This window comes from Arenibaculum sp. (genome assembly GCF_035998295.1).
In the GTDB taxonomy this organism is placed as follows: domain Bacteria; phylum Pseudomonadota; class Alphaproteobacteria; order Azospirillales; family Azospirillaceae; genus DASYHS01.
Map to the genome: position 1 here is coordinate 1 of NZ_DASYHS010000011.1, position 45,661 is coordinate 45,661.

Sequence of the window (45,661 nt, forward strand, 5' to 3'; positions counted from 1 at the left end):
AAAGCGCACGAAGGCGCGACTTCTCGCCAAGGGAGACCGGCGGCAACGACATGGGCTGGATTCTCCGAATCACCGACAGCCCACAGAATCACGACCAGCGCAATTCGTAAACCGCCGTTAACCCGAGTTCGCAGCCCTGGCCCCAGGCGGTCCAGGTCTTGTGCCTGGGCGCCCAGTCGGAGACGATCGCGTTGCGCACCTCCGGGAACGGCCGCGCCGACCGTTTCAGCTCCTCGGGCGCGATCCCGGTCAGCCCGGTGCAGAACGGGCTGACGGCCGAGCGGGCGGGCCGCACGAGGTAGCGCCCGGCGCGCGCGATCTCCAGCGTCTCGTTGTCGATCTCGGCGATGCCGATCTCGATGATGTCGGCCTGCTCGCCGGGCGGCGGGCCCGGCGCGTCCCAGCAGGTCAGTTCCAGGTCGACAACCAGCAGCCGGTCCGTCCTGTACGAGTCCCTGTCCTTCATGCGCTCCCTCCTCCCTCCCGTCCCGCATGACGCGCGCGCTGGCGGTAACGGTCCGATGGCGATAGCATCCCGGCGCACTGCGAAGGGAGCAAGAGAGCATGGCCGGCCCGCTGAGTCACATCCGCGTCCTCGATCTATCCCGCGTCCTCGCGGGACCGTGGGCGGGCCAGCTCCTCGCGGATCTCGGCGCCGATGTCGTCAAGGTCGAGAAGCCGGGCGCCGGGGACGACACTCGAAGCTGGGGGCCGCCCTACCTGAAGGACGAGAACGGGCGCGAGACCGGGGAAGCCGCCTATTTCCTGTCCGCCAACCGCAACAAGCGCTCCCTCACCCTCGATCTCGCCAGTCCTGGGGGGCAGCAGGTCGCCCGGCGCCTCGCCTCGAAGGCGGACGTGGTGCTGGAGAACTACAAGGTCGGCACGCTCGCGCGGTACGGCCTCGACTACGAGGCGCTGAAGGCGCTCAATCCCGGCCTCGTCTACTGCTCGATCACGGGGTTCGGCCAGACCGGGCCCTACAGCGGCCGGGCCGGCTACGACTTCATGATCCAGGGCATGGCGGGGCTGATGAGCGTGACGGGCGAGCCCGACGGCGAGCCCCAGAAGGTCGGCGTCGCCCTGGCCGACATCCTGACCGGGATGTATTCCGGGGTGGCCGTGCTGGCCGCGCTCGCGCACCGGGAGCGGACCGGCGAAGGCCAGCACGTCGACATGGCGCTGCTCGACGTCATGGTCGCGAGCATGGCCAACCAGGCGACCAACTATCTCGCCTCCGGCCGCGTGCCGACGCGGCTCGGCAACGCCCACCCCAACATCGTTCCCTACCAGGTGTTCGAGACCGCGGACGGCCACATCATCGTCGCGGTCGGCAACGACGGGCAGTTCGCCCGCTTCTGCCAGGTCGCCGGCCGGCCGGACCTCGCCGCCGACCCCCGCTACGCCCGCAACCGCGACCGGGTCGCCAACCGCGACGACCTCGTCCCGGTGCTCGCCGGGCTGGTCCGCGCCCGCCCCTCCTCCTTCTGGCTGGACCGGCTGGAGCACGAGGGCGTGCCCTGCGGCCCGATCAACGACCTGGCCCAGGTCTTCGCGGACCCGCAGGTGCTGGCGCGCGGGATGCGGGTCGAGCTGCCGCACCCGACCGCCGGCACCGTCCCGCTCGCCGGCAGCCCGATGAAGTTCTCCGCGACCCCCGTGGAATATCGCGGCGCCCCGCCCCTGCTCGGCCAGCACAATGCCGAGGTCCTGCGGGACTGGCTCGGGCTGTCCGAGGAAGAGATCGCTACCCTCGCCGGCGGCGTCCTGTAGCGGTCGCGGCCTGGTGGTGGAGAACGTCTTGCGCGGTCGCCGTCCCGGGCGTCAGTCGGCCGCCGGCGCGTCGATGGTCCGCACCGTCTCCGCCACCTGCTGCACCGAGGCCGGCGCCGCGTCGCGGCCCGGTTGGCGCGCCGGCTTCACCGCGGGGATCGGGGCCTTCCGGCCGGCGGGATCGGGCAGGATGAACCCGCTGACGGGATAAGGCTTGCCGAACGAGCCGGTCGGACGGTGCTCCACCCGGACCACGGACCAGTCGTTGCGGGTGGAGACGTCCTTGACCAGCTCGCTGGAGACCCGGCCCTTGCGGCCGCCCGGCGGCGCCCAGTTGGCATGCTCGATGCGGATCGTCCGCTCGTCGACGACGTCCGCCACCACCGCGACATGCCCGTACGGCATCGCCTTGGTTCGCTGGAACACCAGGACCGCGCCGCTCCGCGGCCGGTGCGAGGTGCCGTAGCGCCCCTGCGCATGGTCCCACCAGGTCCAGGCGTTGCCGGAGATCTCGAACGCCGTCGCCTGCTTCACGTACTGGACGCAGTTCAGGGACTTGCCCTGGGCCGCATCGGCAGGTCGGGCCGATAACAGGAGGAACGCGGCGAACGCCACGCTCACGATCTGGCGAAATCGCATCATCAGCCGGTCTCGTCTGGTCGTGTGCTGACTCCGACTATACGGATACCTCTTTAGGGGCCAAGTTACCTCTTTCGGCCGCGGAAAATATCTTGTGGATAATCCGTGACATTTCGGCAACGGCGCCACACCGACCGTCCGGGTAGCGGAACGACCTAGGGTTACCGCCAACGCCCGCGCCGCTTTGCGGCACAGCGCCGCCGTTCCGGCTTATGCTCGGGGCATGGCGGATCTCCCTCTTCGATCCGCTCGAGCCGGTGCAGGAAAGGCCAGGCATGAAGATCAACGGAAAACGGGTGCTGGTCTGCTCGTGCGAGGCGACGATGCCGCTCGATGCCGGGGCGCTCGCCGGCGCCTGCGGCGCCGATCAGGCGCCCGTGGTCCACACGCAGCTCTGCCGCGCGCAGATCGACCGCTTCCGCAGGGCCGCGCGCGAGGGCGATCCGATGGTGGTCGCCTGCACCCAGGAAGCGCCCCTCTTCCTCGAGACGCTGGAAGCGATGGAGGAGGAGGACGGCACGCCCGTCCCCACCGTCGCCTTCGCCAATATCCGCGAGCGGGCGGGCTGGTCCGCGCAGGCATCGGACGCGACGCCCAAGCTCGCGGCCCTGCTCGCCGAGGCGGCGCTGACGCCGGCCGAGATACCCACGGTGTCGATGCGCTCGGAGGGGACCTGTCTCGTCTACGGGCACGGCGAGGCGGCGCTCGAAGCCGCCCGCCGGCTGCGCGGCCGGCTGGACGTGACCGTCCTGCTCACCGGGCGCGAGGAAACGATCCCTCCCCCGGTCGCCGACGTCCCGGTGTTCCGCGGCACGGTGGTCCAGGCGAAGGGCCATATCGGCGCGTTCGAGGTCGTGGTCGACGGCTACGCCGCGGCGATGCCGTCCTCGCGCGCCGCACTCGCCTTCGAGGCGCCGCGCGGCCGGACGTCGTCGCGATGCGACCTGATCCTCGACCTCACCGGGGACGTGCCGCTGTTCCCGGCGCCCGGCCGTCGCGACGGGTATCTGCGCCCCGACCCGCGGAACCCCGCCGCGGTGCAGGAGGCCCTGTTCGACATCGCCGACCTGGTCGGGGAGTTCGACAAGCCACGCTACGTCGACTTCACCGCCGCGCTCTGCGCGCATTCCCGCTCGCGGCTGACGGGCTGCACGCGCTGCCTGGACGTCTGCCCGACGGGCGCGATCACGAGCGCCGGCGACACCGTCGCCATCGACCCGCATGTCTGCGCCGGCTGCGGCTCCTGCTCCAGCGTCTGCCCGACCGGCGCCGCCGCTTACGCGGTGCCGCCGGCCTCGACCCTGCTGGAGCGGCTGCGCGTCCTGCTGGGGACCTACCGGCGCGCCGGCGGCTCCGGGGCCGTGCTGCTCGTCCACGACGCACGGCACGGCGACGGGCTGGTCGCGATGTCGGCGAGGTTCGGCCGCGGCCTGCCGGCGCGCGTCCTGCCCTTCGCGGTCGAGACGACGACCCAGGTCGGGATCGAGTTCCTGTCGGCGGCACTCGCGCACGGCGCGGAGCGCGTGGTCCTGCTGGTCGATCCGGCCCATCTGGACGAGACCGTGGGGCTCGAGGCGCAGGCGGCGCTCGCCGAGGCGCTGGCCGCCGGCCTGGGCTACGGGGAAGGCCGGGTCCGGGTCCTGGCCGAGGCCGATCCCGACGGCCTGGAGGCGCTGCTGCACGGCCTGCCGGCGCTCGCCCCGACCGTGCCGTCCGATTTCCTCGCGATCGGCACCCGGCGGACCAACACCAGGATGGCGCTCGGCCATCTCCACGCCCACGCGCCGGCCCCGGCCGACGTGGTGCCGCTGCCGGACGGCGCGCCCTTCGGGCGCATCCTGGTCGACGTCGAGGGCTGCACCTTGTGCCTGTCCTGCGTCGGCGCGTGTCCGACCGACGCGCTCGGCGACGATCCCGACAAGCCGAAGCTCACCTTCCGCGAGGATGCCTGCATCCAGTGCGGCCTGTGCCGCAATACCTGCCCGGAGAAGGTGATCGCACTGGAGCCGCGCCTCGCCTTCACGCCCGAGGCGCGGGGCATGGTCACGATCAAGGAGGAGGAGCCCTTCCCCTGCGTGCGCTGCGGCAAGGCCTTCGGCTCGCGCAGCTCGATCGAGCGGGTCGTGGCCAAGCTCGCGGACAAGCACTGGATGTTCCAGGGATCGGCCGCGATCGATCGCATCCGCATGTGCGAGGATTGCCGCGTCGCCTCCCAGTTCGAGGAGGGAGCCGTCCCGCTGGCCACGGCGCCCCGTCCCACGCCACGGACGACCGACGACTACCTGCGCGAGCGCGCCAAGGTCCCCGATAGCGGGTAGCGGCGGCGGGCAGCGGCGGCGAGTAGCGGCCGGCGTTCAGGCGCCGTGGATGGTCCGGTACTCCTCGAAGCTGCGGCCGAAGGCGAAGGCGATCATCCCGGCTCCCCGCGCGGCGGTGTAGAGCCGGCGCATCGCCCGCCCGGGGCGCCGGGGCGCGGAAAGCACGGCCAGCGCCGCGAGCGCCGTCCCCGCCGTCAGCCGCACCCCGCCCTGGACCAGCAGCCGCGGCCGGCCGGTGCCGCCGCGTGCCCGGACCAGGGCGTCCGTGTTGCCGGTCCGGTACCACCGCCGCAGCAGCCAGCCCACGCGCACGCGGCTCGACGGCACGGTCTCGTGGACCAGGGCGGAGCGCGCGTAGACGATGGAATGCCCGGCCGCCCGCATCTGCGCGAACAGCAGCGTGTCCTCTCCGCCCGTCAGCGCCAGGGCCTCGTCGAAGCGCAGGCCGTCCGCACCCCCGACCAGCGCGGTCCGGATCAGGGCGTTGGCGCTGCTGCACACGCGCGCGGCCTCGCCGTCCCCGGGCTCCGGGCCGTCGTTGAGCCCACTGCCCAGGCAGGCGTAGAAGCCTTCCTCGACGGCCCATTCCGGGGCCGGCGCGGCGAAGCGGGGGACTACGGGGCCGATCACCGCCCCGGCACCGGTCGCGCGCTGGACCCGCAGCAGCTCCGCGATCCAGCCCGGCGTCGGCGTCTCGTCGTCGTCGATGAAGGCGAGGAAGTCCGCGATCTCACGCGCGTGGTCGAGGGCCGCGTTGCGCGCGAAGGAGATGCCGCGCCTCGGCTCGTGGATCCAGGTGACCGGCAGCCGGCAGCGGGCACGCGCCTCGGCCACCACCCCGGGCGGCGACCCCTCGGGGTTGTTGTCGACGACGGCGACCTCGGCCGCGACCCCGGCGGGCAGCTCGAGGCCGGAAAGCCCCGCCATCAGCGCCAGCAGGCCCTGCGGCCGCCCGCGGGTCGCGATGCAGATGCAGACCCGGACCGGGCCTAGGGACGGGCCGGGGGACGGGTCGATGGATGGTTCGGCGGTCGTGTCCAAGGTTCGGAGGTCCGATGTAGCCGGCTACGGACCGGTCAACCATCGGCATCCCCGAACGTCCCGCCCGAAGCCGGTGACGAATTGCGGACCTATGGGCGTTCGCGGCCGGCGCGGGCCACGGGAAGGTTCAGCAGCAGGTTCTGGGGCTTGACCCGGAGTTTCCCGTCCGCGGCCATGCACAGCGCCAGGTAGACCGGCTTCCCGGCGACGCGCTCCAGCATGTCCTCGGGGTCGTCGAACTCCAGGCGGAACAGGCTCAGCAGCCGGCGCATACGCTCCTCCTCCGCCTCGCGACCCTCGTAGAGGTCGTTCAGCAGCGCGCTCGCCTCCACGTCGAGCCCGACATGCCACGTCCAGCGCTCGTCCCGGATGCGCTGGACCGGGTGGATCTTCACGCCCACGCCCAGGAAATGGCCGACCCACCGTTCCAGCACCCGCGCCAGCGCGTCGAGCCCGGGGCGGGTGAAGCTGATGTCCAGCACCATGTCGAAGCGGTCGCTGCGCGCCCGGTACTCTCCCGACCGCTCGCGCGTCAGCACGTCCAGCTCGACCTGGCGCAGCGGGGTCTGCGCGTCCGCGACCAGGCGGCCGAGCGCGCCGAACCCGCCGGTGGTCCGGTACCGCTCCAGCGTCTCCTCGTCGGCGACCATCACCGTGCCCTCGCCGATCGACACCCTCTGCGGCCGGAACAGCAGCTCGGCCGCGCGGAGCTGGAACGCGTCCTCGACCCCGTCCAGCAGGCCGCGCAGCACCGCATGGACCATCTGGTCGAGGAACAGCGCCGGCACGGCGACCCGTCCGCCCTCGAACAGCGCGAGATAGCAGGCCTCCAGCGTCCCATGGGCCACCAGCAGGTCGCGGAAGGCGAGCATCACCTCGTAGTTCTCCCGCGCGTCGGCGTCGGCCAGGGCCGCCAGCTCCGACGGGCCGACGGGCCGGCGCGGCGCCTGCATCAGGCTCGCGTGCAGCGTCCGCTCGGCCGCGCAGGAATCCTCGACTGGCGCCAGCTCCGGCCGGCGCAGGAACGCGCGGAGGTAGTCGTCCGTGACCTCCAGCCGCCCGCCCGGCCCGCGGCCGAGCAGGTGGAACCCCGAGCTGCGCCAGAAATCCACCGTCATGCTCCCCTCCCCGCCGCCGCCATGCCGTCGGCGAGCGGCACCCGCCTGCCGTCGGCGAGCAGCAGCGCCCCCGTCCCGTCGAGGCCGGACGCGCCGCATGCTGCGGCGTCCCAGCGCGCGGTCCAATGGGCGCGCACGGCCTCGAAGCCGCCCTCCTGCCAGCGGTCGATCCAGTTCAGCAGGTAGCGTGCATAGGCTTCGAGCAGCTCGCCCGCCCCGACCGCGCCGAAGCCTTCCTCGCGCAGCGACGTGCGGCCGGGATCGCGGCCCGGCGCGTCGTCCGGGCCGTCTTCCGGTCCCAGCTCGACCGTCGCCCCGAGCACGAGCCAGGACGGCACGCCCCCCTCCTCCGGCCCGATGCCGACCTCGAACTCCGCCGCGACGCCGCCGTTCAGCTCGATCCGGTTCGGCCAGCCGAACAGCAGCGGAACGGCCGGCGGTCCGAGCGTGCCGAGCGCCTCGCCGAGCGCCAGCATCGCCGCGAACAGGACCGTCCGGGCGGTCCGCGTCGGCTCGTCCGGCTCCAGGACCACGGCGCAGCCGAACCGGCCACCGTGCACTCCCCAGGCGAGGGTCGCCGCCCCCTCCTCCCGCGCATGGGCGAGCGCCCAGGCGAAGGCGTCGCCGCCCCCGAGCGGCACGGCCCGGAAGATCGGAGGAAGGTGCGGTCCGTTCATGGCGATCCCCTCTCCAGCGCGGCTGTTGCCCGCGTCACTTGCATGTGGACCGCGCGGGGCCACATTGACGGGCATGAGCCCGATCAACCTGCTCCTCAACGCCCTGTGGCTGCTCTTCGGCGGCATCCTGGCGGCCCTCGGCTGGCTGCTGGCCGCCGTATTGATGGCGATCACCATAATCGGGCTGCCCTGGGCGCGCGCGGCGGTCAACATCGCCGCCTACAGCTTCCTGCCCTTCGGCCGGCTCGCCGTGCCGCGCGACGAGCTTCAGGGCCGCGAGGATTTCGGGACCGGGCCGCTCGGCTTCCTCGGCAACCTCGTCTGGCTGGTGCTGGCGGGCTGGTGGCTGGCGCTCGGCCATCTCGGCTTGGCGGTGTCGCTGGCCCTGACCATCATCGGCATTCCCTTCGCCTGGGCGCATCTGAAGCTCGCTCTGCTGTCGCTGTGGCCGATCGGCAGGACGATCGTCACGCAGGAAGAATACGAGGCCGGCAGGGCCCGGCTGCGCTGACCGGTTGCGCCGGGCGGGGCCGCGCCGGCGTCAATCCTGGTCCAGGGGCATCCCGACCGTCACCGTCGTTCCGTTGCCGCCGTCGATCTTCAGCTCGCCCTCGACGCGCGCCGCCAGCGCCCGGATCAGGTTCATGCCGAGGCTGTCGCTCCCGCCGGGATGCTTGGCCGCCGGGATGCCGACGCCGTTGTCGCTGACCCGGAGCACGAGGCGGCGGGCTTCCTCGTCGACCTCCAGCGCGACCTTGATGGTCCCGCTGCCGCCTTGCGGGAAGGCATGCTTGAAGGCGTTCGTCACGATCTCGTTCACCAGCAGTCCGAGCTGGATCGCGAGGTCGAGCGACAGCGAGACCGGGTCGGCCTCGACCGTCAGCTCCAGTCCCTCGCCCTTGCCCAGGAACGACTGGCGCAGATGGCTGCACAGGTCGCGGACATAGCCCGCGAGATCGACGCGCGAGAGGTCGTCGGACTGGTAGAGCTTCTCGTGCAGGATGCTGAGCGAGTGGATGCGCGAACGGACGTCCTCCAGCTCCTGGCGCACCGCGCCGTCGCGCGCCTTGCGCGCCTTCAGGCTGACCAGGCTCGATATGATCTGCAGGTTGTTCTTGACCCTGTGGTAGACCTCCTTGAGCAGGACCTCCTTCTCCGCGATCGCCGCCAGCAGTTCCTCCTCCCGCTGGCGCAGGTCGTACAGGCTCCGGAGCAGTTCCTGGTTCTGCCGCTGCACCTCCTCGACCGGGTCGAGCGGCTGCTGGCGCATCAGCGCGTCGGCCAGATGCGCCAGGGTCTCGCCCAGCGGCCGCGCCAGGCCGCGGGGCAGGTTCCGGTACAGCCGCACCGCCGTCCCCGCCTTGGACGTGGCCACCTCCAGCCGGTCGACCAGCCGCTTGGCGCCCGCGAGCCCGACGCCCAGGCCCGTCGGCGAGCGGTAGCCCCCCGCGAGGATGGTCTGCACGTTGGCGATCCCCGGCCCCTGGTCGGAGACCTCGATCGCGAGGACCGGCCGCCCGGCCTGCTCCTCCAGCCGGAACTCGACCTTGCCGCCGCCGGCATAGGCGTAGGCGTTCCTGGCGACCTCGGACACGGCCGTCGCGATGCGCGTCTGGGCCTGGACGTCGAAGCCGAGCCGCTCGGCGACGAAGCGGGCGCGCTGACGGGCGTAGACGATGTCCCTGTCCTGCCTGACATGAACCGAGAACAGGGAGCCGGTCACGGGTCTTCCGTCTTCATCACGACGACCAGGTTGTCGTCCCGCTCGCGCTTGAAATCGCGGTACAGCACGGCGGCGATCATCATCGGCTGGCGCGTCGCCAGCCCTTGATACATCTCCAGGTCCCATTTCGCACTCAGGCCATCGGAATGGAAGACCGCGAGCAGCGGGCCCTCCCATGCATACTCCAGCTCCTTGATCCGGACCGCATTGTGCCCGACGACCCCGTTCTGGGACAGCGTGCGCATCTGCGATGCGCCGCCGCGAACGAGGCCGGAGATGTTGCCGACCCCGGCGACCGTCATCCGGCGGTCCAGGGGATCGACCCGCACCACCGCGACGGCGGCTCCGCGCGTGCGCCGCAGCCGTTCGTGCAGGTCCGCGATCACCTCCCCCGGCGCCGCCTCCCCCATCGCCTGGAAGCCCGCCTTGGCCGCGACCGTCGCCGTGTTGGCGCCGACCCCGTGGCCGAGCCCGTCGCACAGCAGCACGACGGTGCCGTTGCCGGCCTTGCGCACCGCCCACCCGTCCCCGCCGAGCGTCTCGCCGGCGCGCGGCAGGCACACTCCCGCGATGCGCAGCGGCCCGGGGCCGCCGGGCGGGCGGGCGGAGGCGGCGACGCCGCACACGATCGCAGTGCCCTGGCCGGGCCGGGAATAGACGTCGCAGTGATCGGACTGCCGCCGGATCGCCCCCAGCCCGGTGCCGGGCCCTTCGGCGGTCGAGACCCCGTCCCGCATCGATTCCTGGACGTTGGCCATGCCCGGCCCCTTGTCGAGGGCGATCACGTCGACGCGCCCGCCCTCGGGCTCCATATCGGCCGAAAGCAGGATCTCGCCGCCGCCGCCGTGGCGCAGGATGTTGGTCGCGGCCTCGGTCACGACGATCGCCAGCCTGCCGCAGCGCTGCTCGCCGAAGCCGACGTTCTCGGCCAGCGAGAGCGCGCGCCGCCGGGCCTCGGCCACCTGGCTCTGCTCCCGCACCTCGACCGTGATCATCTGCGCTCCATCCAAGACGCCACCCTGACCGTCGTTCCCCTGCCCGGCTCCGAGCGGATGTGGAACTCCTTGCACAGGCGCTTGGCGCCGCTGAGCCCGAGGCCCAGCCCGCCGCCCGTGCTGTAGCCGTCGGTCATCGCGAGCGCCACGTCCGCAATGCCCGGCCCCTGGTCCACGAAGGTGACCTCCACCTTCCGCCGGTTCCCCGGCCCGACGACCGCGACGCGCACCTCGCCGCCGCCGCCATGGGTCAGCGTGTTCCGGGCAAGCTCGCTGGCGGCCGTGACCATCCTCGTCATCTCGATCTTGGACGCGCCGATCTCCGCCATCGCCGCCGCCACCACCCGCCGGACCCGGCCGACGGCGGAAGCTTCGTGGATCGGGATCAGCGCTTCCCGGGGCGGACCGCCCTCACCCGACACCGGCCTGCTCTGCGCGGCGCCGGATCAGTTCCATGCCGCGGTCGACGTTCAGGGCCGTGCGAACCCCGGGCAGCGCCATTCCCAACTCGACGAGCGTGATCGCGACCGCGGGCCGCATGCCGACGATGACCGTCTCGGCGTCGAGCACGCGGGCCATCGCGGATATGTTCGCGAGCATCCGCCCGATGAAGCTGTCGACGACGTCCAGCGCCGAGATGTCGATCAGCACGCCGCGCACGCCCTTGCCGGCGATGCGCTCGGCCAGGTCGTCCTTCAGCGTCATGATCGTCCTGTCCTCCAGGTCGATCTGGATCGTCAGCAGCAGGCAGTCGCCGATCTGGAAGATCGGGATGCGGTTCTCGTCGAGGTACTGGCTCATGCCGGCCGCCTAGCCCTTGGTGAAGGCGACGCCCGTGCGCCGCAAGGCGTGGGCGAAGGCGCTCTGGAGGTCGGCCTTGGTGACGACCTCCGGCAGCTCGACCCCGAGATGGACGATCGTCTGGGCGATCTGCGGCCGGATGCCGCTGATCACGACCTGGGCGCCCATCAGCTTGGCGGCCGCGGCCGTCTTCAGGAGGTGCTGCGCCACCAGCGTGTCCACCGTCGGCACGCCGGTGATGTCGATGATGACGATCTCGGCGCCGGTCTCGACGACCGCCTCGAGAAGGTTCTCCATGACGATCTGGGCCCGGCTGCTGTCCAGCGTGCCGATCAGCGGCAGGGCCACGATCCGGTCCCACAGCTTCACGACCGGCGTCGACAGCTCCAGCATTTCCTGCTGCTGGCGCTGGATGATGTCCTCGCGGCCCCTGATGTAGACCTCGTTCGTGTAGAGGCCGAGCTTGTCGAGCAGGATCGACGCCGACCAGGCCTCCTCGACGAGCGTGTGCGGGTCGTCGCGGAACTGGTCGCGCAGGCATTCGAAGATCGGCGCCTTCAGCGTCATGATGAAGGTCGCGGTCTCGGACGGGGTGAAGCCGTGGTCCACCCGGTAGGCGGTGACCTCGGTCAGCAGGTCGCGGACGTCCTGCCACAGCGGCGATTCGATGTCGAAGTCGACCCCGTTGCGCGTGGCGCCCATCAGCACCGTCAGGAGATTGCGGCTCTGCCGGCGCAGGTCCGCCTCGCGCATCAGGTCGGCACGCAGGACGCCCGCCTCGGACTGCGCGGAGATCCAGGACTGGAGTATCCTGTCCTGGTACCGCTGCAGGATTTCGGGCAGCTTGCTGCCATTGGTTTCTTGCATCCCGGTCGTCTTCATTTTCTTCTTTCGGCCGCGCTTCGGCAGCGGTTCTTGCGGATCAATTCATCTGGCGGGGCGGATGGACCGACAGGGCCTGCCCGATGGCGGTCTTGAGAACTTCCGGCTCGAAGGGCTTCGAGATCAGGAAGACGGGTTCGAGCTGCTCGCCGGTGAGCAGGCGCTCCGGAAAGCCCGTGATGAAGATGACGGGAACCGAGCTCGAGCGCAATATGTTCTGGACCGCGCGGATGCCGTTGTCGCCGCCTTTGAGCTGAATGTCCGCCAGGATCAGCTCCGGCCGCTGGGCTCGGGCGAGGTTCAGCGCCTCGCTCTCGCGGGCTGCGGACCCGATGACGTCGTGGCCCATGCGGCGCACGAGGTCGGCGATGTCTTCGGCAATCAGCGGTTCATCTTCGATGATCAGCACGCGAACGCCCGAGAGCCCGGCCAGTTCGGTCCGCGCGGCGTCGAGTTCTTTGCGGATAGTGCCCTGGTCGATCTTCAGGATATGGCCGACGTCCTCGAACGAGAAGCCCTCGAGCGAGACGAGCAGCAGCACCTGCCGGCGCACCGGCGAAAGCTGCGGCAGCCCGCGCAGTTCCCCGCCCGGCTCGGCCGCCTCCGGCTCGTCCGCCGATTCCGGGTCTATCACCGTCCAGACGTCGTGGAACAACGCGAAGAGCTGGAGGCGCAGATCCGCTTCGGGAACGATGCGCCCGGGCTCGGCCAGGTAGGTTTCCAGCGCCACCCGGACGTATTCGTCCCCGCGATCCTGGGATCCCAGCAGGGCCCTGGCATAGCGCCGCATGTAGGGAAGGCACTTCACGATCTCGGCGGAAGCATCGGCCATTGGTCTCTCGAAGCTCTCGGGGATGGAACTGGACGCGGATCGCCCCGCGCCCAAACGCAAGGCGACAGGCAAGGGTTTCATAGCACGACCTGTTTTCCTGCCGCCGCGACCCACCGGTGGTACTCCAGCCCCCGATTCTGCGCATCCGGATGGTGGCGCGGGCTTGCCCGCGGACGGGTAAATGGTTGAAATGGATCCGCCGATATCCCGGCGACAGGCTGGATGCATGATGAAGTCGAACCGCAGCCGCACCCACGGGCCCTCGGGGCCGCTCGCCGCCGTCCTGCTCCTGCTCGCGGCGCTGCTGGTCGCGCCGGGGGCCGCCGCGGAAACCAGGGTCCTGCGCGTCGGCACGGGCGGGGTGGGAGGCGCCTACTATCCCATCGGCACGCTGATCGCCGCCGGCCTGTCCGACGAGGCCGCCCCCGACCTGCTCGCGGTGGCGCAGACGTCGAACGGGTCGGTCGCCAACGTCGAGGCGCTGAACGGCGGCTTCATAGAGCTGGCCCTCGCCCAAGCCAACATCGTCGACCTGGCCCATCGCGGCATGCTCCCCGACCGTCCGGCGATGACCGGCTTGCGCACGATCGCCAATGTCTACGTCGAGGAGATGCATCTCGTCGCGGCGCGCGACGCCCCGATCCGCTCGCCCGCCGACCTCCGGGGCCAGCGGGTGTCCCTGGACGAGCCGGGGTCCGGGTCGCTCGGCGACGCGCGGGCGGTGCTGTGGGCCTACGGCCTCGACGAGGCCTCGATCAGGCCGGAATACGTCAAGCCCGACCTCGCCGTCCTCCGGCTGCTCGAGGGGCGGCTGGACGCCTTCTTCGTGATGGTCGGCACGCCGGCGCCCGCCGTCGCCCAGGCCGGGCCCGCGGTCCGGCTCATCCCGATCGACGGTCCGCCCGTCCAACGGCTGCTGGAACGCTATCCGACCTACCAGCGCACGGTGATCGGCGCGGAGACCTATCCGGGCCAGCCCATGATCCCGACGATCGGCGTCGGCGCCCAGCTCGTGACGCGGGCCGATCTCGACGAGGAGACCGTCTACGAGGTGACGCGCATTTTCTGGTCGGACCGGACCCGGCGCCTGCTGGACGCCGGGCACCCGAAAGGCCGGGAGATCCGCCTCGACCGCGCCCTGGTCGGCCTCACGATCCCCCTGCATCCCGGAGCCGAGCGGTTCTACCGGGAAGCCGGCATGCTGAACTGAGATGCACGTCCTCGCCCGTCGCCTGCGCGCGACCCTCGCCTGGCTCGCGGCCCGGGCCGCCTGGCTGCGCACGGCGGCGGCGGCGGCGCTGATCGTCATGCTGGCCGGCGCCGCGCTCTGGTACGTCCAGGGCACGCTGGAACGCGTCGAGACGGGGCTGCCCCGCGACATCCTCGCCCAGGAACGCGAGATCGTCGCGGTCGCGAACAGGCTGGACGACCTGCTTCTCGGCCTGCGCACGGCACGGCTCACGGACGCCGACGAGCAGGTCTCCCCGGCTCCCGAAGGTCCCCCGCTGATGGACCTGCTGGTGCGGGCCGAGCAGGCGCTCCTGCGCATGCGGAGCACCTACAACTTCGACAACCTCGTCGGCGCTTCGGCGGTCCACGCCATCGCCAATCCGGCGGTCACCGACGTCCGGACCTGGTTCGAATACGGCATCGGGCCCCATGCCCCGGGCTCCCGCCTCGTGCTGGGGCTGTCCGACCGGCGCATCGCCGAGGCGGTCGTCCAGGTGCGCCAGCGCCTGTCCCATGCCCAGTTCTCCGCGCTGCGCCGCCTGGCCGAACAGTCGACCGTCCTCGAACGCTTCCGCCAGGGGTTGGCCGCGACCATTCTCCTCGTGGCCGGCCTGGCCCTGCTGTCGGTGGCCCTGGTCGTCCATCAGTTCGCCGAGCGCAAGCAGGCCTCGGCCCGCCTCGCCGCGGCCAAGGAGGTGGCCGAGCAGGCCAGCCTGGCGAAGAGCCGCTTCCTCGCGACCATGAGCCACGAGTTGCGCACGCCGCTGAACGCGATCATCGGCTTCTCCGAGATCATCCGCGACAAGGTGCTGGGCGAAGACGACATGGACCGCTACGCCGACTATGCCGGCGACATCCACAGCAGCGGCAAGCACCTGCTGGCGCTCATCAACGACATCCTGGACCTCGCCAAGGTCGAGGCGGGCCGGTACGAGATCACCCTCACGCCCGTCCGCCTCGAAGAGACCATCGCGTCGAGCCTGCGCTTCTTCGAGCCGCGGGCACGGCTGGGCGAGCTGCGCCTCGTCGCCGACCTCGCGCCGGACCTGCCCATGCTGCTCGCCGACGAGCGCGCGCTGCGCCAGGTGCTGCTGAACCTGGTCTCCAACGCCGTCAAATTCACCCCGCCGGGCGGCACGATCCGCATCTCGGCGCGCCCGGCGGCCGGACGGGTGACGATCGAGATCGCGGACACCGGGATCGGCATACCGGAAGACAAGCTGGCGGCGGCCCTCACGCCGTTCGAGCAGGTCGACAACAGCCTCCAGCGCCGGTACGAGGGTACCGGGCTCGGCCTGCCGCTCGCCAAGTCCCTGGTGGAGCTGCACGGCGGGCAGCTCGCGATCTCCAGCCATGTCGGGGCGGGCACCGTCGTCACCTTCGACCTGCCGAGCGACCGCGCCCGCGCGGCCGACCGCTTCCCGCTCCCCCGCTCCACTCGTTCCGGCGATCCCGCATCCCTGCTGCCCTGAAGGCCGCCGCGACGCCGATCCGGCGCAATAGGCGAGAATGTTTGGCTTTCGCCGACGGTCGTGTAATCCTTACGCGCTCGTTCGAGGTTCCCACGGCAACACGGACTCGTGGTTTCGAGAGGACGAATGCCGGATCTCCTGCGCAACGGAGGGATACTCCCCGCCCTGACCGACGCCGCGGCGCATTCGGCGCGCCGGGCGGCGCGTCTGGTCGAAGGCCTGCCAGTCGCGGCGGCGATCGTCGGAGCGGCCCGCTGGAAACTGCTCGCCGCCAACCGCTCCTTCGCCTCCCTGATGGGCTTCGGCGCCGGGCGCGAGTTCCTCGATCTCGTGGATGCCGACGGCGCCGAGGCGCTGGCCGGCCTGTTCGCCGGCGTGATGGACACCGGCGCCGAAGGGCGGCTGGACGGCACCTTGCGGGCGCGGACCTCCGGACCGGGCCGGCCCTGGCTCGATATCCGCGCCTCGCGCATCGCGCTTGGGCGCAGGCGCGACGAGGCGGCCCTGCTCGTCGTCGTCCTGGATGCGACCGAGCGCGTCGAGGCGCTGCGGGCGGCCGAGGAGGCGCGGTGCGCTCTGCGCGACGGCGAGGCGCGCCTGCACGCCACGCTCGATGCCGCGCGCGCGGTCACCTGGATCTGGGACAGCTCGACCCACGGCGTCCATCGCTCGCCCAACGCCGCGGCGATCCTGGGCGTGCCGCCGGAATCGCTGCTGGACGGACGGCTGCTGTCGGCCTCCTGCGCCCTGCCGGAGGACGCGCCCACGATCGACCGGGCGATGCGCGGCGCGATCGAGCAGGGCCGCAACTTCGACGTCGAGTTCCGCCTGCGCCGGCCGGACGGCACCATCGCGTGGTTCTCCGACCGTGGCCATGCCACGGTCTCGGCGACCGGGGCGATGTGCGTCGGCGGCATCATGGTCGACATCACGGACAGGAAGCGGATCGAGGCGGCGCTCCGGCGCAGCGAGGAACGGCTGCGCCTGGCCCTCGACGCGACCGGCTTCGGCATCTGGGACTGGGACCTCCAGTCCGGCTCCCTGACCTGGTCGGAACAGACCTGCGCCATCCTGGGCCTGCCGCCGCCCTCCGGGATCGTGCCCTCGATGGACATCCTGCGCAGCCTGGTGCATCCGGTCGACCTCGACCGCTTCGATGCCGCGATGACCGCGGTGCTCGAGCCCGCGGCCGGGCCGCTGGAGATCGAGCACCGGGTGATGCGCCCGGACGGCCGCACCGTCTGGGTCGCCGTGCGCGGCCGTGCCGTCCATTCCGACGACCGGAGCCGGGCGGTCCGGCTCGTCGGGACGATACGGGACGTCTCGCTGGACAGGACGATCGGTGCTGCGCTGCGCGAAAGCGAGGCGAGGCTGCGCCAGCTTGCCGACGCGATGCCGCAGATCGTCTGGTCGGCCGACGCGGACTGCGTGATGGACTACTGCAACCGCAAATGGTTCGACTTCGTCGGCGACGAGGCGCCGGAGGAAGGCGAGGAGATCGAGTGGCTGGCGCACGTCCATCCCGACGACATCGGCCGCGTCAGGCTTGCATGGCGGCAGTCCGCCCTGACCGGCACCGGATGCGACATCGAGTTCCGGCTGCGGTCCTCGGCCGGCGTCTGGCGCTGGCATCTCGGTCGCGGCCTGCCCGTGCTCGAGCGCGACGGAACGGTTGCGCGCTGGTACGGCACCTTCACCGACATCCACGAGCAGAAGAACATCGAGGGAGCGCTGAGCGCCCTGCTGGCGGAGAAGGACAACCTCCTCGGCCGGGCGCGCATGCTGATGCGCGAGGTCGACCACCGCGTAAAGAACAGCCTCGGGCTGATCTCCAGCCTGCTGCTGATGCAGGCGTCGGAAGCGACGGACCCGGCCGTCCGCGCGCAGCTGGTCGAAGCGAACAACCGGGTGCTGACGGTGGCCCAGGTTCACCAGCGCCTCTACCAGACCGACCGGCTCGACCGGATCGACTTCGCGCCCTACCTGGACGGCTTGTGCGAGGACCTCGACCGGTCGCTGGGATGCACCCAGAAGGGCCTGTCGCTCGTGGTCGACGCCGAGCCGGCGGAGCTGCCGACCGACCGCATCGTCCAGCTCGCGCTCGTCGTCAACGAGCTGGTCACGAACGCCGCCAAATACTCCCATCCCGAAGGCGGGCCGGGGACCATCCGCATCCGCTTCCGCATCGACGAGGCCGGGAACCAGGTCCTCACCGTCGCCGACGACGGCATCGGCTTCCCGCCGGAGTTCGCACCCAGCCGGTCGGGTACGCTGGGCATGAAGCTGCTGGTGGCGCTCGCGGACGGGCTCGACGGCCGGATCGAGCTCGGGAACGGCCGGCCCGGGGCCCGGATCACCATGGTCCTGCCCGATCTCGACCGCCAGCCGCTCGGCGCGCCGTCCTCCTGACGGGGGCGGAGCCATGACCCGGCCAGGAGGAGATCGGATGACCGCACGGCGTCTCGTAGCGGCGCTGCTCGTTCTCGCGGGATCGGCGCAGGCCGCACGATCGGCGGAGATATGGGAGGGCTTCGAAGGGGGCGACCTCATCTTCCAGGAGACGACGGGCCCGGAGGCGGATGCGCTCGGGCGGGCGACGGGCAGCCGCTTCACCCATGTGGGCATCGTCCGGGGCACGGGCGGCGGCCCGCATGTCGTGCAGGCGGCTCCGCATGGCGTCGAGGAAATCCCCGTCGACGACTTCGTCGCACGCGGCGTTGGCGGGCGCTACGCCGTCTACCGCTACGAGGGGCTAGAGGAGGGAGACTGGTACCATCCCGCCGTGCTCGGCGCCTACGAGTACCTGGCCTACCCCTTCGACCCTTTCCATCGCCTCGATCCGTCCGCGCTCTACGGCGCCGAACTCGTGTATCTCGGCTTCAAGGCGGCCGGCGTCGAGCTTGGCGGGCTGCGCCGCATCGGCGACCTCGACTTCGATACGCCGGAGGGCCGGGCACTCCTCCTGTCCAATTGGAGCGAGCATCCCGACTGCAAGGCCCGCCGGCTCGACCGGGACGCCTGCTGGTCGCTCATCCGCGATCAGCGGATCGTGACTCCGGCCGGCCTCGCCGAGGACCCCCGACTGGAGCTCGTCTACTCCAACTTCGGGTCCGATGCCCCCGGCCGCGAACGGCTGGACTAGGGGGATCGGGCGGAGCCTGCCGGTCGCGGCATGCCCCCGCCCCGGCTCATGCCGTGACCGGAAGCACCACCGATACCCGGGTGCCGGACCCGGGTTCGCTCTCGATGGCGAGCGTGCCGCCGTGCATCTCCACCAGCGAGCGCGTCAGGGCGAGGCCGAGTCCCGTCCCGGCGTGCGCGCGCGTGTATTCGTTGTCGACCTGCTCGAAGGGCCGGCCGATCCGGGCCAGGCTGTCGGCGGGGATCCCGATGCCGGTATCCTCGACCCGGATTTCCAGCCGCCCCGCGGCGGCGGTTGCCGCGACCGTCACCGATCCGCCCCGCCGCGTGAACTTGATCGCGTTGGACAGGAGGTTCAGCAGGATCTGCTTCAGGGCCCGGGGGTCGGCCTCGATCGCCGGCAGGTTCTCGTCGACGATCTTCGTGAACTGGATCTCGGCCTCCTCGGCGCGCAGGCGGACCATGCGCGTGCAATGGCGGATGATCTCGCGCGGGTCGACCCGCTCGCAGTGCAGCTCGTACTTGCCCGCTTCGATCTTCGACATGTCGAGGATGTCGTTGATCAGGTCCAGCAGATGGCGCCCGCTGTTGCGCATGTCGCGCGCGTATTCCACGTAGCGGGGAACGCCGACCGGGCCGAGCGCCTGCCGCTCGATCACCTCGGAGAACCCGATCACGGCGTTGAGCGGCGTTCGCAGCTCGTGGCTCATCATGGCGAGGAAGCGCGACTTGCTGCGGCTCGCCTCCTCGGCGGAGTCGCGGGCCGCCATGAACCGCGCGGCCAGCTCCGACAGCGCCGTGGTCTTCGCCTCCAGCAGGCGGCGGACGGCCTCCAGCTCGCCGACATAGGCCCGCAGCTTCTCCTCGCTGCGGCGCAGCGCGATCTCCTGCTGCTTGATCAGCGTCACGTCGGTCTGCACGCCGACCGTCCCGCCCTCGGCGGTCCGCCGGAAGCTCCCGAGCAGCCAGCGGCCGTCCGCCGTCTCCTGCTCGTAGCTGCCGCCCTCCCGGAACAGCCGGAGCCGCTCCGCGTCCCAGGCCTCCTGCGGCGCCCCCGCGGGCTGGGCCACGTGGCCGGCGCATGACGGCAGCAGTTCGAGGAAGGTGACGCCGGGGACGATGCGGTCGCCCTGGACGCCGTTGAGTTCGGGGTAGCGTTCGTTGCACAGGACGAGGCGCTCGTCGGCGTCGAACAGGATGAACCCCTCGCTGACGCTGTCGATCGCATCGCGGAGCCGCTGCTCCGCCTTCTTCAGCGCCGTGATGTCGACCCAGATGGTCACGGTCGACCCGTTCGGGGTCTTGCGTTCGGTCACGCGGTAGCGCCGGCCGTCGTGCAGCGCGATCTCCTGGATCGTCGTCTGCCGGGTCCGCCTGGCGAGCCGCGCCGCGAGCCATGCCTCCGGATCGCCGGGGATGTCGTAGCACCCCTGCCCCATATTGGCGCGCAGCACCTGCTCGAAGGCGACGCCCGGCCGGATCAGGTCCGCCGTGGCGGGAAAGAGCTGGCGGAACGGCTCGTTCGCGAGCACGAGGCGGTCCTCCGGGTCCCAGAGGCCGAACCCCTCCTCGATGCTCCCCACGACCTCGTCCAGCCGCTCGTACGCGGCGCTCAGGCGCGCGGCTTCCGCCGCCCGGCGGCTGCCGACGTCGCGCAGCTCGACGAGGAGGCGCATCGGCTGCAGCGGGCGCACCGACACCTCGGCCCACAGGTCGCCGCCGTCGCGCCGCCGCAGGCACAGCTCCTCGCGCGCCGCCCGCCCGGCCCCGATCCCCGAGGCCATCATGGACGCGACGCGGTCCCGCGCGCCCCGCTGCTCCCGCCCGTCGGCGAGCGGCAGCTCCCGGGCGGGAATCGGCGCGTGCGGCTCGCCGACCATGTCGGCCCGGGTCGGCTCGCCGACCATCTCGGCCCAAGCCTGGTTGGCGTAGACGATCTGCCAGGCTCCGTCCGCCTCGATCAGGTCGACGACCAGGACGCCATCCACCGCAAGCCCGAAGACCCCGTCGAACGAGGTGGGCGTGAGATCGCTGCCCGCAACCGGGAGAGGCCTCCCCGCCGAGCCGTCGTCCGGAGCTTTGACGAGCATGATCCCACGCTAGCGCGACGCTGGTGAAGGAACGGTAAACACGGCGGCCGTTGCAACCAGGAAGGGAAAGCCCGGCCGGCCGGCATGCCGATGGTCGGGAGCGCCGCAACCTTTCCCTCGCCGCCCCTGTTTTCCAATGCCTCGCAGCCCCATCGGGAGGGAACATGGTTCGGCCGGTCCGTGATCGGGTCGCGGTCGTGACGGGAGCGTCCAGCGGCGTCGGGCGTGCGGTCGCCCGCGCGTTCGCGGATCGGGGAACGCGGCTCGTCCTGGCGGCGCGGCGCGCCGCCCCTCTCGACCGGGCCGTGCGGGAATGCATCACCGCCGGCGCCCCGGCGATCGCGGTACCGACCGACGTCACCGTGGAGGAGGAGGTCGAGCACCTCGCCCATGCGGCGATGGAGACCTACGGCCGCCTCGACCTGTGGGTCCACGCGGCCGGCGTCGGCGCTTTCGGCCGGCTGGAGGACCTGCCGGCCGAGGTCTGGTACCAGGTCGTCGAGACCAACCTGCTGGGCGCGGCCTTCGGCGCGCGCACCGCGATACGCCGCTTCCGGCGCCAGGGTTCCGGCACCCTGGTAACGCTGGCTTCCGTCGCCGGGCGCGTCGGGGAGCGGGAGGCGGCCGCCTACGTGGCGAGCCAGGCGGGAGTGCTCGGCCTCGCCGCCGCCCTGCGGGAGGAACTGCGCGACCAGCCCGGCATCCGCGTCTGCACCGTCGTTACCGGCGCGGTCGACACGCCCTTCTACCAGCACGCGGCGAACTTCTCCGGGCGCCGGGTCCGGCCGGGGGAGCCGGTCACCTCGCCCGAGGCGGTTGCCGCGGCCGTGGTCGGACTGGCGGTCCACCCCCGGGACGAGGTGGCGGTCGGCCGGGCCGCGAGGCTCGCGGCACTCGGCGGGGCGATCGGCCCGCGCCTCGCCTTCCCTCTGGCCGCCGCGCGCCTCGGCAGGCCCCGCTCGCCCGAGAGGGAGGCGCCGCATTCCGGGGCCCTGTTCGAGCCGATGCGCGAGGGGACCGGCGCCCATGGAGGCTGGCATACCGGCCATGCGAAGCCCTCGCGCGGCCTCCTGCTGCTCGCCGCCGCGGCGTTCGCGGTACTGCCGTTCGGCGCCCTCGCCTTGAGCCGCCGCGGCCGAACCTGAGATCCGAGGTCCGTCATGCCCCTGTTCAGACGCACCACCACCGCCGGGCCGCTGCACCACCTGCGCCGCGACGCCTGCACGCCCAACGGCACGATCTGGACCTGCTTCGCCGACCTCGCGGACATGAGCGAGGTCGCCGACGGCGTCATCGCGGACGCCGAGCACCGGCTGTCGGTCGGCGACATCATCAACATGCGCCCGAACGACGGCAGCGAACGGCCGGCACTCCGCCTGCGCGTCACGGCGCGCGCCGACGGCGAGGTCCGTGTGAGGAAACTTCACGGCTGAGCAGTTCGTTTCGGCTCGTTAACGATTCGGTTACCGGAAGGCGATAGCGTCGCGGGGTGAGTCCAACCCGCACGACGGATCCTACCCGATGGTGCAAGAAGACGACGTCATCGAGCGCACGTCCATCCTCGCCTACACCGTGCTCCAGGAACTGCACGCCGTCCTCGCCGATCCCGCGAAGCCGGACGAAGTCAGCCTCGGCATCGTGATGGGCCTGGCGATGTTCCTGGACGACAAGGTGGGGCCGATGCGGGCCGACCGCCTGATGGCCCAGGCGCCGGAGATCATCCTCAAGACCGACGCGCATGTCACGCCGGCGCTGGTCCGCCAGTTCGACACGGTGATCCGCGCCTTCGGCGACCACCTCCGCGACTTCCGGGTCACGGTCTCCCCGCCGCCGGTAAACGGCGTGGTCTGACCGGCGGCTCGCCCCGAGGCCTGACTGTCCGGGACTCGGGCGCGCGGCACTGCTATCCTCCCCCCGTTCCGGATGGATCGGCGGGGCGGGTATGGTCATGGACTGGCTTTCGACATTCGCGGTCGTGGCGCTCGTCGCCGGGACCGTCTGCGTCGCGGTGATGACCGTCGTCGCCTACGACCTGCGCCGGCACCTCCACCGGCGGCTGGACGAGATCGCCGACCGCCAGGCACAGCATGCCCGCCGCATCGCGGACGGCATCGAAGCGCTCCGCCGCGACCAAGCCGAGGCCGAAGGGCGTCTCGGCGCGCTGACGCGTTCACAGCGCCAGCTCTCCGTCGAACTGGCGGAAATCCGGGAACGACTCGGCGACGGGACGGGAACGGGCGGGGCTTCCGGCGACCGGATCCTGCATTGATCCTCCTGCGCCCCTCTGGGATGCGCGACCCTTCCGCCACATCCTCGCGATCATAAGTTCCAAAATTTAGGCATAATCCGATACGCAATTGCGTACCGGACCGCATACGCCTGCCCTGTGCGCCGCGTCACAGCGCCCCAATTCGGTCTGGCCTTTCATTCGAAACTCGCTATATATCGGCCCGATATATATCGGACCGAGATATTTTTGGCCGCCACGGCGGCCGGAGCGCACCCCATGGACGTGAAGACCCTCTGCCTCGGCGTGTTGAGCTGCGGCAGCGCCACCGGCTACGAGATCCGCAAGCAGTTCGACGAAGGGCCGTTCGCCCATTTCTACGACGCGGGCTACGGGTCGATCTATCCGGCGCTGCGCCGCCTCAGCGAGGACGGCCTGATCGAGGCCGTGGACGCACCGGGCGACCAGCAGCGGCCGGACCGCAAGGTCTACGCGATCACGGTCAAGGGCCGGGCGACGCTGCTGGCGGAGCTGATGCGCGATCCGGCGCCCGACAAGGTGCGCTCGGACTTCACCTTCATCGCGTTCTTCGGCCACCGGCTGCCCCCGGCGCATCTCGACCGGCTGATCGACACGCGGCTCGCCCTGTACCGGCGCATGCTGGACCAGATGAAGGGCTGCGACACGCCCGACATGCCGCCGGGCGAGCGGTTCGTCCTCGGCCTCGGCACGGCCGTGTACCGCGCTGCCGCCGACTACCTCGAAACCCACCGGCACGAGCTGATCGGCGCGGCGCTGCCGGACGACGAAGCCGCCGACTGACGCGCCTGGAACCGAGACCATGAAGATCTCCTACGTCATCGCCCTCGTGATCGCCGCCGCCACGGCGCTGTGGGTCCTGTCCGGCCAGGTCGAGCTGACCGCCGCGACCGCCCCCGAAGCGCCGGCCGGGCAGACCGAAGCCGAGGCTCCCGGGGAGGCGGCCGTCCCGACCGTGCGCGTCGCGCGGCTGCAGGCGGAGCCGATGGTCAACGACGTCGTGCTCAGCGGCCATACCAGTGCCGCCCGGCGGGTCGAGCTCCGCGCCGAGACCAGCGGCCGCGTCGCCGAGGTGGCGGTCGCGCGCGGGCAGCCGGTCGAGGCCGGGACCGTGGTCGTCCGGCTCGCCACCGAGAGCCGCGAAACGGACCTCGAACGCGCCCGTGCCCTGCTGGCGCAGCGGCGGCTCGAATACGACGCCGCCTCGCAGCTCGGCGAGCGGGGCTTCCAGAGCGAGGTGCGCGTCGCCGAGGCCAAGGCCCAGCTCGAAGCGGCCCAGGCCGAGGTCGCCCGCGCCGAGATCGAGCTCGCCCGGACCGCGATCCGCGCCCCGTTCGACGGCGTCCTCGACGAACGCCCGGTCGAGCTCGGCGACTACCTCAACGACGGCGACGCCGTGGGGACGGTGGTCGACCTGGACCCGATCCGCATCGTCGGCTTCGTGACCGAGCGCGACGTCGCCATCGTCGAGCGCGGCGGCGTCGGCCATGCCCGCATGATCGACGGCACCGAGGCCGAGGGCAGGATCACCTACGTCTCGGCGACGGCCGACCCCGCCACCCGCACCTTCCGCGTCGAGCTGGAGCTGGCGAACCCCGGCAACCGCATCCCGGAGGGGCTGACCGCCCAGCTCCGCATCCCGGTGGCGCAGCGCATGGCCCACCAGGTCTCGCCGGCCGTGCTGACGCTGGCCGACGACGGCACGATCGGCGTGAAGCTGGTCGACGGGGACGACGTCGTCCGCTTCCAGCCGGTGCGGATCCTGAAGGACACGCCGACGGGCATGTGGCTGGCCGGCCTGCCCGAAGACGCGACCCTCATCACCGTCGGCCAGGAATTCGTGGTTCCCGGCCAGAAGGTCCGTCCGGTGGCCGCGACCGCGGCGGCCGCGACGGCTGCGACGGCTGCGGAGGCCCGCTGACATGAACGCGATCATCGAGGCGGCGCTCAGCCGCTCGCGCACCGTCCTGGCGACGCTCCTGCTGCTGTTCCTGGCGGGGTTGTACGCCTATTCCACGATTCCGAAGGAATCCGACCCCGACATCAATATCCCCATGATCTACGTCTCGGCCCATTACGAGGGCATCTCGCCCGAGGATGCGGAACGCCTGCTGGCGCGCCCGATCGAGACCGAAGTGCGCAGCATCGAGGGGGTGAAGGAGATGCGCTCGACCGCCTACCAGGGCGGGGCGAACGTGATCCTCGAGTTCGAGGCCGGCTTCGACGCCGACAAGGCCCTGGAGGACGTGCGCACGAAGGTGGATCTCGCGCGCGCCGACCTGCCGGCGGAAGCGGACGAGCCGACCGTCAACGAGGTCAATCTCAGCCTGTTCCCGGTCGTCGTCGTGACGCTGTCGGGCGACCTGCCCGAACGCACGCTGCTCCGCCTCGCCCGCGACCTGCAGGACGACCTCCAGGCCCTGCCCCCGGTCCTGCGTGCGGACATCGCGGGCGACCGGGACGAGCTGGTCGAGGTGGTGATCGACCCGCTGGTCGCGGAGAGCTACGGCCTCGACGCGGCCGAGCTGATCCAGTTCTTCAACCGCTCCAACCGGCTGGTCGCGGCGGGCAACCTCGACACCGGCCAGGGCCGGTTCGCGATCAAGGTGCCCGGCCTGTTCGAGGACGTGCGCGACATCTGGGACATGCCGGTCAAGGTCGTCGGCGACGCCGTGGTGCGCGTCCGCGACATCGCGGAGATCCGGCGCACCTTCAAGGACCCCGACACCTTCGCGCGCCTCGGCGGCGAGCGGGCGGTCGGGCTCGAAGTGGTCAAGCGGTCCGGCGAGAACATCATCGACACCATCGAGCGGGTGAAGGCCACGGTGGAGGCCGAGCGCGCCTTCTGGCCCGAGGGCGTCGACGTCACCTATTCCCAGGACCGCTCGACCGACATCCGCACCATGCTGACCGACCTGCAGAACAACGTGATCAGCGCCGTGCTGCTGGTCATGGTGGTGTGCATCGGCGCGCTCGGCGTGCGCTCGGGCCTGCTGGTCGGCATGGCGATCCCGGGCTCGTTCCTGACCGGCATCCTGATCGTCTACCTGATGGGCCTGACCATCAACGTCGTGGTGCTGTTCTCGCTGATCCTCGCGGTCGGCATGCTGGTCGACGGCGCGATCGTCGTGACGGAGTTCGCCGACCGCAAGATGTCGGAAGGGCTCGACCGGCGCACCGCCTACGCGCTGGCCTCCAAGCGCATGGCCTGGCCGATCATCGCGTCCACCATGACGACGCTGGCGGCCTTCCTGCCGCTGCTGTTCTGGCCGGGCGTCGTCGGCGAGTTCATGAAGTTCCTGCCGATCACGCTGATCGCGACGCTGTCTGCGTCGCTGGTGATGGCGCTGATCTTCCTGCCGACGCTCGGCGCCTTCGTCGGCAAGCCGGGGGCGGCGGATCCCCGCACCATGAAGGCGCTGGCCGCCAGCGAGGGCGGCGACCTGCGCGAGGTCGGCGGCCCGGTCGGCGGCTATGTCCGCATCCTCGACGCGACGTTGCGCCATCCCCTGAAGATCATCGCCGCGACCTTCGCGCTGCTGTTCGGCGTCCAGTTCTATTACGCGACGCACGGCAACGGCTTCGAGTTCTTTCCGGAGATCGAGCCCAACACCGCGATCGTGATGGTCCACGCCCGCGGCAACCTGTCGACCTACGAGAAGGACGCGCTGGTCCGCGAGGTGGAGGGGCGCGTGCTCGAGCTCGACGAGTTCGACAGCGTCTACACCCGCGTCGGCCGGAGCCGGGAAGGCGGCGGCTTCGGCGAGGACCTGCCCGAGGACGTGGTCGGCCAGATCACCGTGGAGTTCCGCGACTGGACCGAGCGGCGCCCCGCCGACGTGATCCTGGCCGACATCCGCGAGCGCACGGCCGGGATCGCCGGCATCGAGGTCGAGACGCGCAAGCAGGAAGGCGGCCCGCCGGTTGGCAAGCCGGTGGCCCTCGAGCTGACCTCGCGCAACCCCGCCGAACTTCCCGCCGCGATCGAGCATGTCCGCCGCGGCATGCGGGAGATCGGCGGCCTGGTCGACGTCGAGGACAACCTGCCCCTGCCCGGGATCGAGTGGAAGCTGGAGGTCGACCGGGCGCAGGCGGCCAAGTTCGGCCTCGACGTCAGCGCCGTCGGCGACGCGGTGCGCCTCGTCACCAACGGGCTGCAGCTCGGCTCCTACCGCCCCGACGACAGCAAGGAGGAGATCGACATCGTCGCGCGCTATCCCGCGGACTGGCGCTCGCTCGACCGGCTCGACGACCTGCGCATCCGCACGGCGCAGGGCGTGGTGCCGGTGTCCAACTTCGTCCGGCGCACGGCCGTCCAGCAGGTCGGCAGCCTGGAGCGCATCGGCGGCCAGCGCGTGCTCGAGATCGCGGCCGACGTGCCGCCGGGCACGCTGGCCGACGACAAGATCCGCGAGATGCGGGCATGGCTGCAGGCGAACCCGCTCGACCCCGGCGTGAAGGTCGAGTTCGGCGGCCAGGACGAGGAGCAGCGCGAGAGCCAGGCCTTTCTCGGGAACGCCTTCCTCGTGGCGCTGTTCCTGATTGCGGTGATCCTGCTGACCCAGTTCAACAGCTTCTACAGCACGGTCCTGATCCTGACCGCGATCATCATGTCGACGATCGGGGTGATGATCGGGCTGATCGTGACCGGGCAGCCCTTCGGCATCGTGATGACGGGCATCGGCGTGATCGCGCTGGCGGGCATCGTGGTCAACAACAACATCGTCCTGATCGACACCTACGACCACCTGAAGAAGCAGTTTCCGAGCGCGCGGGACGCGATCCTGCGCACGGGCGCCCAGCGTCTTCGCCCGGTGATGCTGACGACGGTCACGACGATGCTGGGCCTGGTGCCGATGGCGCTGCAGGTCAACATCGACTTCGTGACCCGGCAGGTCTCGGTCGGCGCGCCGTCGACGCAGTGGTGGACCAGCCTCGCGACGGCGATCGTGTTCGGCCTCGGCTTCTCGACCGTCCTCACGCTGGTCTTCACGCCCTGCGCGCTGATGGTGCGGGCCAATGTCGGGGACTGGCGCCGTCGCCGGCGCGAGGCGCGGGCCGAGCGGGCCGCCAACCAGGACCGGGAGGGTCGCTTCCGCGAGGCCGCGGAATAGCCGTGGGACAGTAGCAAGGGAGAGGCATGTTCTTCGATGACTGGGAAGGTCTGTGGCGGACCGCGATCGTCGGCACGCTCGCCTATGTGGCGCTGGTGCTCATCCTGCGGGTCTCGGGCAAGCGGACGCTGTCGAAGCTGAACGCCTTCGACTTCGTCGTGACGGTGGCCCTCGGCTCCACCCTGGCGACGATCCTGCTCGACAGCCGGACGGCGCTGGCCGAGGGGGTGCTGGCGCTGGCCCTGCTGATCTTCCTGCAGTTCGCGATCACCTGGCTGTCGGCCCGCTCGTCCGGCTTCCAGGCGCTGGTGAAGGCGGAACCCTCCCTGCTCTTCCACCGCGGCCGCTTCCTGCATGGTGCGCTCCGGGCCGAGCGCGTCACCGAGGTCGAGATCCTGGCCGCCCTGCGCTCCCAGGGCGTCGCGGATCTCTCCGACGTGGAAGCCGTGGTCCTGGAGACCGACGGCACGCTGAGCGCCGTCAAGGGCGAGGGCGCCAGCCTGCGGAATGTGCGGACGTTATCATCCCCTACTGCCTGAACGCCCGCACCGCCGCCGCGACCCGGGTCGCGGTGGTGACCCAGCACAGCGCGCCGAACCCCCAGGCCAGCCAGGCGAACGCGTCCGGCCACAGGCAGATCGCGACGAACAGCGCGATCGTCTCCGTCCCCTCCGTCAGCCCGCCGAGATAGTAGAGGCTCTTCGGCCCGCGCAGCTCCGTCGTCAGGCCGCGCTTGGCCGCGATCGCGGCATAGGCGAGGAAGCTGGTGCCGGTGCCAACGAAGCTGAAGACCAGGAACGCCGCCGCCAGCGCGTCCTCGGGCCTGCCGAGCGCGAAGCCGAGCGGGATCGCGCCGTAGAAGACGAAGTCCAGGGTGATGTCGAGATAGCCGCCGAGGTCGCTTGGCCCCGCCCGGCGCGCGACCGCGCCGTCCAGCCCGTCGAACAGCCGGTTCAGCGCGATCAGGACCAGTGCTGCGCCGTAGGCCTGCAGCGCCAGCGCCGCCGCCCCGCCCAGGCCGAGCGCGAATCCCGCGACCGTGACCGCGTCCGCGCCGACGCCGCGCCCGGCCAGCCAAGCGCCCGCCCGGACCAGCGGGGGATCGACGATCTGGCGCAGGCGCGCGTCCAGCATCGCCCGCGGCTCAGGCGCCCGGGGCCCGCGGCCCGGTCTCCTCCTCCTCGGGAAGGTCCTCGGCATTGGCCTCCAGCTCGTCCTGGAGGCGCTGGGCCTGCGCGCGCAGCAGGTGGTACTGCCGGTAGCTGAAGGGCAGGCTCGCGGCATAGCCGATGCCGATCAGCGCCAGCGTCAGCCACGGCCGGCTGACTAGCGCCGCGGTCAGCAGGCCGATTCCGGCCAGCACCGGGACGACCCAGCGCTGCGGGATCCGCACGCCCTTCAGCGAGAAGGTCGGCAGCTCGCTCACCATCAGCAGCGCCACCACCAGCACCCAGGGCACGACGAACCACGGGCTGCCGAACACCCCCTCCCCGGCCTCGAACGAGATCACGACCGGCAGCACGGCCAAGCCGGCGCCGGCCGGGGCCGGCACGCCGGTGAAGTAGTTGTAGGCGTAGGGCGGCAGGTCGCTCTCGCCGAGCTTGGTGTTGAACCGCGCGAGGCGCAGCGCCGCGCAGACGCACAGCGCCAGGACCGAGATCCAGCCGAAGGTGCCCGCCGCCGACAGCTCCCACAGGTACAGGATCATCGCCGGCGCGACGCCGAAGCTGATCACGTCCGACAGGCTGTCGAGCTCCGCGCCGAACTTGCTCTGCCCGTTGAGCAGCCGGGCGATCCTCCCGTCGAGCGTGTCGAGCACGGCCGCGATCATGATCGCCACCACCGCCGCCTGGAACGCCCCGTGGACCGCGAAGCGGATGCCGGTGACGCCCGCGCACAGCGCCAGCAGGGTCAGGACGTTCGGCAGCAGCCGGTTGAGCGACAGCCCCTTGAGCCGGGGCGGCCGCTGGACGGGACGGACATGGCGGCGGCGCAATCTCATCAGCGGACCTCTCCTCGTCGCGGCGGCTCGGTCGACGTCAGGTCGGCGATCACGGTCTCGCCCCCGATCGTCTTCTGGCCGACGATCACCTGCGGCTGGACGCCCGGCGGCAGGAACAGGTCGGTGCGGCTGCCGAACCGGATCAGGCCGTAGCGCTCGCCGGCCGCGACCCGCTGGCCGTTCTCCAGCCGGCAGATGATCCGGCGCGCGATCAACCCGGCGATCTGCACGAAGGCGACGTCCCGGCCGTCGTCCAGCCTCAGCCGGACCGCCGCGCGCTCGTTCTCCTCGCTCGCCTTGTCGAGGGCGGCGTTCAGGAACTTGCCGGGGTGGTAGGCGACGGTCTCGACGGTCCCCGTCGCCGGCGTCCGGTTGATGTGGACGTTGAAGACGTTGAGGAAGATCGAGACGCGGACCCGCGGCTCGTCGCCCATGCCCAGCTCGCGCGGCGGCACCGCCGGGACGATCATCTGCACGGTGCCGTCGGCCGGCGCCACCAGCAGCCCCTCGCGGGATGGGACGACGCGGTCGGGGTCGCGGAAGAAATAGGCGCACCACGCGGTCGCGATCGCCCCGATCCACCCCAGCGGTTCGGCGACGAAGGCGAGCACCGCCGTGACGACGGCGAAGATGGCGATGAAGGGCCAGCCGGCCCGGTTGATCGGAACGAGGACGGTATCGAGCGCGGACATTTCTGGGATTTGTCTTTCCTGACTTTCTGGCCGGACCGGCGCGCGAACCATAGAACAACGCCCGCCGCATGCAAACAGGTGGCACCCCTCCTGCCGGCGCCTTTACCGGATGTTAAAGGCGCGACGACGAAGATCGCTCCCTGCTCCGATCCAGGGATGCGATCCTTGACCGCCTTGCCGGCACTCTCCGACGTCGCGAATACCGCCCTGCCGCTGCGGCTCGGCACCGTCCACGTGACGCCCGAGGGCCTGCTCGGCATCCGCGAGACCCCGCCTCCCTCCTCCCAGCGCTTCGTGCTCGACGACCTGCCCTTCCAGGTCGCCCTCTCGCCCGAGGGGGACGGCACCCGCTACCGCATCTGGGCCGAGCTCGGCTACGTGCCCTACACCGCCCACTCGCCGGAACGGCGCGCGGCGGTGATCCGCATCCTGCGCACGGCGCGCTCGCTGGAGACGGCCTGCTTCGCGCTGGAACGCGGCCAGAAGATCGTCGTACTGGGCGAAACGGTCAGCGAGGAGCCGCTGACCGTCGACGGCATGATGTTCGAGACCGTCCGCTTCCTGCAGGAGGCGCGTCCCTTCATCCGCCTGCTCGGCCGGTATCTCTAGTTCACCGCCGTCTGCTGCGGCAGCGCGAAGATCTGGCCGGGATAGATCAGGTCCGGGTCGCGGATCTGGCCCTGGTTGGCCTCATAGATCACCGTATACTGCATGCCGGCCCCATAGGTGCGGCGCGCGATGCGCCACAGGCTGTTACCGGGCTGCACGACGATGTTCTGCCCCGCGCCGGGGTCGGCCGGCAGCTCCGCCATCTGGAACGGGATCTCGGCGCGCGCCGTCACCCGGCCGCCGCCGTCGACCTGGTCGGCGCGCAGCGTGTAGCGCCCGGGCTCGACCGGCTCCTCGGGGCTGAGGCGCCACTGGCCGTCGCGGTTCGATCCGGCCCGCCCGACCAGCACGTTGTCGAGATAGACCTGGACGTCCGCCCCGGGGCTGGCCCGGCCGCCGACGTTGACGCTGCCCTCCTCGGAATAGTCGACGACGTCGACCGAGACGCCGCCCGGCCCGGGGCCGGCGGACTCGGCGGCAGGCTCCGCGACGCGCACCGGCTCCGCCGCCGCGGCGGGCGCAGCGGCAGCGGCCGGAAGCGAGGCGACCGACACCGGCGCGGTCCGGGCGGGCGGCGCCTGCAGCACGGTGGACGGCCCCGGGCCGGTCCTCGGCATCTCGACCGCGAGGGTGCCGGTCCCGGCGGCCGGCTCCGGCACGGCCAGGACGACCACGGTCTCCGACGGCTTCTCGGCTTCGGCCCCGGGGGCGAGCGCCGCCAGCGACAGCTCCCGGTCGCCGGGGGCGAGCGGCTGCTCGGGCAGCAGCACCCATTCGCCGCGCCGGTCCGCGGTCACGGTGCCGATCTCCTGCGCCCCGTCGAAGACCGTGACCCGGGCGTCCGGCGCCGCGCGCCCGGCGATCACCGCGTCGCCCGCGGGGTTCACCCGCACGACGTCGAAGCTCGGCCCGGCCTCGGGCGACGGCTTCGGGTCCGCGGCCTCGGCCGGGCCGGGCATCGGCATGGGTATGGTCGCCGCCTGCGCCTGCGTCGGATCGGGGACGGCGGGTGCCGCCTCGCCCCTGGCGGTGGCGGATGGAGCCTCGCGGTCGCGGTTCGCGTGCGTGAGCGCCCCCGCCGCAATCAGCAGGATCGCCCCGGCCACGCCAAGAAAGAGCACACGTTTCACAGCAGCACCGACCGGTTTGCCAAGTCGTGGTATCCACCGGGATATTTCGCTTATCCGCAGTCAATTACGAAGTTATCCCAATTGCACGGATTTGTCACAGGTGTTCGCTTGCCATTCCCGCGGGCGGGGTGGGCATCCCCGCATGCGCGGGCCAAGGGGGTTGCCGCAGCGCGGCGCATGGTGTAACGCCGGCCTTGGGTTTCGCAGGGGTATGGACATGTCAGTCGTGCAGTCGATCTGCGTCTATTGCGGCGCTTCCAGCCGGGTGGACGAGACGTACAAGACCGTCGCTCATGATTTCGGGGCCGAGCTGGGCCGGCGGCGGCTCCAGATGGTCTATGGCGGCGGCCGGGTCGGCCTGATGGGGATCTGCGCCGACGCCGCGCTCGCGGCGGGCGGCCGGGTCGTCGGCATCATCCCGCAGCACCTCCAGTCGCTGGAAGTCGGGCATGGCGGGCTGACCGAGTTCCACGTCGTCGACAGCATGCACAGCAGGAAGCGCATGATGGTCGACCGCTCGGACGCCTTCGCGGTCCTGCCGGGCGGGCTCGGCACCCTCGACGAGACGTTCGAGATCCTGACCTGGCGCCAGCTCCGCCTCCACGACAAGCCGGTGGTGCTCGTTAATGTCGGCGGCTACTGGGATCCCCTGCTGGCCCTCGTCGACCACATGATCGCGGCCGGCTTCGCCCAGCCGGGCCACCGCGGGCTGTTCGCCGTCGCCGACGGGGTCGAGGCCGCGTTCGAGGCGCTGTCGCGCGCGCCGGGCGAGAGCGTCCCTCCCGAGACGAAGTGGATGTGAGTGCCGGCAGCCGTGCAGTCTCCGGCTTCAGCACCTGTGCGGACGGTGCTATAAGACCGCCCGAATTCCAACCCGACGCCCACCAGACGCGCGGCCCGGCCCGCTCCGGCGCGCGGAAACCACGTACAAGACGCCCCAACGGGAGACCACAGACATGGCGAAGATCAAGGTCGTGAACCCCGTCGTCGAGCTCGACGGCGACGAGATGACCCGGATCATCTGGCAGTTCATCAAGGACAAGCTGATCCTGCCCTATCTCGACATCGACCTGAAATACTACGACCTCGGGATCGAGGAGCGGGACCGGACCGAGGACAAGATCACGGTCGACGCCGCCAAGGCGATCAAGCAGTACGGCGTCGGCGTCAAATGCGCGACCATCACCCCCGACGAGGCGCGGGTCGAGGAGTTCGGCCTCAAGAAGATGTGGAAGTCGCCGAACGGCACGATCCGCAACCTGCTCGGCGGCACCGTCTTCCGCGAGCCGATCATCTGCCGCAACGTACCGCGCCTGGTGCCGGGCTGGACCCGGCCGATCATCATCGGCCGCCATGCCTTCGGCGACCAGTACCGCGCGACCGACTTCCTGGTCCCCGGCCCCGGCAAGCTGACGCTGACCTTCCAGCCCGCCGACGGCGGCGCGCCGATCACGCACGAGGTCTACGACTTCCCCGACGCCGGCGTCGCGATGGGGATGTACAACCTCGACGAAAGCATCCGCGGCTTCGCGCGCGCCTGCCTGAACTACGGCCTCTCGCGCAAGCTGCCGGTCTACCTGTCGACCAAGAACACGATCCTCAAGGCCTATGACGGCCGCTTCATGGACCTGTTCCAGGAGGTCTTCGACTGCGAGTTCAAGTCGGGCGTCGCCGCCGGCGGCATCACCTACGAGCACCGCCTGATCGACGACATGGTCGCCAGCGCCCTGAAGTGGGACGGCGGCTTCGTGTGGGCGTGCAAGAACTACGACGGCGACGTCCAGTCCGACACGGTCGCCCAGGGCTTCGGCTCGCTCGGCCTGATGACCTCGGTGCTCCTGACGCCGGACGGCAAGACCGTCGAGGCGGAGGCCGCCCACGGCACCGTGACCCGCCACTACCGCGAGCACCAGAAGGGCCGCGAGACCTCGACCAACCCGATCGCGTCGATCTTCGCTTGGACGCAGGGCCTGGCCTATCGCGGCCGCTTCGACGAAACCCCCGACGTGGTGCGCTTCGCCGAGACGCTGGAGAAGGTCTGCGTCGACACGGTCGAGGCCGGCGCCATGACCAAGGACCTCGCGATCCTGATCGGCCCGGACCAGCCCTGGCTGACCACCCGCCAGTTCCTCGACAAGCTCGACCAGAACCTCCAGGCGGCGATGTCCTCCTGGAGCTGACCGGCTGGAACTGACCGGCTGGAGCCGACCGGGACCGGCGCCCCTTCGCGGGAAGGGGCGCCATACCCTCAGCGTGCCGCGCGGCGGCGCCGGCCCTCGGCGTCGACGGCCTTCAGGGCGGCCAGCACGCGGCGCGGCGTCACCTCGGTCGGCTCGTTGTGGATCGTCTCGCCGGGCTGGCAGGCCCGCTCGGCGACCAGCATCAGCCGCTCGTCGCCGACCCCCGCCAGCCCGATGTCGGCCAGCGTGGTCGGCAGGCCGACCGCCTCGCAGAAGCTGAACACCTCGTCGGCCAGCGCCGGCGGGCGCCCGGTCAGCGCCAGCAGCGCCAGCGTGCCGATCGCGACCTTCTCGCCGTGCCAGAAGCGGTGCGTCTCGTGCAGCGCGGTCAGGCCGTTGTGGATCGCATGCGCCGCGGCGAGCCCGCCGCTCTCGAAACCCAGGCCGCTCAGCAGCGTGTTCGCCTCGACGATGCGCTCCAGCGCCGGCGTCACCACCCCGGCCTCGCAGGCGGTGCGCGCCGCGACCCCGTATTCCAGCAGCGTGTCGTAGCACAGCCGGGACAGCGCGTAGGCCGTCATCGGCCCGGGCCGTCCCGTCATGTTGACGCCGCCCCGGGTGCGGCAGTCCTCGGCCTCGAACCACGTCGACAGCGCGTCGCCCATGCCGGAGACCAGCAGGCGCACCGGCGCCCGCGCGACGACGCCGGTGTCGACCAGGACGAGGTCGGGGTTGCGCGGCAGCACGAGATAGCGCTCGAACGCGCCTTCGGGCGTGTAGATCACCGACAGCGCGCTGCACGGCGCGTCGGTCGAGGCGATCGTCGGCACGACCGCGACCGGCCTGTCGAGGCAGTGCGCGACCGCCTTCGCGGTGTCGAGCGCCTTGCCCCCGCCGATGCCGACGACGACGTTGACGTCCCGCTCCCGCCCCATCCGGGCCAGCCGGTCGATCTCATGGCCCGAGCATTCGCCGCCGAACCGCTCGCGATGGATGCACGGCCCCTCCCGGTCCCATTGGAGGCCGGACGCGAGCGTGTCGAACGCGAACGGGTCCAGGACGCCGAGCGCCCGCCCGCCGAGGCGCAGCAGTTCGCCGCCGAGCTGATCGAGCGCGCCGTCGCCCTGGACGTAGCGGCCGGGAAAGATAGCGGTCGTGATCATGGCATCCATTCTTCGCTGGGAGTGGCCGGACCAAGACGACCCGATCCCACCCGTCCCCGCCATGACCTGGGTCAAGCCGTCGCGATGCTCGCGCAACGGAACGGACCGCAGTAGAATGTTACGGTCCCGCCACGCTGCGAACGGCATCCATGACGTCCAACCGGCCCGATCCCGCCACGCTGACGGTCTGGATTCTCATCGTCGGGACCGGCCTTGCCACTCTGGCGCGCGCCCTCAGCATCCCATTCCTGGCGATCCATCTCGCCGCCGATCTCGGACTGGACGCCGTCACCATCGGCGTGGTGGTCGGGGCCGGCCCCGTGTTCGGCATGGCAGCCGGCCCGCTGGGCGGCGGCCTCTCCGACCGGATGGGGCGCCGTCCGGTCCTGGCCGGCGCTCTCGCCGTGTCCGCGCTCGCCTTCCTGGGGCTGCAGTTCGCCGGCGACGCCTGGGCATACCTGGTTCTGAACCTGCTGGTCCACGGCGCCGCCTCGGTGATCGAGCCGGTCTCCCGTTCCGCGATGAGCGACTGCCTCGCGCCGGAGCGACGCCTGAAGGCTTTCTCGCGCCGCTACGTCGCCATCAATCTCGGCTACGCCGTCGGTCCCCTGCTCGCGGCTTCCGCCGGCTTGGCCGGCGCGCCGCTTTTCGCCGCCGCCGCCGTCGCCTACGGCCTGTTCGCCCTGGCGGTCGCCGCGACCCCGATGCCGGCCGGCCATGCGGACCGGGTCGGCGCGGATCGGGGCGGCGCGGACGGGAGCCCGACCCTGCGCCGGTGCATCGCCGTCGCGAGCTCGGACCGGCGCCTTCTGTGCTTCGTCGTGGGAACGACGCTGACGCTCGCCGTGCATGGCCAGATGTCGGTCACGCTCTCGCAGTACCTGGCCGCCAATTTCGAGGACGGCGTCGGCCTGCTGGCGATCCTGCTGACCGCCAACGCCGTCACGGTCCTCTCGATGCAGGGCCTGGCGACCCGCGTGATATCCCGCATCGGCCCGATGCGGGCCCTGGTGATCGGCTGCGTCGGCCTGCTGGCCGGAGAGGTCGGGTTCGCGGCGGCGGGCGACGTCGTGGCGTTGGTGATCGCCATGATCGTGTTCACCCTGGGCGAGGTCCTGCTCATCCCTTCCGAGTTCATGCTGGTGGACGAGATCGCCCCGCCGCCGCTGCGGGGCACCTATTTCGGTGCCCAGGGCCTGTCTTCCGTCGGCAACTTCCTCGGCCCCTGGCTCGGCGGCATCGCGCTCGTCCACGCCGGCGGCGTTGCCATGTTCCTGACCATGGGCCTCCTCGCCGTCCTGGGGGCGGCCGTGTTCGCGTACGGGCGCGGGCTGCCGCCGGGCCGGGCCGCCGGCGTGCCGGCGGACGCCCTGCCCCCGCGCGGGCCGGACGGCGCCGCCGGATCCCGCCTCGGCATGCCTTCGCCGCTCGGCGCAATGGTCGTGCGGCTGCATTCTGCCGCTTGACAGGATCGGCACGGCTGATGCTCTAATATCGAAACAATTTGATCGGCCGGCACGCCTGCCGGAGGGCAAACGAGCCCCCAACCGTTTCCGCGGCCGCGGATTCCGGTTGCGGGGCTTTTTCGTTTTGGAGGGGTCTAGCTTGCGGTCCGCCGTGCCGGAACACCCGATCGGTCTTCTCTACTCCACGACCGGCACCTACGCCGCGATCGGCCGCGACGCGCTGGACGGCGCCCTGATGGCGCTGGACGAGGTCAACGCCGACCCCGCCTTCCCCTTCCGCCTCCAGGCGCTGGTCGAGAACCCCGGCGGCGTGATCGACCGCTACCACGGCGCCTGCGAAAGCCTGATCCGCGACCGGGGCTGCCGCCACGTCGTCGGCACGATCACCTCGCTCAGCCGCAAGGAGGTGCTGCCGATCATCGAGAAGCACGACGCCCTGCTCTGGTACATGTGCCCCTACGAGGGGTTCGAGTGCTCGGACAACGTCGTCTACACCGGCGCGTGCCCCAACCAGCACATCGTGCCGCTGTTCCATCACGTCCTGCCCCGCTACGGCACGCGCGGCTATCTCGCCGGCTCCAACTACATCTGGGGCTGGGAGACCAACCGCATCGCCCGCGAGCTGATCGCGGCCTGCCGCGGCGAGGTCGTCGCCGAGCGATACCTGCCGCTCGGCAGCGAGGACGTCGGCCGCCTCGTGGCCGAGATCGCCGACAAGCGCCCTGACTTCGTGCTCAACAACCTGATCGGCCCGTCCAGCTACGCCTTCTTCCACGCGATGCGCAAGCTGGCCGAACACGATCCCGCCTTCAGCCCCGACCGCTGCCCGATCGTGAGCTGCAACCTCACGGAATGCGAGCTGGCGCTGATCGGCGACGGCGCGGTCGGCCACCTGTCCTCGGCGATCTGGTTCGAGGGCGTGCCGGGCGAGGCCAGCCGCGACTTCGTGGCCCGCGCCCGCGCCCGCCTGGGCGCCGGCCGCCCGCTCTCGGCCTTCCTCGTCGGCGGCTACCAGGCCGTCCGCATCCTGGCCGAAGCGCTGCGCGAGGCCGGCACGCCGGATCTCGGCGCCGTAAGGCCCGTGGTGACCGGCCGGGCCTTCGACATGCCGGCCGGCCGGGTGCGCATCGACCCGCGCACCAACCACGCCGAGCTGACGCCCCATCTCGGCCGCATCGCCGCCGGCGGGCGGTTCGAGATCATCGCGAGCGCGGCCGGCCCGGTCGCTCCCGACCCCTATCTCGTCCATTTCGATCCGGAGAGCCTGGCGGCCCTGGTCCGGCGCTCCGGCCGGCGCCCGGACGGCCCGATCCTGAAGGTCGTGACATGACCGCGAAGTCCTTCCCGATCCCCAATTTCCGCGCCTGGCGCGCCGTCGTCCTCCACCGGCCCAGCCCGGCGGCCGACGGCGTGCTGCGCCAGCTCGAGCGCCTCGGCATCGAGGCGCGCCAGCTCTGGCCGGAGCTGGAGCCGGCGCCCCCGGGCCCCGACGTCGTCTTCTTCGACGCCGACATGGGCTATGACGGCCAGTTCCCCTGGCCCATCGGCGAGCCGCCGGTGCCCCTCGTGGCCCTGGTCGGCTCCGAGGCGCCGGGCCGCCTCGAATGGGTGCTCGGCCAGGGGGCGACCGCGCATCTGATGAAGCCGGTGCAGTCCGGCGGAGTCTACAGCGCGCTGGTGGTCGCCTGCCACGGCTTCGCGCTGCGCCGCGCGCTCGACCGCGAGATCGGCGACCTGCGCGGCCGGCTGCGGCGCCGGCCCCGGGTCGCGCGCGCGCTCGCCGGGGTGATGACCGCCCACGGCATCGACGAGACGGAGGCGATGCGCCGCATCCGCGCCGCCGCGATGGAGCGCCGGCAGACGATCGAGGACTACTGCGACGGCCTGCTGGCCGGGCGCGGCGCGAGAGCGGCGGGGCGCGAGGCATGACCGTGCTGCGCGACCTGCTCCGCCGCCCCCTCGCCCTGTTCGGCCTGCTCGTGGTCGGGGCCGTCGTGGCCCTCGCCGTCCTGGCGCCGCTGGTCGCCCCCTACGATCCCGACGCGCAGATGTTCGAGGGGCTGACGCTGGAGGGAGCGCCGCTGCCGCCCAACGCGGAGTTCCCGCTCGGCACCGACCTGCTGGGCCGCGACCTGTTCTCGCGCCTGCTGTACGGGGCGCGGACCTCGCTGGTGATCGGCGTCGTCGCGAACGGCATCGCGGTGACGCTCGGCACCCTGATCGGCATCGTCGCCGGCTTCTTCGGCGGCTGGACCGCGACCGTGCTGATGCGCTTCACCGACCTGATGATGGCGTTCCCGGCACTCCTGCTGGCGATCGTGCTGGCGGCGCTGTTCACGCCCAGCCTGTGGATCGTGGCCCTGGTGATCGCGATGGTGAACTGGGTCCAGGTCGCGCGCGTCGTCTACACCGAGACCCGCTCCCTGGCCGAGCGCGACTTCGTCGAGGCGGAGTGGAGCATCGGCGCCGGGCGCTGGCGCATCCTGTTCCGCCACATCTTGCCCCACCTCGTCTCGACCGTCGTCGTCTGGGGCACGCTCGGCATCGCGACCACGGTGCTGCTCGAGGCGACGCTCAGCTATCTCGGGATCGGCGTCCAGCCGCCGACGCCGAGCTGGGGCAACATCATCTTCGAGAACCAGACCTACTTCACGACGGCGCCCTGGCTCGTGTTCTTCCCCGGCGTCGCGATCATCCTGCTCGCCCTCGCCTTCAACCTCGTCGGCGACGCGCTGCGCGACATCCTCGACCCGACGCAGAAGGGGCGGCACTGATGGCGGCCTACGTCCTGCGGCGCATCCTCCAGGCGGCCCTGATCCTGCTCGGCGTCACCCTCGTGACCTTCGCCCTGCTCTACCTCCTGCCCGCCGACCCGGCGCGCCAGATCGCGGGGCGCAGCGCCAGCGCCGAGACGGTCGCGAACATCCGCCACCAGCTCGGCCTCGACCGCCCCTTCCACGTGCAGTACCTGCGCTATCTCGGCGCGCTCGCGCACGGCGACCTCGGCCGGTCCTACCTGCAGCGGGCGGAAGTGTCGGACCTGATCGCGTCCCGCCTGCCCGCCAGCCTGCTGCTGATGGTCGGCGCCATCGCGTGCGAGCTGCTGTTCGGCCTGACCTCGGGCGTGCTGGCGGCGCTCAGGCGCAACACGCTGACCGACCGCACCTTGATGGTCGCCTCCTTCGTCGGCGTCTCGGCGCCGCAGTTCGTCGTCGGGATCCTGCTGCTCTACGTGTTCGCGGTGCAGCTCGGCTGGTTCCCGATCGGCGGCTACGGCACCTTCGCCCACCTGGTCCTGCCCTCGGTGACGCTGGGCTTCCTCGGCGCCGGCTGGTACTCGCGCATGATGCGCTCCAGCATGCTGGACGTGCTGCGCCAGGACTACGTCAGGACCGCGCGCGCCAAGGGCCTGACCCGCGCGCGGGTCGTGCTCGGCCATGCGCTGCCGAACGCCTTCCTGCCGATCGTCGCCATGATCGGCATCGACGTCGGCCTGTTCATGAGCGGCATCGTCGTCGTCGAGTCCGTCTTCGGCTGGCCCGGCATCGGCCAGCTCGCCTGGCAGGCGATCCAGCGCGTCGACATCCCGATCATCATGGGGGTCACCCTCGTCTCGGCCGTCGCGATCGTCCTCGGCAACCTGGTCGCCGACCTCGTGGCCCCGCTGATCGACCCCCGCATCAAGCTCCGGTGAACCGGCCGGGGCGCGGCCCCGGTCCCATGAACGACCACAGGGGAGACTTCGCCATGAAGAATGCACTGCTGAACGGCGCCGCCGCCGCCGTCCTCGCGCTGGCGGTAGGCGCTGCCGCCACGCCGGGCGCCCTCGCCCAGGACGCGCCCCGGCAAGGCGGGGAGATGACCGTCGCCTACAAGGACGACGTCAGCACCCTCGACCCCGCGATCGGCTACGACTGGCAGAACTGGTCGATGATCAAGAGCCTGTTCGACGGGCTGATGGACTACGAGCCGGGCACCACCGACCTCGTCCCCGACCTGGCCGAGAGCTACGAGGTCTCGCCCGACGGCCGGACCTACACCTTCGTGCTGCGCCCGGGCGTCAAGTTCCACAACGGCCGCGAGATGACGGCCGAGGACGTGAAGTACTCTCTCGACCGCGTCGTGAACCCCGAGACGCAGAGCCCGGGCGCCGGCTTCTACGACTCGATCGAAGGCTTCGAGGCGGCGTCCTCCGGCGAGGCCGACGGCCTGTCCGGGATCGAGGTCGTCGACCCCCGCACGCTGCGCATCTCCCTGTCGCGCCCCGACGCGACCTTCCTGCACAAGATGGCGCTGAACTTCGCCCATGTCGTCCCGCGCGAGGCGGTCGAGGAATGGGGCGCCGATTTCGGCCAGCATCCCGTCGGCACCGGCGCCTTCCGCCTCGCGGAATGGACGCTGGGCCAGCGCCTCGTGTTCGAGCGCAACCCCGACTACTACCAGGAAGGCCTGCCGCGGCTCGACCGCATCACCTTCGAGGTCGGCCAGGAGCCGATCGTCGCCCTGCTGCGCCTGCAGCGCGGCGAGATCGACATCGCCGGCGACGGCATCCCGCCGGCGAAGTTCCTGGAGGTGACCCGGGACCCGCAATACGCCGAGCTGATCGTGGAGGGCGACCAGCTCCACACCGGCTACGTCACGATGAACACCCGCATGCCGCCGTTCGACGACGTGCGCGTCCGCCAAGCCGTCAACATGGCCGTCAACAAGGACCGCATCGTCCGCATCATCAACGGCCGCGCCACGCCCGCGAACCAGCCGCTGCCGCCGCTGATGCCGGGCTACGACGAGGGCTACGAGGGCTATCCCCACGACCCCGCGCGGGCGAAGGCGCTGCTCGAGGAGGCCGGGCACGGCGGCGGCTTCACGACCGAGCTGTTCGTCGCCAACACCGATCCCCAGCCGCGCATCGCCCAGGCGATCCAGCAGGACCTCGCCGAGGTCGGCATCCGGGCCGAGATCAAGTCGCTGGCCCAGGCCAACGTGATCGCGGCCGGCGGCGAGGAGGACCAGGCGCCGCTGATCTGGTCCGGCGGCATGGCCTGGATCGCGGACTTCCCCGACCCGTCCAACTTCTGGGGCCCCATCCTCGGCTGCGGCGGCGCCGTCCCCGGCGGCTGGAACTGGAGCTGGTACTGCAACGAGGACCTGGACGCCCGCGCGGTCGAGGCGGACAGCATGGCCGACCCGGCCAGGGCCGAGGAGCGGATCGAGGCGTGGCGCTCGATCTTCATCGACGCGATGAAGGACGCGCCCTGGGTCCCGGTCTTCAACGAGCGGCGCTACACGATCCGCTCCGAGCGCCTGGGCGGCCCCGACGCGATCTTCGTCGACCCCGTCCACATTCCCGTCCACTACGACCATGTCTGGGCCGAAGATGTGCAGTAAGACCGACCACACCATCCACGGCGCGCACCATCACTTCGGGTGGGATCGTTCGATCCCGCCCGTCGCGACCGTCGCGCCGGGCGCCACCCTGGAGTTCGAGTGCCTGGACAGCTCCGGCGGCCAGCTTACGCCGGCCAGCACGGTGGCGGACGTCGCCCGGCTCGACTTCGGCAGGATCAACCCCGTCACCGGGCCGATCCTCGTCGAGGGGGCCGAGCCGGGCGACGCGCTGAAGGTCACGATCCACCAGTTCAAGCCGTCGGGCTTCGGCTGGACCGCGAACATCCCGGGCTTCGGGCTGCTCGCGGACCAGTTCGGGGAAGCGGCGCTGCATGTCTGGAAATACGACCCGGCAACGCTCGCCCCGGCGGCGTTCTCGCCGTTCGGCCGGGTGCCGCTGAAGCCCTTCGCGGGCACGATCGGCCTCGCGCCGGCCGAGCCGGGCCTTCACTCCGTGGTGCCGCCGCGCCGGGTCGGCGGCAACATGGACATCCGCGACCTCGCCGCCGGGACCGAGCTGTACCTCCCGGTCGAGGTGGCGGGCGCGCTGTTCTCGATCGGGGACACGCATGCCGCCCAGGGCGACGGCGAGGTATGCGGCACCGCGATCGAGAGCCCGATGTCGGTCGTCCTCTCGCTCGACCTCGTCAAGGCGGCCGGGCTGGAGACGCCCCGCTTCACGACCTCGGGGCCGGTGACCCGCCACCTCGACGCCAAGGGCTACGAGGTGACGACCGGCATCGGCGCCGACCTGATGGAGGCGGCGCGCGGCGCCGTCGCCCGGATGGTCGACCATCTGTGCCGGACCCGGGGCATGGCCGCGGTCGACGCCTACATGCTGTGCTCGGTCTGCGCCGACCTGCGCATCAGCGAGATCGTCGACCAGCCGAACTGGGTCGTGTCCTTCTACTTCCCCCGCATCGTGCTGGAATGACGGCATCCCGGCGCAAGGTCCTGGAGGTGCGCGACCTGCGGACGCAGGTCGCGACGCCCGACGGTCCCCGGACCGTCGTCGACGGGCTCGGCTTCGACCTCCACGAGGGGGAGACGCTGTGCATCGCGGGCGAGTCCGGCAGCGGCAAGTCCATGACCTCGCTCTCGGTCATGGGCCTGCTGCCCCAGCCCATGGCGCGCGTCGTCGGCGGGCGCGTCCTGCTCGACGGCCGCGACCTGCTGGCGCTGCCGGAGCGCGAGATGCGCAAGGTGCGCGGCGGCGAGATCGCGATGATCTTCCAGGAGCCGATGACCTCCCTCAACCCGGTGCTGAGCGTCGGCCGCCAGCTCGCCGAGGCGGTGCTGGCCCACGAGCCGGTCTCCGGGCGCGAGGCGCGGCGCCGCGCCGTCGACGCGCTGTCGGCCGTACGCATCCCCGAGCCGGAGCGGCGCCTCGACCAGTACCCGCACGAGCTGTCCGGCGGCATGCGCCAGCGCGTCATGATCGCGATGGCGCTCGCCTGCAATCCCAAGGTCCTGATCGCCGACGAGCCGACGACCGCCCTCGACGTCACGATCCAGGCCCAGATCCTTGAACTGATGCGCGACCTCCAGCGCGAGCGCGGCACGGCGATCATCCTGATCACCCACGACATGGGCGTGGTCGCCGAGATGGCGGACCGGGTCGTCGTGATGAACGCCGGCCGCATGGTCGAGCACGGCACCGTCCTCGACGTCTTCGAGCGGCCGCGCGACCCCTACACGCGCAAGCTGCTGGCGGCCGTCCCCAGGCTGGGCGCGATGCAGGGCACGGACCTGCCGCTGCGCGGGGCCGACCCCTCGGCCCGGACCGGCCAGGAACCGGTGGTCGAGGTCGAGGACCTGACGGTGCGCTTCGACGTCAAGGGCGGGCTCCTCCAGCGGACCGTCCGGCGCGTCCACGCGGTCGAGGGCATCTCCTTCGCGATCCGGCCCGGCGAGACGCTGGCCCTGGTCGGCGAGAGCGGCTGCGGCAAGTCGACGACGGGCAAGGCGCTGCTGAACCTCGTCGACTGGAGCGGGAACATCCGCATCTGCGGCCGGGAGACCGCCGGCCTCGGCCGCTCGGGCATGCGGCCGGTCCGCCGCAACATCCAGATGGTGTTCCAGGACCCCTACGCCTCGCTCGACCCCCGCATGACCGTCGGCGACCTGGTCGCCGAGCCGATGGTGATCCACGGCACCGCGTCCGGCAGCGAGCTCGCCGGCCGGGTCGAATGGCTGTTCCGCCGCGTCGGCCTCGACCCCGCGCATGCCGCCCGCCACCCGCACGAATTCTCGGGCGGCCAGCGCCAGCGCATCTGCATCGCCCGCGCATTGGCGTTGTCGCCGCGCGTGATCGTCGCCGACGAGTCGGTCTCCGCGCTCGACGTGTCGGTCCAGGCGCAGGTGCTCGACCTGATGCAGGAGCTGCAGGACGAGTTCGGCCTGTCCTACCTGTTCATCTCGCACGACATGGCGGTGGTCGAGCAGATCAGCCACCGCGTCGCCGTGATGTATCTGGGCCAGATCGTGGAGATGGGGCCGCGGCGCGCGGTGTTCGAGACGCCGCGCCACTCCTACACGCGCAAGCTCCTCCAGGCGGTGCCGATCGCCGACCCGCGGCGCCGGCGCGACACTTTCCGCAAGCTCGTCGGCGAGATCCCGAGCCCGGTGCGCCCCCTCGACTACCGGCCGGTCCATCTCCGCCTCGAGGACGTCGGCGGCGGCCATCTGGTAGCCCCGGAGGCAGCCGCCTGCAGGGCTCCGAATCCAGGTTAACGCGAAGAGAAGCCGAGGATTGAAGCGAGGTATCGGCCGTCCCATCCAGCGACCTTTCTCCTGAGCTTGATGGATTTTTTGTCGGCGACGGCGCGGACGAGGTTGATGGCGAAGTGTCGGACGACGGCCATGTTTCTGGCGCCGTGGCCGGTTCGCAATCGGGCCTGGTCGTCGCCGAAGACGACA

Annotated in this window: 43 protein-coding genes and 1 pseudogene; 26 read left to right on the top strand and 18 right to left on the bottom strand. The window is 71.3% G+C overall.

Annotated elements, in window-relative coordinates:
* Positions 1-88: 88 nt before the first annotated feature.
* A complete protein-coding gene (locus VGO20_RS00600; protein ID WP_327500332.1) occupies positions 89-466 on the bottom strand; it encodes an exonuclease domain-containing protein in 378 nt (125 codons plus the stop codon).
* Positions 467-564: 98 nt separating this feature from the next.
* Between VGO20_RS00600 and VGO20_RS00605 the strand changes: the two genes are divergently transcribed.
* Complete coding sequence (locus tag VGO20_RS00605; RefSeq protein WP_327500333.1) at positions 565-1,773, top strand: CaiB/BaiF CoA transferase family protein; 1,209 nt, start codon at positions 565-567, stop codon at positions 1,771-1,773.
* 51 nt (positions 1,774-1,824) lie between these two features.
* Here the strand turns inward: VGO20_RS00605 and VGO20_RS00610 are convergent, their stop codons facing one another.
* Entirely contained in the window at positions 1,825-2,415 is a 591-nt protein-coding gene (locus tag VGO20_RS00610; protein ID WP_327500334.1) for a CHAP domain-containing protein, read from the bottom strand.
* A 272-nt stretch (positions 2,416-2,687) separates the two neighbouring features.
* Between VGO20_RS00610 and VGO20_RS00615 the strand changes: the two genes are divergently transcribed.
* Positions 2,688-4,730 (top strand): 4Fe-4S binding protein, encoded by a 2,043-nt coding sequence (locus tag VGO20_RS00615; RefSeq protein WP_327500335.1) that lies wholly within the window; start codon positions 2,688-2,690, stop codon positions 4,728-4,730.
* Positions 4,731-4,766: 36 nt separating this feature from the next.
* On the opposite strand, the gene VGO20_RS00620 is transcribed toward VGO20_RS00615, so the two are convergent.
* The 3 genes from VGO20_RS00620 to VGO20_RS00630 all read right to left on the bottom strand — a co-directional run bounded on the left by VGO20_RS00620 (position 4,767) and on the right by VGO20_RS00630 (position 7,566).
* Positions 4,767-5,771, bottom strand: coding sequence for a glycosyltransferase family 2 protein (locus VGO20_RS00620; RefSeq protein WP_327500336.1), 1,005 nt, complete (start codon positions 5,769-5,771; stop codon positions 4,767-4,769).
* Between the two features lie 89 nt (positions 5,772-5,860).
* On the bottom strand, positions 5,861-6,889 hold the full coding sequence (locus VGO20_RS00625; protein WP_327500337.1) for a DUF6352 family protein: 1,029 nt from the start codon (positions 6,887-6,889) through the stop codon (positions 5,861-5,863).
* Positions 6,886-7,566, bottom strand: coding sequence for a biotin/lipoate--protein ligase family protein (locus VGO20_RS00630; RefSeq protein WP_327500338.1), 681 nt, complete (start codon positions 7,564-7,566; stop codon positions 6,886-6,888). Before VGO20_RS00630 ends, VGO20_RS00625 begins: the two co-directional genes overlap by 4 nt.
* Positions 7,567-7,639: 73 nt before the next feature.
* Between VGO20_RS00630 and VGO20_RS00635 the strand changes: the two genes are divergently transcribed.
* On the top strand, positions 7,640-8,077 hold the full coding sequence (locus tag VGO20_RS00635; RefSeq protein WP_327500339.1) for a YccF domain-containing protein: 438 nt from the start codon (positions 7,640-7,642) through the stop codon (positions 8,075-8,077).
* A 30-nt stretch (positions 8,078-8,107) separates the two neighbouring features.
* On the opposite strand, the gene VGO20_RS00640 is transcribed toward VGO20_RS00635, so the two are convergent.
* The 6 genes from VGO20_RS00640 to VGO20_RS00665 are packed head-to-tail and all read right to left on the bottom strand — an operon-like array spanning position 8,108 to position 12,913.
* Complete coding sequence (locus VGO20_RS00640) at positions 8,108-9,289, bottom strand: sensor histidine kinase (protein ID WP_327500340.1); 1,182 nt, start codon at positions 9,287-9,289, stop codon at positions 8,108-8,110.
* Positions 9,286-10,284: an ATP-binding SpoIIE family protein phosphatase gene (locus tag VGO20_RS00645; RefSeq protein WP_327500341.1), complete on the bottom strand. Its 999-nt coding sequence runs from the start codon at positions 10,282-10,284 to the stop codon at positions 9,286-9,288. The genes VGO20_RS00640 and VGO20_RS00645 overlap by 4 nt, the downstream gene beginning before the upstream one ends.
* Positions 10,281-10,706, bottom strand: a complete 426-nt coding sequence (locus tag VGO20_RS00650; RefSeq protein ID WP_327500342.1) for an anti-sigma regulatory factor — start codon at positions 10,704-10,706, stop codon at positions 10,281-10,283. The genes VGO20_RS00645 and VGO20_RS00650 overlap by 4 nt, the downstream gene beginning before the upstream one ends.
* Positions 10,696-11,085 (bottom strand): STAS domain-containing protein, encoded by a 390-nt coding sequence (locus VGO20_RS00655; RefSeq protein ID WP_327500343.1) that lies wholly within the window; start codon positions 11,083-11,085, stop codon positions 10,696-10,698. Before VGO20_RS00655 ends, VGO20_RS00650 begins: the two co-directional genes overlap by 11 nt.
* A gap of 9 nt (positions 11,086-11,094) precedes the next feature.
* Positions 11,095-11,952, bottom strand: a complete 858-nt coding sequence (locus VGO20_RS00660) for an STAS domain-containing protein (protein WP_327500344.1) — start codon at positions 11,950-11,952, stop codon at positions 11,095-11,097.
* A gap of 55 nt (positions 11,953-12,007) precedes the next feature.
* Entirely contained in the window at positions 12,008-12,913 is a 906-nt protein-coding gene (locus tag VGO20_RS00665; RefSeq protein ID WP_327500345.1) for a response regulator, read from the bottom strand.
* 112 nt (positions 12,914-13,025) lie between these two features.
* Here VGO20_RS00665 and VGO20_RS00670 point away from each other — a divergent pair, with 112 nt between their 5' ends.
* From VGO20_RS00670 to VGO20_RS00685, 4 genes are all read left to right on the top strand, one after another.
* Positions 13,026-14,009, top strand: a complete 984-nt coding sequence (locus tag VGO20_RS00670; RefSeq protein WP_327500346.1) for a TAXI family TRAP transporter solute-binding subunit — start codon at positions 13,026-13,028, stop codon at positions 14,007-14,009.
* Between the two features lies 1 nt (position 14,010).
* Positions 14,011-15,501 (top strand): sensor histidine kinase, encoded by a 1,491-nt coding sequence (locus tag VGO20_RS00675; RefSeq protein WP_327500347.1) that lies wholly within the window; start codon positions 14,011-14,013, stop codon positions 15,499-15,501.
* 126 nt (positions 15,502-15,627) lie between these two features.
* Entirely contained in the window at positions 15,628-17,910 is a 2,283-nt protein-coding gene (locus VGO20_RS00680; protein WP_327500348.1) for a PAS domain-containing sensor histidine kinase, read from the top strand.
* Between the two features lie 37 nt (positions 17,911-17,947).
* Positions 17,948-18,643: a YiiX/YebB-like N1pC/P60 family cysteine hydrolase gene (locus tag VGO20_RS00685; RefSeq protein WP_327500349.1), complete on the top strand. Its 696-nt coding sequence runs from the start codon at positions 17,948-17,950 to the stop codon at positions 18,641-18,643.
* 46 nt (positions 18,644-18,689) lie between these two features.
* Here the strand turns inward: VGO20_RS00685 and VGO20_RS00690 are convergent, their stop codons facing one another.
* Positions 18,690-20,732, bottom strand: a complete 2,043-nt coding sequence (locus VGO20_RS00690) for a sensor histidine kinase (RefSeq protein ID WP_327500350.1) — start codon at positions 20,730-20,732, stop codon at positions 18,690-18,692.
* Between the two features lie 164 nt (positions 20,733-20,896).
* Here VGO20_RS00690 and VGO20_RS00695 point away from each other — a divergent pair, with 164 nt between their 5' ends.
* The 8 genes from VGO20_RS00695 (at position 20,897) to VGO20_RS00730 (ending at position 28,651) form a co-directional block, all read left to right on the top strand.
* Positions 20,897-21,877, top strand: a complete 981-nt coding sequence (locus VGO20_RS00695) for an SDR family NAD(P)-dependent oxidoreductase (RefSeq protein ID WP_327500351.1) — start codon at positions 20,897-20,899, stop codon at positions 21,875-21,877.
* Positions 21,878-21,892: 15 nt separating this feature from the next.
* Positions 21,893-22,165 carry a hypothetical protein gene (locus tag VGO20_RS00700; RefSeq protein WP_327500352.1) on the top strand — a complete coding sequence of 91 codons (273 nt, stop codon included), beginning with the start codon at positions 21,893-21,895 and terminating at the stop codon, positions 22,163-22,165.
* A gap of 88 nt (positions 22,166-22,253) precedes the next feature.
* Positions 22,254-22,583 (top strand): hypothetical protein, encoded by a 330-nt coding sequence (locus VGO20_RS00705; protein WP_327500353.1) that lies wholly within the window; start codon positions 22,254-22,256, stop codon positions 22,581-22,583.
* Positions 22,584-22,680: 97 nt separating this feature from the next.
* Complete coding sequence (locus VGO20_RS00710) at positions 22,681-23,001, top strand: hypothetical protein (protein WP_327500354.1); 321 nt, start codon at positions 22,681-22,683, stop codon at positions 22,999-23,001.
* A gap of 237 nt (positions 23,002-23,238) precedes the next feature.
* Complete coding sequence (locus tag VGO20_RS00715; protein WP_327500355.1) at positions 23,239-23,781, top strand: PadR family transcriptional regulator; 543 nt, start codon at positions 23,239-23,241, stop codon at positions 23,779-23,781.
* Between the two features lie 19 nt (positions 23,782-23,800).
* On the top strand, positions 23,801-24,919 hold the full coding sequence (locus VGO20_RS00720) for an efflux RND transporter periplasmic adaptor subunit (protein ID WP_327500356.1): 1,119 nt from the start codon (positions 23,801-23,803) through the stop codon (positions 24,917-24,919).
* Position 24,920: 1 nt separating this feature from the next.
* Positions 24,921-28,112 carry an efflux RND transporter permease subunit gene (locus VGO20_RS00725; protein ID WP_327500357.1) on the top strand — a complete coding sequence of 1,064 codons (3,192 nt, stop codon included), beginning with the start codon at positions 24,921-24,923 and terminating at the stop codon, positions 28,110-28,112.
* 26 nt (positions 28,113-28,138) lie between these two features.
* Positions 28,139-28,651 carry a DUF421 domain-containing protein gene (locus tag VGO20_RS00730; protein ID WP_327500358.1) on the top strand — a complete coding sequence of 171 codons (513 nt, stop codon included), beginning with the start codon at positions 28,139-28,141 and terminating at the stop codon, positions 28,649-28,651.
* Here the strand turns inward: VGO20_RS00730 and VGO20_RS00735 are convergent.
* Genes VGO20_RS00735 through VGO20_RS00745 form a run of 3 tightly spaced genes read right to left on the bottom strand, consistent with a single transcriptional unit; the run spans position 28,641 to position 30,857 of the window.
* A complete protein-coding gene (locus VGO20_RS00735) occupies positions 28,641-29,246 on the bottom strand; it encodes a CDP-alcohol phosphatidyltransferase family protein (RefSeq protein WP_327500359.1) in 606 nt (201 codons plus the stop codon). The two genes, VGO20_RS00730 and VGO20_RS00735, sit on opposite strands and share 11 nt — an antisense overlap.
* A gap of 10 nt (positions 29,247-29,256) precedes the next feature.
* Entirely contained in the window at positions 29,257-30,114 is an 858-nt protein-coding gene (gene pssA, locus VGO20_RS00740; RefSeq protein ID WP_327500360.1) for a CDP-diacylglycerol--serine O-phosphatidyltransferase, read from the bottom strand.
* Positions 30,114-30,857, bottom strand: coding sequence for a phosphatidylserine decarboxylase (locus tag VGO20_RS00745; protein ID WP_414639760.1), 744 nt, complete (start codon positions 30,855-30,857; stop codon positions 30,114-30,116). The genes pssA and VGO20_RS00745 overlap by 1 nt, the downstream gene beginning before the upstream one ends.
* 114 nt (positions 30,858-30,971) lie before the next feature.
* Between VGO20_RS00745 and VGO20_RS00750 the strand changes: the two genes are divergently transcribed.
* Positions 30,972-31,415: a hypothetical protein gene (locus VGO20_RS00750; protein WP_327500362.1), complete on the top strand. Its 444-nt coding sequence runs from the start codon at positions 30,972-30,974 to the stop codon at positions 31,413-31,415.
* On the opposite strand, the gene VGO20_RS00755 is transcribed toward VGO20_RS00750, so the two are convergent.
* Entirely contained in the window at positions 31,412-32,536 is a 1,125-nt protein-coding gene (locus tag VGO20_RS00755) for a LysM peptidoglycan-binding domain-containing protein (protein ID WP_327500363.1), read from the bottom strand. The two genes, VGO20_RS00750 and VGO20_RS00755, sit on opposite strands and share 4 nt — an antisense overlap.
* Positions 32,537-32,762: 226 nt before the next feature.
* On the opposite strand from VGO20_RS00755, the gene VGO20_RS00760 reads away from it, so the two are divergent.
* Positions 32,763-33,347 carry an LOG family protein gene (locus tag VGO20_RS00760; RefSeq protein ID WP_327500364.1) on the top strand — a complete coding sequence of 195 codons (585 nt, stop codon included), beginning with the start codon at positions 32,763-32,765 and terminating at the stop codon, positions 33,345-33,347.
* A gap of 154 nt (positions 33,348-33,501) precedes the next feature.
* On the top strand, positions 33,502-34,725 hold the full coding sequence (locus tag VGO20_RS00765) for an NADP-dependent isocitrate dehydrogenase (protein WP_327500365.1): 1,224 nt from the start codon (positions 33,502-33,504) through the stop codon (positions 34,723-34,725).
* 68 nt (positions 34,726-34,793) lie between these two features.
* Here the strand turns inward: VGO20_RS00765 and VGO20_RS00770 are convergent, their stop codons facing one another.
* A complete protein-coding gene (locus VGO20_RS00770) occupies positions 34,794-35,888 on the bottom strand; it encodes a glycerol dehydrogenase (RefSeq protein ID WP_327500366.1) in 1,095 nt (364 codons plus the stop codon).
* Between the two features lie 149 nt (positions 35,889-36,037).
* Between VGO20_RS00770 and VGO20_RS00775 the strand changes: the two genes are divergently transcribed.
* From VGO20_RS00775 to VGO20_RS00810, 8 genes are all read left to right on the top strand, one after another.
* Positions 36,038-37,354, top strand: a complete 1,317-nt coding sequence (locus VGO20_RS00775) for an MFS transporter (protein ID WP_327500367.1) — start codon at positions 36,038-36,040, stop codon at positions 37,352-37,354.
* A 139-nt stretch (positions 37,355-37,493) separates the two neighbouring features.
* Positions 37,494-38,684 (top strand): transporter substrate-binding domain-containing protein, encoded by a 1,191-nt coding sequence (locus VGO20_RS00780; RefSeq protein ID WP_327500368.1) that lies wholly within the window; start codon positions 37,494-37,496, stop codon positions 38,682-38,684.
* On the top strand, positions 38,681-39,283 hold the full coding sequence (locus tag VGO20_RS00785; protein ID WP_327500369.1) for an ANTAR domain-containing response regulator: 603 nt from the start codon (positions 38,681-38,683) through the stop codon (positions 39,281-39,283). Before VGO20_RS00780 ends, VGO20_RS00785 begins: the two co-directional genes overlap by 4 nt.
* On the top strand, positions 39,280-40,128 hold the full coding sequence (locus VGO20_RS00790; RefSeq protein WP_327500370.1) for an ABC transporter permease: 849 nt from the start codon (positions 39,280-39,282) through the stop codon (positions 40,126-40,128). The genes VGO20_RS00785 and VGO20_RS00790 overlap by 4 nt, the downstream gene beginning before the upstream one ends.
* Positions 40,128-41,048, top strand: a complete 921-nt coding sequence (locus VGO20_RS00795; protein ID WP_327500371.1) for an ABC transporter permease — start codon at positions 40,128-40,130, stop codon at positions 41,046-41,048. The genes VGO20_RS00790 and VGO20_RS00795 overlap by 1 nt, the downstream gene beginning before the upstream one ends.
* 53 nt (positions 41,049-41,101) lie before the next feature.
* Positions 41,102-42,742: an ABC transporter substrate-binding protein gene (locus VGO20_RS00800; protein WP_327500372.1), complete on the top strand. Its 1,641-nt coding sequence runs from the start codon at positions 41,102-41,104 to the stop codon at positions 42,740-42,742.
* Positions 42,732-43,676, top strand: a complete 945-nt coding sequence (locus VGO20_RS00805; RefSeq protein WP_327500374.1) for an acetamidase/formamidase family protein — start codon at positions 42,732-42,734, stop codon at positions 43,674-43,676. Before VGO20_RS00800 ends, VGO20_RS00805 begins: the two co-directional genes overlap by 11 nt.
* Positions 43,673-45,475 (top strand): ABC transporter ATP-binding protein, encoded by a 1,803-nt coding sequence (locus tag VGO20_RS00810; RefSeq protein ID WP_327500375.1) that lies wholly within the window; start codon positions 43,673-43,675, stop codon positions 45,473-45,475. The genes VGO20_RS00805 and VGO20_RS00810 overlap by 4 nt, the downstream gene beginning before the upstream one ends.
* Here VGO20_RS00810 and VGO20_RS00815 read toward each other — a convergent pair.
* Positions 45,472-45,661: pseudogene (locus tag VGO20_RS00815) on the bottom strand (ISAs1 family transposase); the annotation flags it as partial. The gene VGO20_RS00810 and the pseudogene VGO20_RS00815 overlap by 4 nt on opposite strands.

Coding starts and splice junctions, on each gene's coding strand:
- VGO20_RS00600 (WP_327500332.1), bottom strand. CDS start 466: ATGAAGGACAGGGACTCGTACAGGACGGACCGGCTGCTGGTTGTCGAC.
- VGO20_RS00605 (WP_327500333.1), top strand. CDS start 565: ATGGCCGGCCCGCTGAGTCACATCCGCGTCCTCGATCTATCCCGCGTC.
- VGO20_RS00610 (WP_327500334.1), bottom strand. CDS start 2,415: ATGATGCGATTTCGCCAGATCGTGAGCGTGGCGTTCGCCGCGTTCCTC.
- VGO20_RS00615 (WP_327500335.1), top strand. CDS start 2,688: ATGAAGATCAACGGAAAACGGGTGCTGGTCTGCTCGTGCGAGGCGACG.
- VGO20_RS00625 (WP_327500337.1), bottom strand. CDS start 6,889: ATGACGGTGGATTTCTGGCGCAGCTCGGGGTTCCACCTGCTCGGCCGC.
- VGO20_RS00630 (WP_327500338.1), bottom strand. CDS start 7,566: ATGAACGGACCGCACCTTCCTCCGATCTTCCGGGCCGTGCCGCTCGGG.
- VGO20_RS00635 (WP_327500339.1), top strand. CDS start 7,640: ATGAGCCCGATCAACCTGCTCCTCAACGCCCTGTGGCTGCTCTTCGGC.
- VGO20_RS00645 (WP_327500341.1), bottom strand. CDS start 10,284: ATGATCACGGTCGAGGTGCGGGAGCAGAGCCAGGTGGCCGAGGCCCGG.
- VGO20_RS00655 (WP_327500343.1), bottom strand. CDS start 11,085: ATGAGCCAGTACCTCGACGAGAACCGCATCCCGATCTTCCAGATCGGC.
- VGO20_RS00660 (WP_327500344.1), bottom strand. CDS start 11,952: ATGCAAGAAACCAATGGCAGCAAGCTGCCCGAAATCCTGCAGCGGTAC.
- VGO20_RS00670 (WP_327500346.1), top strand. CDS start 13,026: ATGATGAAGTCGAACCGCAGCCGCACCCACGGGCCCTCGGGGCCGCTC.
- VGO20_RS00675 (WP_327500347.1), top strand. CDS start 14,011: ATGCACGTCCTCGCCCGTCGCCTGCGCGCGACCCTCGCCTGGCTCGCG.
- VGO20_RS00680 (WP_327500348.1), top strand. CDS start 15,628: ATGCCGGATCTCCTGCGCAACGGAGGGATACTCCCCGCCCTGACCGAC.
- VGO20_RS00685 (WP_327500349.1), top strand. CDS start 17,948: ATGACCGCACGGCGTCTCGTAGCGGCGCTGCTCGTTCTCGCGGGATCG.
- VGO20_RS00690 (WP_327500350.1), bottom strand. CDS start 20,732: ATGCTCGTCAAAGCTCCGGACGACGGCTCGGCGGGGAGGCCTCTCCCG.
- VGO20_RS00695 (WP_327500351.1), top strand. CDS start 20,897: ATGGTTCGGCCGGTCCGTGATCGGGTCGCGGTCGTGACGGGAGCGTCC.
- VGO20_RS00700 (WP_327500352.1), top strand. CDS start 21,893: ATGCCCCTGTTCAGACGCACCACCACCGCCGGGCCGCTGCACCACCTG.
- VGO20_RS00705 (WP_327500353.1), top strand. CDS start 22,254: ATGGTGCAAGAAGACGACGTCATCGAGCGCACGTCCATCCTCGCCTAC.
- VGO20_RS00710 (WP_327500354.1), top strand. CDS start 22,681: ATGGACTGGCTTTCGACATTCGCGGTCGTGGCGCTCGTCGCCGGGACC.
- VGO20_RS00715 (WP_327500355.1), top strand. CDS start 23,239: ATGGACGTGAAGACCCTCTGCCTCGGCGTGTTGAGCTGCGGCAGCGCC.
- VGO20_RS00720 (WP_327500356.1), top strand. CDS start 23,801: ATGAAGATCTCCTACGTCATCGCCCTCGTGATCGCCGCCGCCACGGCG.
- VGO20_RS00725 (WP_327500357.1), top strand. CDS start 24,921: ATGAACGCGATCATCGAGGCGGCGCTCAGCCGCTCGCGCACCGTCCTG.
- VGO20_RS00730 (WP_327500358.1), top strand. CDS start 28,139: ATGTTCTTCGATGACTGGGAAGGTCTGTGGCGGACCGCGATCGTCGGC.
- VGO20_RS00735 (WP_327500359.1), bottom strand. CDS start 29,246: ATGCTGGACGCGCGCCTGCGCCAGATCGTCGATCCCCCGCTGGTCCGG.
- pssA (WP_327500360.1), bottom strand. CDS start 30,114: ATGAGATTGCGCCGCCGCCATGTCCGTCCCGTCCAGCGGCCGCCCCGG.
- VGO20_RS00745 (WP_414639760.1), bottom strand. CDS start 30,857: ATGGTTCGCGCGCCGGTCCGGCCAGAAAGTCAGGAAAGACAAATCCCA.
- VGO20_RS00760 (WP_327500364.1), top strand. CDS start 32,763: ATGTCAGTCGTGCAGTCGATCTGCGTCTATTGCGGCGCTTCCAGCCGG.
- VGO20_RS00765 (WP_327500365.1), top strand. CDS start 33,502: ATGGCGAAGATCAAGGTCGTGAACCCCGTCGTCGAGCTCGACGGCGAC.
- VGO20_RS00770 (WP_327500366.1), bottom strand. CDS start 35,888: ATGATCACGACCGCTATCTTTCCCGGCCGCTACGTCCAGGGCGACGGC.
- VGO20_RS00775 (WP_327500367.1), top strand. CDS start 36,038: ATGACGTCCAACCGGCCCGATCCCGCCACGCTGACGGTCTGGATTCTC.
- VGO20_RS00785 (WP_327500369.1), top strand. CDS start 38,681: ATGACCGCGAAGTCCTTCCCGATCCCCAATTTCCGCGCCTGGCGCGCC.
- VGO20_RS00790 (WP_327500370.1), top strand. CDS start 39,280: ATGACCGTGCTGCGCGACCTGCTCCGCCGCCCCCTCGCCCTGTTCGGC.
- VGO20_RS00795 (WP_327500371.1), top strand. CDS start 40,128: ATGGCGGCCTACGTCCTGCGGCGCATCCTCCAGGCGGCCCTGATCCTG.
- VGO20_RS00800 (WP_327500372.1), top strand. CDS start 41,102: ATGAAGAATGCACTGCTGAACGGCGCCGCCGCCGCCGTCCTCGCGCTG.
- VGO20_RS00805 (WP_327500374.1), top strand. CDS start 42,732: ATGTGCAGTAAGACCGACCACACCATCCACGGCGCGCACCATCACTTC.
- VGO20_RS00810 (WP_327500375.1), top strand. CDS start 43,673: ATGACGGCATCCCGGCGCAAGGTCCTGGAGGTGCGCGACCTGCGGACG.